The sequence below is a fragment of the Aeromonas sp. 2HA2 genome (assembly GCF_029237345.1).
GTDB classification, from domain to species: Bacteria; Pseudomonadota; Gammaproteobacteria; order Enterobacterales; family Aeromonadaceae; genus Aeromonas; species Aeromonas salmonicida.
Map to the genome: position 1 here is coordinate 1 of NZ_JAACGB010000021.1, position 56,070 is coordinate 56,070.

General features: G+C 58.1%; 50 protein-coding genes and 1 pseudogene (1 of these 51 only partly in view). 32 read left to right on the top strand and 19 right to left on the bottom strand.

The window, feature by feature from the left end; all coding sequences use genetic code 11:
• Nucleotides 1–123: 123 nt before the first annotated feature.
• Entirely contained in the window at nt 124–621 is a 498-nt protein-coding gene (gene tppE / locus GWQ29_RS19980; protein WP_275920164.1) for a type IVa pilus pseudopilin TppE, read from the bottom strand.
• Nucleotides 622–767: 146 nt separating this feature from the next.
• Here tppE and GWQ29_RS19985 point away from each other — a divergent pair, with 146 nt between their 5' ends.
• The 4 genes from GWQ29_RS19985 to luxS all read left to right on the top strand — a co-directional run bounded on the left by GWQ29_RS19985 (nt 768) and on the right by luxS (nt 3,921).
• Nucleotides 768–2,390, top strand: coding sequence for an NAD+ synthase (locus GWQ29_RS19985; protein ID WP_275920165.1), 1,623 nt, complete (start codon nt 768–770; stop codon nt 2,388–2,390).
• Between the two features lie 9 nt (nt 2,391–2,399).
• On the top strand, nt 2,400–2,738 hold the full coding sequence (gene glnB / locus GWQ29_RS19990; RefSeq protein WP_005313429.1) for a nitrogen regulatory protein P-II: 339 nt from the start codon (nt 2,400–2,402) through the stop codon (nt 2,736–2,738).
• A 61-nt stretch (nt 2,739–2,799) separates the two neighbouring features.
• Nucleotides 2,800–3,393: a transglycosylase SLT domain-containing protein gene (locus GWQ29_RS19995; RefSeq protein WP_275920194.1), complete on the top strand. Its 594-nt coding sequence runs from the start codon at nt 2,800–2,802 to the stop codon at nt 3,391–3,393.
• A gap of 18 nt (nt 3,394–3,411) precedes the next feature.
• On the top strand, nt 3,412–3,921 hold the full coding sequence (luxS, locus tag GWQ29_RS20000) for an S-ribosylhomocysteine lyase (RefSeq protein WP_059111722.1): 510 nt from the start codon (nt 3,412–3,414) through the stop codon (nt 3,919–3,921).
• 61 nt (nt 3,922–3,982) lie between these two features.
• Here luxS and GWQ29_RS20005 read toward each other — a convergent pair whose 3' ends face one another.
• A complete protein-coding gene (locus GWQ29_RS20005; RefSeq protein ID WP_005313421.1) occupies nt 3,983–5,005 on the bottom strand; it encodes a GGDEF domain-containing protein in 1,023 nt (340 codons plus the stop codon).
• A gap of 134 nt (nt 5,006–5,139) precedes the next feature.
• On the opposite strand from GWQ29_RS20005, the gene rnr reads away from it, so the two are divergent.
• Nucleotides 5,140–7,500, top strand: coding sequence for a ribonuclease R (gene rnr / locus GWQ29_RS20010; RefSeq protein ID WP_275920166.1), 2,361 nt, complete (start codon nt 5,140–5,142; stop codon nt 7,498–7,500).
• A gap of 416 nt (nt 7,501–7,916) precedes the next feature.
• Here rnr and GWQ29_RS20015 read toward each other — a convergent pair whose 3' ends face one another.
• From GWQ29_RS20015 to GWQ29_RS20030, 3 genes are all read right to left on the bottom strand, one after another.
• The gene (locus GWQ29_RS20015) at nt 7,917–8,669 is read right to left on the bottom strand and encodes a DUF2971 domain-containing protein (protein WP_275920167.1); all 753 of its coding nucleotides are present in this window, start codon (nt 8,667–8,669) and stop codon (nt 7,917–7,919) included.
• 89 nt (nt 8,670–8,758) lie between these two features.
• Nucleotides 8,759–9,583, bottom strand: a complete 825-nt coding sequence (locus GWQ29_RS20020) for a DUF6602 domain-containing protein (protein WP_275920168.1) — start codon at nt 9,581–9,583, stop codon at nt 8,759–8,761.
• A gap of 145 nt (nt 9,584–9,728) precedes the next feature.
• A complete protein-coding gene (locus tag GWQ29_RS20030) occupies nt 9,729–11,486 on the bottom strand; it encodes an AAA family ATPase (RefSeq protein WP_275920169.1) in 1,758 nt (585 codons plus the stop codon).
• An 895-nt stretch (nt 11,487–12,381) separates the two neighbouring features.
• Between GWQ29_RS20030 and rlmB the strand changes: the two genes are divergently transcribed.
• The 5 genes and pseudogenes from rlmB (at nt 12,382) to GWQ29_RS20055 (ending at nt 16,266) form a co-directional block, all read left to right on the top strand.
• On the top strand, nt 12,382–13,131 hold the full coding sequence (gene rlmB, locus GWQ29_RS20035) for a 23S rRNA (guanosine(2251)-2'-O)-methyltransferase RlmB (RefSeq protein ID WP_275920170.1): 750 nt from the start codon (nt 12,382–12,384) through the stop codon (nt 13,129–13,131).
• A gap of 9 nt (nt 13,132–13,140) precedes the next feature.
• Entirely contained in the window at nt 13,141–13,707 is a 567-nt protein-coding gene (locus tag GWQ29_RS20040) for a Crp/Fnr family transcriptional regulator (RefSeq protein ID WP_275920171.1), read from the top strand.
• Between the two features lie 55 nt (nt 13,708–13,762).
• A complete protein-coding gene (locus GWQ29_RS20045) occupies nt 13,763–14,212 on the top strand; it encodes a GNAT family N-acetyltransferase (RefSeq protein ID WP_125601312.1) in 450 nt (149 codons plus the stop codon).
• Between the two features lie 217 nt (nt 14,213–14,429).
• The gene (locus tag GWQ29_RS20050; RefSeq protein ID WP_021138599.1) at nt 14,430–15,290 is read left to right on the top strand and encodes a DMT family transporter; all 861 of its coding nucleotides are present in this window, start codon (nt 14,430–14,432) and stop codon (nt 15,288–15,290) included.
• Nucleotides 15,291–15,419: 129 nt separating this feature from the next.
• Nucleotides 15,420–16,266, top strand: a pseudogene (locus GWQ29_RS20055) (DMT family transporter).
• A gap of 45 nt (nt 16,267–16,311) precedes the next feature.
• On the opposite strand, the gene GWQ29_RS20060 reads toward GWQ29_RS20055, so the two are convergent.
• On the bottom strand, nt 16,312–17,160 hold the full coding sequence (locus GWQ29_RS20060; RefSeq protein ID WP_275920172.1) for a hypothetical protein: 849 nt from the start codon (nt 17,158–17,160) through the stop codon (nt 16,312–16,314).
• A gap of 107 nt (nt 17,161–17,267) precedes the next feature.
• On the bottom strand, nt 17,268–18,491 hold the full coding sequence (locus GWQ29_RS20065; protein WP_275920173.1) for an Nramp family divalent metal transporter: 1,224 nt from the start codon (nt 18,489–18,491) through the stop codon (nt 17,268–17,270).
• A gap of 237 nt (nt 18,492–18,728) precedes the next feature.
• Here GWQ29_RS20065 and rpsF point away from each other — a divergent pair, with 237 nt between their 5' ends.
• From rpsF to GWQ29_RS20085, 4 genes are all read left to right on the top strand, one after another.
• Nucleotides 18,729–19,118 (top strand): 30S ribosomal protein S6, encoded by a 390-nt coding sequence (rpsF, locus tag GWQ29_RS20070; protein WP_005313395.1) that lies wholly within the window; start codon nt 18,729–18,731, stop codon nt 19,116–19,118.
• Between the two features lie 30 nt (nt 19,119–19,148).
• Nucleotides 19,149–19,379, top strand: a complete 231-nt coding sequence (gene rpsR, locus GWQ29_RS20075) for a 30S ribosomal protein S18 (RefSeq protein WP_005313392.1) — start codon at nt 19,149–19,151, stop codon at nt 19,377–19,379.
• 49 nt (nt 19,380–19,428) lie between these two features.
• Nucleotides 19,429–19,875, top strand: a complete 447-nt coding sequence (gene rplI / locus GWQ29_RS20080) for a 50S ribosomal protein L9 (protein ID WP_005313386.1) — start codon at nt 19,429–19,431, stop codon at nt 19,873–19,875.
• 100 nt (nt 19,876–19,975) lie between these two features.
• A complete protein-coding gene (locus GWQ29_RS20085; RefSeq protein ID WP_265422215.1) occupies nt 19,976–20,719 on the top strand; it encodes a ferredoxin--NADP reductase in 744 nt (247 codons plus the stop codon).
• 49 nt (nt 20,720–20,768) lie between these two features.
• Here the strand turns inward: GWQ29_RS20085 and GWQ29_RS20090 are convergent, their stop codons facing one another.
• Both GWQ29_RS20090 and GWQ29_RS20095 read right to left on the bottom strand, forming a co-directional pair.
• Nucleotides 20,769–21,119, bottom strand: a complete 351-nt coding sequence (locus GWQ29_RS20090) for a hypothetical protein (RefSeq protein WP_275920174.1) — start codon at nt 21,117–21,119, stop codon at nt 20,769–20,771.
• Nucleotides 21,120–21,138: 19 nt separating this feature from the next.
• Nucleotides 21,139–21,432, bottom strand: a complete 294-nt coding sequence (locus GWQ29_RS20095) for a hypothetical protein (protein WP_174218916.1) — start codon at nt 21,430–21,432, stop codon at nt 21,139–21,141.
• Between the two features lie 258 nt (nt 21,433–21,690).
• Between GWQ29_RS20095 and GWQ29_RS20100 the strand changes: the two genes are divergently transcribed.
• Nucleotides 21,691–22,689 (top strand): Preprotein translocase subunit SecY, encoded by a 999-nt coding sequence (locus tag GWQ29_RS20100; RefSeq protein WP_275920175.1) that lies wholly within the window; start codon nt 21,691–21,693, stop codon nt 22,687–22,689.
• 52 nt (nt 22,690–22,741) lie between these two features.
• Here GWQ29_RS20100 and GWQ29_RS20105 read toward each other — a convergent pair whose 3' ends face one another.
• Nucleotides 22,742–22,909, bottom strand: a complete 168-nt coding sequence (locus GWQ29_RS20105; RefSeq protein WP_162265158.1) for a hypothetical protein — start codon at nt 22,907–22,909, stop codon at nt 22,742–22,744.
• A 44-nt stretch (nt 22,910–22,953) separates the two neighbouring features.
• Between GWQ29_RS20105 and GWQ29_RS20110 the strand changes: the two genes are divergently transcribed.
• The 5 genes from GWQ29_RS20110 to GWQ29_RS20130 all read left to right on the top strand — a co-directional run bounded on the left by GWQ29_RS20110 (nt 22,954) and on the right by GWQ29_RS20130 (nt 30,452).
• On the top strand, nt 22,954–23,952 hold the full coding sequence (locus tag GWQ29_RS20110; protein ID WP_275920176.1) for an NADP-dependent oxidoreductase: 999 nt from the start codon (nt 22,954–22,956) through the stop codon (nt 23,950–23,952).
• A 68-nt stretch (nt 23,953–24,020) separates the two neighbouring features.
• Nucleotides 24,021–24,458 carry a VTT domain-containing protein gene (locus GWQ29_RS20115; protein WP_021138609.1) on the top strand — a complete coding sequence of 146 codons (438 nt, stop codon included), beginning with the start codon at nt 24,021–24,023 and terminating at the stop codon, nt 24,456–24,458.
• Between the two features lie 26 nt (nt 24,459–24,484).
• Nucleotides 24,485–27,298 (top strand): pitrilysin family protein, encoded by a 2,814-nt coding sequence (locus tag GWQ29_RS20120; RefSeq protein WP_275920177.1) that lies wholly within the window; start codon nt 24,485–24,487, stop codon nt 27,296–27,298.
• Nucleotides 27,299–27,357: 59 nt separating this feature from the next.
• Complete coding sequence (gene gshA, locus GWQ29_RS20125) at nt 27,358–28,956, top strand: glutamate--cysteine ligase (RefSeq protein ID WP_275920178.1); 1,599 nt, start codon at nt 27,358–27,360, stop codon at nt 28,954–28,956.
• A 281-nt stretch (nt 28,957–29,237) separates the two neighbouring features.
• Nucleotides 29,238–30,452 carry an aldose 1-epimerase family protein gene (locus GWQ29_RS20130; RefSeq protein ID WP_159165599.1) on the top strand — a complete coding sequence of 405 codons (1,215 nt, stop codon included), beginning with the start codon at nt 29,238–29,240 and terminating at the stop codon, nt 30,450–30,452.
• A gap of 82 nt (nt 30,453–30,534) precedes the next feature.
• On the opposite strand, the gene GWQ29_RS20135 is transcribed toward GWQ29_RS20130, so the two are convergent.
• Complete coding sequence (locus GWQ29_RS20135) at nt 30,535–32,325, bottom strand: long-chain fatty acid--CoA ligase (RefSeq protein ID WP_275920179.1); 1,791 nt, start codon at nt 32,323–32,325, stop codon at nt 30,535–30,537.
• Between the two features lie 185 nt (nt 32,326–32,510).
• On the opposite strand from GWQ29_RS20135, the gene GWQ29_RS20140 reads away from it, so the two are divergent.
• Nucleotides 32,511–33,056, top strand: a complete 546-nt coding sequence (locus GWQ29_RS20140) for a hypothetical protein (RefSeq protein ID WP_275920180.1) — start codon at nt 32,511–32,513, stop codon at nt 33,054–33,056.
• Between the two features lie 24 nt (nt 33,057–33,080).
• Here the strand turns inward: GWQ29_RS20140 and rimI are convergent, their stop codons facing one another.
• Together rimI and GWQ29_RS20150 are read right to left on the bottom strand one after the other, a co-directional pair.
• The gene (gene rimI / locus GWQ29_RS20145) at nt 33,081–33,530 is read right to left on the bottom strand and encodes a ribosomal protein S18-alanine N-acetyltransferase (protein ID WP_275920181.1); all 450 of its coding nucleotides are present in this window, start codon (nt 33,528–33,530) and stop codon (nt 33,081–33,083) included.
• A gap of 97 nt (nt 33,531–33,627) precedes the next feature.
• Nucleotides 33,628–34,044 carry a hypothetical protein gene (locus GWQ29_RS20150; protein ID WP_275920182.1) on the bottom strand — a complete coding sequence of 139 codons (417 nt, stop codon included), beginning with the start codon at nt 34,042–34,044 and terminating at the stop codon, nt 33,628–33,630.
• A gap of 231 nt (nt 34,045–34,275) precedes the next feature.
• On the opposite strand from GWQ29_RS20150, the gene GWQ29_RS20155 reads away from it, so the two are divergent.
• Both GWQ29_RS20155 and viaA read left to right on the top strand, forming a co-directional pair.
• A complete protein-coding gene (locus GWQ29_RS20155; RefSeq protein WP_275920183.1) occupies nt 34,276–35,901 on the top strand; it encodes an ATPase RavA domain-containing protein in 1,626 nt (541 codons plus the stop codon).
• Nucleotides 35,902–37,356 carry an ATPase RavA stimulator ViaA gene (viaA, locus tag GWQ29_RS20160; protein WP_275920184.1) on the top strand — a complete coding sequence of 485 codons (1,455 nt, stop codon included), beginning with the start codon at nt 35,902–35,904 and terminating at the stop codon, nt 37,354–37,356.
• On the opposite strand, the gene GWQ29_RS20165 is transcribed toward viaA, so the two are convergent.
• A complete protein-coding gene (locus GWQ29_RS20165; RefSeq protein ID WP_275920185.1) occupies nt 37,303–38,241 on the bottom strand; it encodes a DMT family transporter in 939 nt (312 codons plus the stop codon). The two genes, viaA and GWQ29_RS20165, sit on opposite strands and share 54 nt — an antisense overlap.
• A gap of 138 nt (nt 38,242–38,379) precedes the next feature.
• Between GWQ29_RS20165 and GWQ29_RS20170 the strand changes: the two genes are divergently transcribed.
• Entirely contained in the window at nt 38,380–38,832 is a 453-nt protein-coding gene (locus tag GWQ29_RS20170) for an Lrp/AsnC family transcriptional regulator (protein ID WP_021138620.1), read from the top strand.
• Nucleotides 38,833–38,838: 6 nt separating this feature from the next.
• Here GWQ29_RS20170 and GWQ29_RS20175 read toward each other — a convergent pair whose 3' ends face one another.
• Nucleotides 38,839–39,843: a sensor domain-containing diguanylate cyclase gene (locus GWQ29_RS20175; RefSeq protein ID WP_275920186.1), complete on the bottom strand. Its 1,005-nt coding sequence runs from the start codon at nt 39,841–39,843 to the stop codon at nt 38,839–38,841.
• Between the two features lie 241 nt (nt 39,844–40,084).
• On the opposite strand from GWQ29_RS20175, the gene GWQ29_RS20180 reads away from it, so the two are divergent.
• The 4 genes from GWQ29_RS20180 to GWQ29_RS20195 all read left to right on the top strand — a co-directional run bounded on the left by GWQ29_RS20180 (nt 40,085) and on the right by GWQ29_RS20195 (nt 44,847).
• Nucleotides 40,085–41,965, top strand: a complete 1,881-nt coding sequence (locus GWQ29_RS20180; RefSeq protein WP_275920187.1) for a GGDEF domain-containing protein — start codon at nt 40,085–40,087, stop codon at nt 41,963–41,965.
• A gap of 250 nt (nt 41,966–42,215) precedes the next feature.
• Nucleotides 42,216–43,805, top strand: coding sequence for a peptide chain release factor 3 (prfC, locus tag GWQ29_RS20185; protein ID WP_169047626.1), 1,590 nt, complete (start codon nt 42,216–42,218; stop codon nt 43,803–43,805).
• A 160-nt stretch (nt 43,806–43,965) separates the two neighbouring features.
• A complete protein-coding gene (locus tag GWQ29_RS20190) occupies nt 43,966–44,304 on the top strand; it encodes a nuclear transport factor 2 family protein (protein WP_058394971.1) in 339 nt (112 codons plus the stop codon).
• Nucleotides 44,305–44,424: 120 nt separating this feature from the next.
• Nucleotides 44,425–44,847: a GNAT family N-acetyltransferase gene (locus tag GWQ29_RS20195; protein WP_275920188.1), complete on the top strand. Its 423-nt coding sequence runs from the start codon at nt 44,425–44,427 to the stop codon at nt 44,845–44,847.
• A gap of 93 nt (nt 44,848–44,940) precedes the next feature.
• Here the strand turns inward: GWQ29_RS20195 and GWQ29_RS20200 are convergent, their stop codons facing one another.
• Together GWQ29_RS20200 and GWQ29_RS20205 are read right to left on the bottom strand one after the other, a co-directional pair.
• Nucleotides 44,941–45,864 carry a GNAT family N-acetyltransferase gene (locus GWQ29_RS20200; protein ID WP_275909898.1) on the bottom strand — a complete coding sequence of 308 codons (924 nt, stop codon included), beginning with the start codon at nt 45,862–45,864 and terminating at the stop codon, nt 44,941–44,943.
• Between the two features lie 205 nt (nt 45,865–46,069).
• A complete protein-coding gene (locus tag GWQ29_RS20205) occupies nt 46,070–47,107 on the bottom strand; it encodes an alkene reductase (protein ID WP_192896352.1) in 1,038 nt (345 codons plus the stop codon).
• Between the two features lie 187 nt (nt 47,108–47,294).
• On the opposite strand from GWQ29_RS20205, the gene GWQ29_RS20210 reads away from it, so the two are divergent.
• Entirely contained in the window at nt 47,295–47,861 is a 567-nt protein-coding gene (locus GWQ29_RS20210) for a TetR/AcrR family transcriptional regulator (RefSeq protein WP_275920189.1), read from the top strand.
• 111 nt (nt 47,862–47,972) lie between these two features.
• Here GWQ29_RS20210 and GWQ29_RS20215 read toward each other — a convergent pair whose 3' ends face one another.
• Together GWQ29_RS20215 and GWQ29_RS20220 are read right to left on the bottom strand one after the other, a co-directional pair.
• Nucleotides 47,973–49,697, bottom strand: coding sequence for a proline--tRNA ligase (locus tag GWQ29_RS20215; RefSeq protein ID WP_275920190.1), 1,725 nt, complete (start codon nt 49,695–49,697; stop codon nt 47,973–47,975).
• Between the two features lie 136 nt (nt 49,698–49,833).
• Nucleotides 49,834–51,792, bottom strand: coding sequence for a methyl-accepting chemotaxis protein (locus GWQ29_RS20220; protein WP_275920191.1), 1,959 nt, complete (start codon nt 51,790–51,792; stop codon nt 49,834–49,836).
• A gap of 239 nt (nt 51,793–52,031) precedes the next feature.
• On the opposite strand from GWQ29_RS20220, the gene ruvA reads away from it, so the two are divergent.
• From ruvA to GWQ29_RS20235, 3 genes are all read left to right on the top strand, one after another.
• A complete protein-coding gene (gene ruvA, locus GWQ29_RS20225; protein WP_005313314.1) occupies nt 52,032–52,646 on the top strand; it encodes a Holliday junction branch migration protein RuvA in 615 nt (204 codons plus the stop codon).
• An 8-nt stretch (nt 52,647–52,654) separates the two neighbouring features.
• Nucleotides 52,655–53,665 (top strand): Holliday junction branch migration DNA helicase RuvB, encoded by a 1,011-nt coding sequence (gene ruvB, locus GWQ29_RS20230; RefSeq protein WP_005313309.1) that lies wholly within the window; start codon nt 52,655–52,657, stop codon nt 53,663–53,665.
• A 934-nt stretch (nt 53,666–54,599) separates the two neighbouring features.
• Nucleotides 54,600–56,070 carry the 5' portion of a cytochrome ubiquinol oxidase subunit I gene (locus GWQ29_RS20235; protein ID WP_005313307.1) on the top strand. The gene runs 86 nt beyond the window's last position, so the window shows 1,471 of its 1,557 coding nt (coding positions 1–1,471); it begins with the start codon at nt 54,600–54,602; the stop codon falls past the right edge of the window.

Sequence of the window (56,070 nt, forward strand, 5' to 3'; positions counted from 1 at the left end):
ACCAAAGACGGTTAATCGGGCATTTTTATGGTTGTTCACTGGGGCACCTCGGATGATTGGTTTGGTTGGCGCCTCCAGTTTTCCGGGAATGCCCCGAGTGAACAACCTACAGAGAGATCACAGCTAGGGGCAGATGACGGCGGTATCTGTTTTGCTGCTGCGCCCTGATGCGGCAATGACGAGGTTAATGGTCGGTTCCCCGCTGACGCATATTGAAATGGTCATATTTGTCCCAAGGCTGGTTCCATCAGTGGCGAACAAGACGCGGGTTCTTGTCGAACTGAGTACGGTATCGGCTGAAAACACAGGGGTTCTGGATAGCTCGGTTTCGCCATTATCCAGTCTGGCGTTGCTGTTGCTGTCAGTGAACACCAGCAATTGGCTTGGACTGTTTGTGACACATTGATTGTCGGTGTTGACCAGGCATGCTGTCACGGTTTGTTGATCGCTGATTGCCTGATTGCGAGCAAAACGCAGATGTTTCATGAGGCGCTCACTTTCATAATTGGCGCGGTTATCTTGAAGCAGGTTGCCGAGGGAAGGAATGCCTATGCCGAGCAAAATGACGGCCAGGGCAATCGCAATCATCAGCTCCAGCAAGGTAAATCCGGCTTGTTTCATATGAACTTGGGCCTGTCGTTCCGTGACTGTTTACAGCTTATCCCTCCCTGTGGTTGCTGTCACATGCTAACACCCGTCTTGAACTGGCAGATTGCCCCCCTTTTCTTTATCATTCCCCATCATTTTCGATTTTAAGATGTATCGCCATGGCAAAAGCCCTCTCTCTGATGCTTGCCCAGTTGAATCTGACGGTAGGCGCCATCGAAGATAACTGTGACAAGGTGCTGGCTGCGGCCGCCCAGGCCGAGCAACAAGGCGCCGACCTGCTGGTGTGCTCCGAGCTCGCCTTGACCGGCTATCCGCCGGAAGACCTGTTGCTGCGCAGCGACCTGATGATCCGTGTCGACGCTGCGCTGGCTCGCATCGCGACCTGGCAGGGCAGCTGTGCCATTCTGGTGGGGCATCCCTGGCGTGAAGGGGCGGCGCTCTATAACGCCGCTTCCCTCTATGAGCAGGGCAAGCTGGTTGCCCGCTACTTCAAGCAAGACCTGCCCAACTACGGCGTATTTGACGAGAAGCGCTATTTCACCGCGGGCACGGATACCTGCGTGGTGCCGTTCCGTGGTCATAAGCTGGGACTGCTCATCTGCGAAGATCTGTGGCAACCGGGCCCGGTGCTGGCCGCCAAGGCGGCAGGGGCCGAGCTGCTGCTCACCATCAACGCCTCGCCCTACGATCAGGAGAAACCCTGGATCCGTCGTGAACTGATGACTGAGCGTTGCAGCCAGACCGGTTTGCCGCTGGTCTACCTCAATCAGGTGTGTGGCCAGGACGAGCTGATCTTCGATGGCTGTTCCAAGGTGTTCAACAGCCTGGGTGAGCTGACCCACAAGCTGGCCCCGTTTGCCGAAGAGCTGGCCCTGGTGCGCTTTGCCGATGGCCAACCGGTGAAAGAGCGTGAACCGGCCGCCCCGCTCGAGCCATTGGCCGAGACCTATCAGGCGCTGGTGCTGGCGGTGCACGACTACATCACCAAGAACGGCTTCCAGGGCGCCGTATTGGGCCTCTCCGGTGGTATCGACTCCGCCCTGACCCTGGCAATCGCTGCTGACGCCATCGGGGCTGACAAGGTGCAGGCGGTGATGATGCCGTTCCGTTACACCGCCCAGATGAGCGTGGAGGATGCCAAGGAGCAGGCCGAGCGGATGGGGGTCGAGTTTGACATCATCTCCATCGAGCCCATGTTTGAAGGGTTTATGACCCAGCTGGCACCGCTGTTTGCCGGTACTGCCCGCGATACGACAGAAGAGAACCTGCAGGCACGCTGCCGCGGTGTGCTCTTGATGGCGCTCTCCAACAAGCGTCGCCGCATAGTGCTGACCACGGGCAACAAGAGCGAGATGGCCGTGGGCTATGCCACCCTGTATGGTGACATGGCGGGCGGTTTTGATGTGCTCAAAGACGTGCCCAAGACCCTGGTCTTCAAGCTGTGCGAATATCGCAATTCAGTCGATTATGTGATCCCGCAACGGGTCATCGACCGTCCTCCTTCGGCAGAATTGGCGCCGGATCAGGTGGATCAGGACAGCCTGCCCCCCTACGACATCCTGGATGCCATCCTCAAGCGCTATGTGGAAGAGGATGCCTCTGTCGCCGACATGGTGGCAGAAGGATTTGAAGAGGTGGTGGTGCGCAAGGTGATCCGGTTGGTGGATCTCAACGAGTACAAACGTCGTCAGGCTGCCGTCGGGCCCCGTATCACGGCCCGCAACTTTGGTAAGGATCGTCGTTACCCCATCACATCCGGGTTCGGCAAACAGAACTGGTAAGGAGTCACCATGAAGAAGATTGAAGCCATCATCAAACCGTTCAAGCTGGACGATGTGCGCGAGGCCCTGGCCGAGATCGGCATCAACGGCATGACGGTATCCGAAGTCAAAGGCTTCGGCCGTCAGAAGGGGCATACCGAGCTCTATCGCGGCGCCGAGTACATGGTGGATTTCCTGCCGAAGGTGAAGGTGGAGCTGGTGGTGCAGGACGAGGATCTGGATGCCTGCATCGAAGCCATCCAGAACACGGCCCGTACCGGCAAGATTGGTGACGGCAAGATCTTCGTTTGCGAGGTGGAGCGTGTCATTCGTATCCGTACCGGCGAAGAGAACGAAGACGCGATTTGATGTGATGGATGTGCCTCGTATCGACCAGGAGAACGAAGAGACAAACCTTCAGATGTCATGGATGCGCCTCTTCGTGGCGGCGGGCCTGCTGATTGACCTGACCGCCTGCAGTACCCGCCCGCCGGCCCAGCCGGAAAATCTATGCCAGATCTTTCGGGAAAAGCCCGACTGGCACAAGGCGGCGATCAAGATGAACGAGAAGTGGGGCACACCTGTTCAGGTGGTGATGGCCATGATGTATCAGGAGTCCTCCTTCGTACATGATGCCCAGCCGCCAATGGGCTACTTCCTCTTCATTCCGACCGGGCGAGCCAGCTCCGCCTATGGTTATGCCCAGGTGAAAGATGAGACCTGGGACGACTACCAACGGGAAACCGGCAACAGCTGGAGCAGCCGCGACGACTTTGCCGACGCCATCGATTTCATGGGCTGGTACACTAACAAGGCCCAGCGGCTGAATGGCACTTCCAAGTGGGATGCCTATGGCCAGTATCTCAACTATCACGAAGGGTGGGGTGGCTACCGGCGTGGCAGCTACCGCAGCAAGGGGTGGCTGATGAAGACCTCCCGCAAGGTAGAGGCGCGTGCCCAGCGCTACGGCGCCCAGTATCGACAATGCAAGGATCAGCTCTCCAGCGGGGGCTGGTTCTGGTAACCAAATCAGGAGTCAGAAATGCCGTTATTGGACAGTTTTACCGTTGACCACACCCGTATGGAAGCGCCTGCAGTGCGCGTGGCCAAGACTATGCAGACCCCGAGCAAGGACACCATAACCGTGTTCGACCTGCGTTTCTGCGTGCCGAACCAGGAGATCCTCTCCGAACGCGGCATTCACACCCTTGAGCACCTGTTTGCCGGTTTCATGCGTGATCACCTGAACGGCAATGGTGTGGAGATCATCGACATCTCCCCCATGGGTTGCCGTACCGGTTTCTACATGAGCCTGATTGGCGCGCCGGACGAAGCCCGTGTGGGCGCCGCCTGGCAGGCTGCCATGAGCGATGTGTTGACCGTGCAGGAGCAGGCCAAGATCCCGGAGCTGAACGAATATCAGTGCGGCACCTTCAGCATGCATTCGCTGGAGGAAGCCCATGAGATCGCTCGTAACGTGCTGGCGCGTGGTATCGGCGTCAACCACAACGACGAGCTGGCACTGCCTGAAGAAAAGCTGAAAAGCCTCTAGGTTGTGCATGGCAAAAATGAAAAAGGCCGGTCATTGACCGGCCTTTTGTTGTCTGGAGGATTCAGGACGGCAAGGGCATGACCCGGTTGCGGCCCAGCTCTTTTGCCTTGTAGAGCAGCTTGTCGGTGCGCTCGACCAGCGCATCGCCTGTTTCCTGACCATTGTACTCACCCACTCCGAACGAGGCTGTGATGTGGTCGATGCGGCGGCCGGACTTGCGATCCAGGATGGACATCTTCTCTATGGCACGGCGCAGACTCTCGGCCATCTGGCGGCTCAGGGCCAGGTTGCGCATGGGCACCAGCAGGGCAAACTCCTCACCACCGAGCCGATAGGCGGTGACGCCCTCCTTGCACGTTTCCCGCAGCCGCTTGCTGAAGGCACGCAGTACCTGATCCCCAAGCAGGTGACCATATTCATCGTTGAAATTCTTGAAGCGGTCGATGTCCGACAGAATGAGGGAGAAGGTCTGCTTGCTGCGGATCAGGCCGTCTATCTCCAGATCGAAGGCGCGGCGATTGAGCAGGGAGGTAAGGGCATCCTCGTTGGCCAGCTTGCGGGTTTCGTTCAGTGCCTCACGCAGCTCTTTGATCTCTTTCTCTGCATTGCTGAGCTGATTGCGAAAGTGCATGGTCGACATGCGCACATCCCGCGATTCGCGCACCAGATCTCGCAAGATGCCCATGGTGTCGTCAAGGCTAAGCCCTTCATCATCGATGAGACTCAGTCGATCGAAGCTCTTGTCGAGCATCTCCTGAAACATGCCGGTGTCGGAAATGGCGTCTTGCATGGTGTGGCCGAGCTCGTTGGCCATGGCGGCCAGACTGAGTTTCATGGCCTCCATCTGCTGCTCATCCTGGGCGGCGAGGTGCTGATGATAGAGCCGCTCGCAGGTGGTGAGTGAACAGGTGCCCTGCAGCTTGATCGCCTGATCGATGGCCTGATTGAGCTCTGGCATGCTGGCCGACACGTAGTTATACCAAAGGGTATAGTTATCCGGCGTCGTGGGAATTTGATACTTGATCATCAGTGGAACCGCCTGCTTAAGATAGGCGGCGGATTGCGCGAACGAGTCCTTGCTCATGAGTTCCGTGTCTCATCATGCCTGCAAACTTTGCATAGTATGACAGAGAGATTGGCCAAAAGGCAGTCGATGGATGCCATTAGCTCCCCCCTTCGATATAATGTCTGCGTTACTACCTACCCTAAGGCCTGCTTATGTCTCAAAAAGATCCTTTCCTCCAACGCGAGGCCGAAAAATACGAAAACCCCATCGCCAGTCGCGAGATGCTGCTGGAGCTCATCAAGGGTCATGAAAAACCCATGACCCGTGAGGAGTTGGCCAAGGCCCTCAAGCTGACCGACGAAGAGCCGTTGGAAGCCTTGCGCCGTCGTCTGCGCGCCATGGAGCGCGATGGGCAACTGGTATTCACTCGCAACCAATGTTACGCCCTGCCGGATCGTCTGAATCTGGTAAAAGGGTATGTACTCGGCCATAAAGATGGTTTCGGTTTTCTGCGCCCGGAAGGTGGTGGACCGGATCTTTATTTGAACAACCGCGAGATGCAGCGCCTGATGCATGGCGACTATGCGCTGGTGCAACCGACCGAGATCGATCGCAAGGGTCGTCAGGAAGCGCGACTGGTGCGTCTGCTCAAGTCCCGCGAGGCGGATATCGTCGGCCGTTACTTCGTCGAGAATGGCGTCGGTTTCGTGGTGCCGGACGACAGCCGCATCGGCCAGGACATCATCATCCCCGAAGGGGAAAACAAGGGTGCCCGCCAGAGCCAGGTGGTGGTTGTGCGCATCAATCAGCGCGCCACCTCCCGCATCAACGCGGTCGGTACCGTGCTGGACGTGCTGGGCGAGAACATGGCGCCGGGCATGGAGATCGAGATCGCCCTGCGTACCCACGGCATTCCACATACCTGGCCGGAAGAGGTGACCAAGGAGGTTGCCGGTCTGGGCGAACAGGTACCAGAGAAGGCCAAAGAGGGTCGTATCGACCTGCGTGCCCTGCCGTTGGTCACCATAGACGGGGAAGATGCCCGCGACTTCGATGACGCTGTCTTCTGTGAAGCCAAGCGCGGTGGCGGCTGGCGCTTGTGGGTGGCCATCGCGGATGTCTCCTCCTATGTGAAGCCCGGTACAGCGCTGGATGCCGAAGCGTATCAGCGCGGCAACTCTGTCTACTTCCCCGAGTTCGTGGTGCCCATGCTGCCGGAGGTGCTCTCCAACGGTCTCTGCTCCCTGAACCCGCAGGTCGACCGCCTGTGCATGGTGTGCGAGATGACCATCTCAGCCGCCGGCCGCATGTCCGGTTACAAGTTCTACGAAGCAGTGATGAACTCCCACGCGCGCATGACCTACAGCAAGGTGGCGGCGATCCTGGATGGCGAGCCCAAGCTGCGTCAGCAGTACGAGCCGCTGGTGGGCCATATCGAGGAGCTCAACAACCTCTACAAGGCGCTCAAGCACGCCCGTCACCAGCGTGGCGCCGTGGAGTTCGAGAGCGAAGAGACCCGTTTCATCTTCAACGCCCAGCGCAAGATCGACCAGATAGTGCCGCTGGTGCGCAACGATGCCCACAAGATCATTGAAGAGTGCATGATCCAGGCGAACGTGGCCGCGGCCCGTTATATCGAGAAGAACGAAGCCTTTGCCCTGTTCCGGGTGCATGACCGTCCGGGCGAAGAGCGCCTGACCGGTTTCCGTGACTTCCTGGCCGAGCTGGGTCTGGAGCTCAAGGGTGGCCTTGAACCCGAGCCGAAAGACTTTGCCGAGCTGGCCGCCAAGTTTGAAGGGCGCCCCGATGCGGAGCTGCTCTCTACCATGCTGCTGCGTTCCATGCGTCAGGCGGTTTATCAGGCCGACAATATCGGCCACTTCGGTCTGGCATTAAAGTCCTACGCCCACTTCACCTCGCCGATCCGTCGTTACCCCGACCTTATCCTGCACCGCGCCATCAAGTACCAGACGGCCAAGGAGCAGCAGGGCAATCTGCGCCACAAGTGGACCCCGAGCGGTGGTTATCACTACCAGCTGGAAGAAGTGGACCCGATGGGCGAGCACTGCTCCATGACAGAGCGCCGTGCCGACGATGCGACCCGCGACGTGGCTGACTGGCTCAAGTGCGAGTACATGCTGGATCACGTGGGTGACGAGTTTGACGGCGTCATCGCCAGCGTCACCGGCTTTGGTTTCTTCGTCCGTCTGGCGGAGATCCACATCGATGGTCTGGTGCACGTCAGCACCCTCACCAACGACTACTACCAGTTTGATCCCCTGCACATGCAGCTGATCGGCGAGAACTTCCGCCGTCGCTACCGTCTGGGTGACAAGGTACGGGTCAAGGTGATGGGCGTGAATCTGGACGATCGCAAGATCGACTTCGTGATGGTGGAAGCGCCACTCACCGGCAAGGATGGCAAAGAGGTGGTGCGCAAGCCTGCCAAGGGGGGCCTGCGTCACGATAAACGCAAAGAGGGCAAGGAGACCGGCAAATCCGACAAGGGTGGCCGCGCCAAGCCCAGCAACAGACGACCGAGCAAAAAGGCTCGTGACAAGGCCAAGGGATAAGCCCTTCGGCCATGGCCTGGGTCCAGCGACCCGGGCTGAGGTCGTAAGGGGCTGATGGCCCCGGGTTATCTCCTCCAGAGCCCGATAGTGCCGGAGACAAAAAAAATCCGAACCCTGTTACCGGGGTTCGGATTTTTTATGGTCAGCGAAAGGGGAGGGGCTCAGCCCTTCGGCGGAGCTCGGCTAAGCTCCGTGCCTATGGCTAGGAGCACAATCCCTGCGCGATTGCCATTCTATAGGTCGCTACGCGGCGCTCAGAAAGGTGGGTGTCCCATTTTTCGGTGCTAACGCCCGCCTAAGGGGCTGACAACGCATAACACTAAACTCAAACATAACAGCCATAACCACAACTGCTCATTGGGACTGGAAATGCTGCGCATTGACAGTCCCTCTTGAGGCGTTTGTTATACGAATTTTTATTCGAGCTTTATACGGGGCATGTTTTTAATCTTGTATAAAGGAGACTGTATGATTTGAGTCTTGACACCAAGATCTTTTATTTTCGTCATCAAACTATTTGCATCAACTGAATTCAAACGCGGATCTATACATATTTCATCAAGCAGAAGGTCGGTATTGAAAGGAACCCGATAAAGACCATTACTACCGTGAGTCTCATCAAAATCGTTCGCTAAAAGTCGTACTTCATGTTCATGCGAAAACTCAGGCCGTTTAATACATAATAATTCCGCAAAGTTATCGTTTTGTCCTCCCATAGCTAGACTTGTGAAAGTTATTTCTGACAGAAAACCAAAAATTTTACTTTCACTCCAATATTTGACATTTCCTATGAAGTAACACAAACCTTGACAATCTGCGCGAGAGTTGAAAATCGGTTCAAATAGTTTACGTATAGTAGTTGAAACTCTTACCCCTTGTTTATCAGGACTATATATACGCCACATGGCATCAGTATCTTTTTCTGTAGTCCAACACTGTCCGTACCAATCTTTTGCTAAATTATCTAATGTGGCGACTTTATTGTTACCGCAGTCAACTTCAGCCTTAAAGAAAAAGTTTTCGAAAGGGTCTTCCCACATGGACGGTTTGACTAAAACGAGCTCTTGGTTGTTTATTAATTCTTCAAACCTGTCATAGCTAAACACTCGATATATTTTTTGATCTAGGTTTTTAATATTAATACAGTTATCTTCTACTTTTCTGAACATCAAGTATTCCTTTATTCATATAACGCTCTCAATAAACGGCGAGAGGGACGAGCGTCCGGCGACCGACGGGAGCGAGTTTGATTTCATTGTTATACCTTCCCACTAATATTTACCGGAAAGGGCTCATACTCTTTAGCTTTGCCACTAATGCCATGAAAATAGTCTTGAGCCGAGAAGTCGACTAAAGGTAGAACCCTGAACAATGATACTAGCTCATATGCCAGCTCAATTAGCGGCGGGTTATATGTTTCCGCCAAAGGATCAGAGATTGCAAATGCACTAGCTTTTCGCGGATCGACAATAACGAGCTCTGATCCACTGATATATCTAAATGAAGACCCTCTAACATCAACATACATATTGGGCCACAACGACTTATCTCCAGTGCTTTCAAAGAAGCTAATAAATTCCGACTTGAGATTTGTGCTTGATAATGATTTTTCTGTCAAAATCGCCCCAAATATTTGGTGATAGAAATCATTCTTATCTAGCTTTCTTTTGCCAGGAAGCACATAGTTATTTCCTTTGTTTGTCCTGTCGAGCTGCTTTACTGATTTGATGTTATCAAAAGCTTGGCGAAGAGCATTGCCGCTTGCCATTGAGGCTTTATTTTCAATGACAGCGACTACTGACTCAACCATAAAGTGTTTTATCTCTCCAATTTCAAATGTTGAGTGATAGTCATCACGGTATATTACAATGTCAATTTGGTTGCTAATCCCACCTACGGCATCAATCACAAAGCCAGTATCGACGCTGTACTTTTTGGGAATAATTTTTTTGAGAAAGTTTTTTAAAATCTGCTCCCTTGCGCGACCATTTTCTCCTGGATGCCTAATATTTCTCGTCAGCTCTAGATCATCCAGTACACTTTTATTTAACGCTTTAACTATCTTCTTAGTAATTAGAACCATACAAATACCTAATTGTATAAAGCCCTGTTAAGGGGTGAACAACGCAATACCGAAGCCGCCGCAAACCACCTTAATCAATAAAATCAACGCATAGTAAAAATGCCATGCGTTGCGAATCCCTCTTGGACAGTTTGTTATTCGTGCTCTACAGCCAATTAATGAAGTCTGCTAATTCTTGATAATTTACACACACGTTGTTGATACCATTTGCCTGTACATCCGTTTTGAACTGTGCCCAATGAACTTCATCTTTACCAGTTAAGCCTAGATATACTTCAATAGCGCCCAATCTCCAAAGCCAAATACCTTGAGACTTCAAGTTGTCATGTATATTTTGTATGTGTGGGATAGCTGATGGCTCAATAGCTAATTTTTCAAAACACTGAGCAGCACTGATTGCTTGTGTATTTTGAGGCCAATGCTGACTTGTTAGGTTCATCCCGTATGTACCAGCAATTTGTTGAAATATAGTTTTTATTGCGGCTATATCTGGGTCATTTTGCGGTAAGAATCCATTTTTTATAGCTTTAGTTATAAAATCCAAATCACAAATCGCCTTGGCTGGTAAATCCATTGCATTAAGTATTGCCATAGATTTCTTCGTATCTCCTACACCACTTTGAGCAACCAAAGCATACTTATCAATTCCCATTGCTCTATTTTTAACTACCTTGTAGATGTACGGTAATAATCGCAGTTCTGTCTTTCCTTCAGTCAAAATAACTTTTTCAGAAAACAGAATGTGTGATGAATGAGAAAGCGAAAATAGTTGTTCCATTTGATGAGTAGAATCACTGACAACCGTTTGAATCGCATCGCTTAACCTAAGTCTTGAATAGGTACAGTTCGATGTGTCTTTCCGAATTAATAAGGTTTTAGGGGCTTCTTCCGCAGTTATCATATTTGCAGAGTGAGTGGAAAATATAACTTGATATCCATTCTTTGAAAGATTGACCAAAGCCTCTCTAACCTGTTCAATTCCAAAGGGATGCAAATACAATTCGGGCTCATCAATAAGAAGTAACTTAGTTGTGATTCCATGAGGATTACTTACATCAGCTAAATGCCTTACAAGCCCCATTTGAATTGATCTTTGAGCACCATGTCCATAAGAGCTGAAATCACGTTCATCTGTACTGTTTGATTCTAGAACTTTAATGGTACCAGATGTTAAAAGTTCTTCTTCAGTCGGTGTCGGAAAGTGTAACTTTATACTTATATCTGGAAATAAATCCTGAATTTTGTTGTTCAGGCTTTGATCAATTGCACTCAACTGGCTAAGTCTAGTTGATCCATCAGATGCAATGAGGCTACTAATATTATCTAAATGCGTCTTTATTTGATTTCCATGAGCCGCTTGAACTTGTTGAGTAATATTTGCAAGTAGTTTTCCAATTGTTGTTGTGTTTTTGGCTTTTGAAGCATCTTCTGCAGCATCCTCCATTGCGCCAATACGAATAGGTTCAGGCAATATGGCTTTAAGTGCATTATCAATTCCTGTCGGGTTCAATGCCCATTGAGATGTACTGTCATCCCACACATGGATCTTGATGCTTTCAGTGGTTGATATTGGTGAGGCTTGCTCTCTTTTAATAGTTAACTTGTCATTGTTTAATCCATATAAATAAGGAGAAATTGAGTTTTTATGTGCCGTTGTCATCTGACTTAATAAAGCTGTTGATATACCTATTATATTCGCTTCAACAATGATGGGTTGAGTTGGATCATTAAAAAATGATACATTTAATGTTTTTTTCTTTAACAACCAGTTTATTGCGGTTAGGCAGTTAGACTTTCCTGCATTATTATAGCCGACTAGCGGTGTATAATCAGAAAGAAACAATTTCGTATCGTTGCAAGATTTAAAGTTTTTTATGTTTACTTTCTCAATAAAATGAGTCATTGCCGAGTTCCATACTTATATTTAAGATTAAGATTAAGATTAAGATTAAGATTAAGATTAAGATGAAAATTGATTTTAACTACTAACAGTGATTAGGTGGAAGGCGGTACTAATCCGTTAGCAGAGAATTCCATATAACTCCGTAACATTTTATTGCCGCCAAGTGAAAATTATCATTAAACCATAATTTTACCAGATTGCATTTTGTGCCGAGCGTATTCGCTTGACTTCCTTTTTTTACACCACTATTAGCACTGTGTGAAAAAACAGTGCACAGATCTGTCTTGGAAAGCGTTGCCTCATCACGACTACGTGAACAGGTCAGAAATGAAAATGAGGCCGTTACCATGTTGAGTGATCGCTCCACTCGCTTATCTATTCCACCAGACAAGGCTACCGCCCCTGAATTTCAGCCTCCAGTCTGCTGCTGTTTACCTGCGTGGTTTCGCTGGCCTGGCTCATGGGTGACTCCGACGAGACGGTTGCCAAACGGATATGATAACGAGTGCCGCCGGGGAGAAAAGAGGGGAGTGATGATTTCCGGAGCAGGATCAACAAATTCATCGAGACTGGCTAGGGCTGGAAGATAGCAACTCTGGTGAGGCGTCAGAGGGGCATCAGATAAGTAAGGTATTGGATTCCTCTGTCATTCATTGAGGGGAGAGGGCAGGGTCAGGTACGCCATCAAGGATGATGGCGCAGCCGCATCAAGAGGCCTGTCATAGATCCGGAGCTTGGCCGAGCAGCTTCCTCCTCCCTAGATGCCGGTCTCTCTGGTATGATGCGTCATCATTTAGCGACCGGTGACGACGCCAGCATCATGGTGGTCAGGCTGCCGGTACGGCCATTTTTCTTCGGGGCGCATTCATGCGACCCGACACCACGGATCTTGAACATGAGTACTGAACTGATCTACGGCATTCACGCTGTATCCGCGCTGCTGGAGCGCACCCCGGAGCGTTTCATCGAAGTGTGGGCCCTCAAGGGGCGGGATGACGACCGGCTGCAACCCTTGCTGATCGAGCTGGAGTCCCTCGGCCTCAAGGTGCAGAGCGTGAACCGCAAGACCCTTGATGACAAAGCGGAAGGTAACAATCACCAGGGCATCATGGCCAAGGTGATAGAGGCGCCCAAGCTGGCCGAGCACGACTTGGCCAGCCTGCTGGACAACCTGGCCGAGCAAAAGGCTCAGCCTTTCCTGCTGGTGCTGGACGGGGTGACAGATCCGCACAACCTCGGCGCCTGCCTGCGCAGTGCCGATGCGGCCGGGGTCCATGCGGTGATAGTGCCGCGTGACAAGGCCAGCGGCCTGACCTCGGTGGTGCGCAAGGTTGCCTGTGGCGCCGCCGAAGTGGTGCCGCTTATCCAGGTCACCAATCTGGCCCGCAGTCTGCGGGAGTTGAAGGATCGCGGTGTCTGGATCGTCGGTACTGCCGGTGAGGCGGATCACGATGTCTATCAGGCCAAGCTGACCGGTCCCATGGCGCTGGTCATGGGTGCCGAAGGCAAGGGCATGCGCCGCCTGACTCGCGAACACTGCGACGAGCTGGTCAGCATTCCGATGGCGGGGGCTGTATCCAGTCTCAACGTCTCGGTGGCGACCGGTGTCTGTCTGTTCGAAGCCGTGCGTCAGCGTCGCGCTTAAGGGAACGGGATGGACAGACCCCCGTTCAGTCGGGATCAGGTCACAAATGAGCAGGAGGCCGCGCGCCTCCTCTCTTTTGCCCGGCCTTTGACCCTGAGCCCTCGTACCTGCCTCTGGCATGCCGGTGACAAGCCCGATCTGCTGGTCAAGGTGGAGCAGGGGCTGCTGCGCGCCAAGGTGGTGCTGGTGGATGGCCGCGAGTACATCAAGGAGTTCTATTGGGAGGGGGACGAGTTTATCGACTTCCACCATCTGCTCAGTGGTGAACCCGCCCGCTACAGCGTGGAGGCGCTGGAGCCATGCCGCCTGCAACTTTTCAACCTGAGGGATTTGCGTCAGCTCCCTTGCTGGTCCGCCTGGTATCACCACTTGCTGGCGGTGCAGTTGCGTATCAAGGAAGAGAAAGAGTTGCTGCTATTGACCGAGAGCCCCCAGGCCCGTTATCAACACTTCCTGCACTGTTTCCCCGCGCTGGATGCCAGGGTGCCGGATCACCAGATAGCCGCTTATCTGGGCATCACCCCCATCAGCCTGAGCCGCATTCGCAAGCGGCTGAAGGATCTTAACAAAGGTTAATGCCTGCGCCCGCGCGGCTGGCTATGCTGCCTTTCTCGATGAGCAAGGAGTTCCCATGAACTGGTCCCTCAAATCTTTTGAACAACTCGACGTCAATGAGCTTTATGAATTGCTCGTGCTGAGATCCCGCGTTTTCGTGGTGGAGCAGACTTGCGTCTTCCTCGATCTGGATGGCGTCGACAAGCGTCCCGACGTGCAGCACCTGCTCGGCTGGCAGGATGGCGTGCTGGTGGCCTACGCCAGACTGATGGCGCCTGATGTGGCCAAGGCGCACCAGGTGGTGATCGGCCGGGTGGTGACATCGCCGGAGGCCAGAGGCGACGGTCTCGGTCATCGACTGATGCAGCAGGCGTTGGTGGAGTGCGAACAATTGTGGCCCGGGGTCAGCATCTATCTGGGCGCTCAGGCCCATCTGCAGGGTTTTTATGGTCGCCATGGCTTCACCGCCGTGGGTGAACCCTATCTGGAAGATGACATTCCCCACATTGGCATGACCTCGTCTTAATACCTTTAAAGCATAACAATGAAATTATTATGTCTTGAGGTAGTAAAGAAAACGGGTGCTCGACGCTATATTACTGGGTACCCTTTGAGTGATTAATCGGCAACCGTTGATGGATAGGTTTAAAAATGGTTTTTTATCCCATTAATACAAAACAAGATTCAGCAATTAAGCCGTTGAGCCATTTTATCTGCGTTCGTCACTCGAGTGGCTGTCGCTGATGGAGTTGTTGCGCAAGCGGTTCGCTCTGGACCTGCAAACCTTCGCCATCATCACTCTGGTACTGGGCAATCTGGCCCAGGCCTTCTCCGATGTGCTGGTCAAGCTGATCGGCCCCGGTTTCAGCCCCTTCCAATACATGTTCCTGCGCCAGCTGCTGACCCTGCTGGTGCTGCTGCCCTTCATGCTGCGGGTGCCGAGATCGGCCTGGGGACTGGGTGCCTGGAAATGGCACCTGCTGCGTGGTCACCTTTGCCTGCTCGGTGGTGGCGGCATGATGCTGGCGCTGACCCAGCTGCCGCTGGCCACGGCCAACGCCATCTTCTATGTCTCACCCTTGCTGACATTGCCGCTGGCGGCCTGGCTGCTCAAGGAGAAGATCAACTCCCGGGTCTGGCTGCTGGGGGGCATGGGGCTGCTTGGCGTCGTGTTCGTGCTCAAGCCGGGAGATTTCCATCTGGCGGGTCTGGGCGCGCTGGTGACCGCCTTCACTCTGGCGCTGTTCAATGTCACCGGCCGCAAGCTGCCTGCAGGGATCTCTGTGGTGGCGACCCTGTTCTGGGCAAACTTGCTGGCGCTGCCATTGACGGCTGGGTTGGCGGTGAATCAATGGCAACCTGTGGACTGGCATCTGCTGGCACTGATCGGCGGCAGCGGCGTGATGCAACTGCTCTATCATGCCAGCTGCATCTACGCCTATCGGCAGGTGGAGGCCAACCGTATTGCGGCAACCGAATACTCAGGCCTGATGTTCGTGGTGCTGATGGGAATCTGGCTGTTTGGCGAGATCCCGGCCTGGAACCTCTGGGTCGGGGTGAGTTTCATCTTGCTGGCAATCCATTGGCAGCGGCGTTTGCGCTAGCCCAGTCAACTTGACTCCATATATATGACAAACCGGCGGATGACCGGTTTGTCATATGGGCAGCTTATGAAGCCTGTCTCGGTTGCCGCACAGGAAATCGGTTAGGCTTGTGATTATCGGAACCCTGTCATGACGCCAACCATCTTTGCGGCCATCTTGCTGGCCGCGCTCCTGCACGCCCTCTGGAATGCGCTGGCCAAACGCCAGGCCGAGGGGCGTGTCAGCGTGCTGCTTGTCTCCCTCTGTTCCGGGTTGTTTGCCGCCCCTTTCTTGCCGCTGGTCGGGCTGCCTGTGCCTGCCGAATACCCCTGGTTGGCGCTCTCCATCCTGCTGCATTGTGGCTATTGTCTGTTTCTCGGTCGGGCCTATCGGCTGGGGGAATTCGGCCAGATCTACCCGCTTGCGCGTGGCAGTGCGCCCTTGGTGACTTTGCTGTTCGGGGCCTTGTTATTGGGGGAGGTGCCGGGAGTGCTGGCGGTGGCTGGCGGTGGCTGGCGCTCTGGTGCTGGTGAGCGGTGTGCTGCTGATGGCCTGGCGCGGTGGCATCAAACTGGCGTCTGGGGCCCTGAGCGCCGTGCTGATCACGGCGCTGTTTACCGCAGCCTACACCCTCTCGGACGGGGCGGGTGCCCGCTCGGCCGGGGCGCCTGTGCGCTACACCCTCTGGCTGTTTGCCCTGACTGCGCTGATGATGCCGCTGCTGATGCGCTGGCAGAGTCGCACCGCCTGGCGCGCGCTTGATCTTGCGGCGTGGCGTACCGGTGCGCTCGGTGGCGCTTTGTCACTGCTTGCCTACGGCATCGTCATCTGGGCCATGACCCAGGCGCCCATCGGGCTGGTGGCGGCGCTGCGCGAGAGCAGCGTACTGTTTGCCGTGCTGCTCTCCTGGTGCTGGCTGGGGGAGAAACTGGGGCGGGTACGACTGTGCGCCGCCTTGGTGATCCTCTGCGGTATCTTGTTGATCCGTCTTGCCTGATCCCTGGCTGCATCAGACCGGGCGCCGCCCGGCCTGATGCTTGACTCAAGGGGTGACCAGAGTCGTCAGGGTAAAGCCCTCCTCGCAGGGGGCGATCTGTACCCGCACCTGGCCCAGCTCGGCCAGTGTGGCCACATGGGTGCCGCCGCAGGGAATGGTCACCTCTTTACCTTCAAGCATGCAATGCCAGTAGCGCGAGTCTATGATGGCCTCGCCAGCACGGCTGCGGCGGATCTCGCCATCGGCCGCCAGCCAGTCGGCCAGCTGCTGGTTTACGCTGGTCTCTATCTGCGCCAGTTCCGCCAACAAAGCGTCACTATTGACCCCCTTCTTGCGCAGGCTTTTGCCGATGCGGTATTGCTCCCGAGAGCCCATGGGCTCGACTCGCGAGGTTTGAATGGCGAGGCGGTCAAAGTCGGGCTGATCGAGTGCATCGCGCTCGCTCACCTCTTTGCGCCAGTAGGGGGTCAGCATCCGATTGAGGGCCAGCGCCGCCAGATGGCAGCCGCTGTGACCCAGACTTAAGGAGTGGCGGGCAGCGGCATCCACCTTCAGTTCAACCCGGGAGCCCACGGCCAGAGTGTGATAGCCTGCCAGGGGATGCACCACCACGAAGGCCCACCCTTCGGCGCCCCGCTTGACCGGTATGTCCTTGTCCACGAACAGTTCGCCCTCCGGGCTGATGGCGCCCATCCGGCAGGGACCTACACTGGCGTCACCGCCATCCCAGCAAACCGTGCCCACATCCCCCGGTTGATCGGGCCAGAGGTGGCTTTGCGGATGAAAGGGGGTGAGGTCGGTGACCAGCAGGCTGGTATCGCCGCTCTGGCAGAAGACCACGCTGGCCGGTTCATGATGATGGCCCAGCACGAAGCTGGCTCGGGTATGTTCCATGGATGGCTCCCGCTAATCGCAGATGAAAAGAGAGCAGCATACGCCAAAGCGCAGGCCGGCTCATTAACCCGGGTTAATGAGCCGGCCTGAGCAACGGGTCGTGAGCGCTAGATCATGGCGACCAGCAGGTAGGCGTTGAGGCCGATCACCAGTGCGACGATAAGGCGACCGACAGCCTGAGTCACCGGATGGTTGCGATACTCTCCCATCAGCGCCCGATCGCCGGTCAGGATCAGCAGCGGAATGAGTGCCAGCGCTATACCAAAACTGAGCACCACCTGGCTCAGCACCAGGATCTCGGTGGTATTGAGCCCCATGGCGATCACCACGAAGGCGGGAGCCATTGTGATGGCACGGCGTAGCCAGAGCGGTATGGTGAAACGCACGAAACCCTGCATTACTACTTGTCCTGCCAGGGTCCCGACCACTGTGGAGGAGATACCCGAGGCCACCAGGGACAGGCCGAACAGGGTGGCGGCCGCCTGCCCGAGCAAGGGAGTGAGAGTCTGGTAGGCAGATTCGAGTTCGGCCACCTGCTGGTTGCCAGAACTGTGAAAGGCGGCGGCCGCCATCGCCATCATGGCCAGGTTGACGAAGCCGGCTATGGTCATGGCAATGGCTACGTCTACCCGTGTGGTGTTAAGCCGCTGAGGCACTGTGCCCTGATCCTGGGTGTGCTGGGTCAGCGCCGAGTGCAGGTAGATGACATGGGGCATCACGGTGGCACCCAACACACCAGCGGCCAGATAGACCGCCTCGCTGTTGGGCAGGCCGGGGAAGAGAGCCCCTTCCAGCAGGCTCGGCAGGTGGGGGCGGGAGAACACCAGCTCGACGATATAGGCCGCCGCCACGAACAGCAGCAGGCCGCCAACCACGAACTCAAGTGGCTTCTGGCCGCGGCTCTGCAGCATGAGAATGCCCCAGGTCACCACGGCCGTGATGCCGGCGCCTTCCAGCAGGGTGACGCCGAGCAGCAGCTTGAAGCCGACCGCTGCGCCGATGAATTCGGCCAGATCGGTCGCCATGGCGATGATCTCCGCTTGTACCCAGTAGGCCCAGACCGCCGGTTTGGGCAGCCTGTCGCGTATGTGTTCCGCCAGGTTCTTGCCGGTAACGATACCGAGCTTGGCGGAGAGGGTCTGCACCAGCATGGCCATCAGATTGGCCCACACCACCACCCACAACAGTTGATAACCGAAGGTGGAGCCAGCCTGGATATTGGTGGCGAAGTTGCCCGGATCGATATAGCCGATGGCGGCGATAAAGGCGGGCCCGAGCAGGGTAAGCTTGAATTTGCGGGCCGGAATGGCCGTGGTCAGCGCGGGTTGCATGGAAACACCCTCCATAAGATTATGGAGATAGAATAGATCTAAATGATAATTGTTATCAATTGATGTTTTGTATCATACCCATAGATAAAAACATCTGCGGCGGCCAGTTGCAGTGAGGGATGTGATTTCGTACAATATGCCGCCCTAGAAAGCAGCGTCTAAACACACCATACGTTCCTTGCCTCCGAGGTCTGGCTGCACCTGGGCGGAGGCTGAATTAATCCGTAAGGAGCTAAAATGCGTCATTACGAAATCGTCTTCATGGTTCATCCGGACCAGAGCGAGCAAGTACCCGGTATGATCGAGCGTTACACCGGTGCTATCACCACCGCGGGTGGTACTATCCATCGCATGGAAGATTGGGGCCGTCGTCAACTGGCTTACCCGATCGACAAGCTGCACAAAGCTCACTACGTTCTGATGAACGTGGAAGCAGAGCAAGCCGTTATCGATGAACTGGAAACCAACTTCCGCTTCAACGATGCCGTTATCCGCAACATGATCATGCGCACCAAGCACGCCGTGACTGAAGTTTCTCCGATGGCCAAGGCCAAGGAAGAGCGCTTCGTCCGTCGTGACGACGAGCGCCGCGAAGATACTGTTGAAGCAGCGTCTTCCGAAGAGTAATTCTGGATCACTGAATAGAGGATAAAGGCCATGGCACGTTATTTCCGTCGTCGTAAGTTCTGCCGCTTCACTGCCGAGAACGTTACCGAGATCGACTACAAAGATATCGTTACTCTGAAAAACTACGTCACTGAATCTGGCAAGATCGTACCGAGCCGTATCACCGGTACCCGCGCCAAGTATCAGCGTCAGCTGGCACGCGCCATCAAGCGTGCTCGTTACCTGGCTCTGCTGCCGTACACCGATCTGCACAACAAGTAAGAATCGGCCCGGCACTTAAGCCTAACTCAACTTCCATAGAGGAAAGGTAATGCAAGTTATCCTGCTCGACAAAATCGCCAAACTGGGCGGTCTGGGTGATCAAGTCGCTGTTAAAGCTGGCTACGCCCGTAACTATCTGATCCCGCAAGGCAAAGCCGTTATGGCTACCAAGGCCAACATCGAGACTTTCGATGCTCGCCGTGCTGAACTGGAAGCCAAACTGGCTGCCGGTAAAGCTGCCGCTGAAGAGCGCGCTGCCAAGCTGGGTGAACTGGCTGCTGTTGTTATCGCCTCCAAAGCTGGCGACGAAGGCAAGCTGTTCGGTTCCATCGGTACCCGTGACGTGGCTGATGCCATCACTGCTGCCGGCGTTGCTGTTGCCAAGAGCGAGGTCCGCATGGGCAACGTTCTGCGTAACACCGGCGAGTACGAAGTTGTTGTTCAGCTGCACGCTGACGTCAAAGCAACCGTACAAGTTCAGGTTGTTGCCCTGTAATAGCGATTCGCTGTTGCAAAAAAACCCGCGCATTTGCGCGGGTTTTTTATTTTGGGATCAAAGGGTAGAGTGAAGCTCTGTTCCTCTTGAGGAGATCCCTATGGCAGCCTGGGTCGAAGGTCGGGTCATCGAGCGCATCGAATGGACCCCCACCCTGTTTTCCCTGCGCGTGGCGGCAGAGCTTGCCCCCTACAAGGCAGGACAATTTACCAAACTGGCCCTCGCGCAGGGCGAGCGCCGCATCCAGCGAGCCTACTCCTTCGTCAATCCCCCTTCAGCCCCCTATCACGAATTCTATCTGGTCGAGATCCCGGACGGTGAGCTGACGCCATCTCTTGGCTCTCTGCAGGAGGGCGACACCCTGCTGGTGCAATCCCAGGCCACCGGCTTTCTGGTCCTTGACGAGGTGCCGTCCGGTCGCGATCTCTGGTTGCTCTCCACCGGCACTGCCATAGGCCCGTTTCTCTCCATGCTGGCGGATGGCGAGGCCTTCGACCGCTTCGAAAACCTGGTGCTGGTGCACGGGGTGAGAAGAGGAGAAGAGCTTAGCTACCAGGGGCTGATCGCCAGCTTTGCCGAGCAGCACGGGGCGCGCTTTCATTATGTTCCCTTCGTCAGTCGCGAAGGGTGGCCAGGGGCAATGGCTGGCAGGATCCCGGCGGCCATCGCCGACGGGCGACTGCAGGCGCGAGTCGGGGTCGCATTTTCACCCGAGCAGAGCCAGGTGCTTATCTGTGGCAATCCGGCCATGGTGAAGGAGACCCAGCAGACCTTGCTGGAACTCGGGCTGGCCAAGAACCTGCGGCGAGCCCCCGGCAACATCAGTGCGGAGAATTACTGGTAACGAAATGAGCACAGGGGCATCAGGCCCCTGCTGCATCAGGAGAGGGACTTCAGTTCTTCTTGCCGTTGCCCTTGCTCTTGTCCTTGTGTTTGTCGTGACCTTGTCCCGGGTTGTTGCCGCTGTGGATGCTGCGGTTGTAGTGATCCCGGTACTTGCCATCCATCTTGTCGCAGTTGAGTTTGATGCGGCCATCGCCAATATCGAGATCAAGGCAGTGGTTCTGCCACCAGTCGTACTCTTTGTCATCCCAGTCGAGATCGATCTTGATGTCATTGCCGGAGATGTTGATGCCGTCGGCTCCTTTGGAGGGGGGCGCAGCAAAAGCGGTGCCCTGCACTACGAGCAGGGAGAGCAGCAGTGCGCCGCGGTTAATCGTGGGGTAGCGCTTGAATGGATTCATGGCAAGAATACTCCCGTTGTTACTGGCTACTCTGCTGGTTGACCTGGATCTCGTTGGTGCTGGGGGGCTGGTTGCGGTTTTCCTGATCGTCCAGATTGAGCCTTGCCTTGTTGCAATCGGCAGGGAGAGCGCCCCCGGTTTCAAGATCAAGGCAATCGGTTTGCGACCAGTTAAACTGCTTGTCGTCCCAGTCCAGATTGAATGTCAGCTCCTCAACGGAGAAGGTTGAGCCGCTATTTTCCTGGCGTTGTTGCGCAGCGGGGGCACCGCTCACCAGCAGTAGGGACAGCAGCATAGTGGTCGTTTTGTTCATGATGGCCTCGAGTAGTGACGATAGCGGATCAGTGTAGTCCTGCCGGGCTGAACCTGGGCGGAACCGCATATAACCACATAACGGGATTCAGTCAGGGGAGCGATTGTAGCGCGTCCCTGCTGCCGATTTGTTCGATTTGGTCGCACTCTGGGCAGCTGGCTCTCTATCTGAAGCAATTCAATAGTTTGCCCTTCTCTCTGCGAGTCCGGCGACTATAATCGGCAGCCAACTTTTCCTGCACGGCATCCCCTCTTCACCATGACTACACAGGCTTCTGCCGTACTGCGCTACCCCAAGGGGTGGTTCGCACTGACCACGGTGTACAGTTTTACCGGGTTGGCCATTCTGGCCTCCATTGTCTTCTCCCTGCTGCTGTTTCTCTCCATCGATGACAACCCGTTGATGAAGTGGCTGTTCGGCGGCCTGGCCATCATCTTCGAACTTGGCAAGTTTTATGTCTGGTACGAATATGGCGAGTGCAAGGCGCGGCGGGATCTCGGCGGTGCCTTCTGGTCGCTGTTGTTCTACAGCGTGCTGGCGGCCATCTCCATCGGCGGCAGCATAGGTGGCATCAACAGTGCCACCAACACTGTGCTGAGTCAGCAGGCGCGACACGAGCGGGAGCTGGCCCGTTTCGACGAGCAGATCGCCAGCATAGAGCGCCAGATCCAGCTCAACGAGGAGGCGGCGCGCAAGTACATAGAGATGGCGCGGATCTCCAGCGGCGTCAGTGGCTTGCAGCAGGCCAACACCAAGCTCAGATTGCAGCAGGATGAGTTGCGCCAGGAGCGTGACGCCAAGCCGGTCAACGAGCAATCCTCCATGCTGGGGCTGATGAGCAGCCTGGCGGACGGGGTGGGCATGAGCCTCATCCAGGTACAGTTTCTGCTGGTTTGCTTCCTCTCCGTGCTGCTGGATGTATTCGGCGCCTTCTTCGTCAGCCTGATTGGCGAGGAGAACCGCTTTCGCCGCATGTGGCATTGGCAGCAGACGAGGGAGCAGGCCGCTGCGCGGCAGGCTGAATTGGCGGCCACAGTGCCCATGGTGGCGAGCAAGCCGGAACCCGAGCCGGCTGTGGTGGCCCAGGTGCGCTCCGTGCTGGAGAGCGGCGAGCTCAAGTGCAGCAAGCGCTCGGTGGCGCAGGCCCTTTCGCTGTCGCTGGAGGAGGTGGACAGGGTATTCCAGCATCTGCTGGCGGAGGGGGTGCTGGGGCAGGGCAGCAACCGCCACTACCATCTCAGCTCGCAAGCCGGTTGAAATCAGGGCCACCTCGGGGTGGCCCTTCTTTTGCGACGTGAGCGGCGCTTGGCTAGTGAGTCAGTACCATCATCAGGCTGAGGAAAGCGGCCAGTCCGCCACCTATGCCGATGATCCAGTAAAACCCCTTGGCCCCCTGTTTGAGCGGGATGCGGAAGTAGAGCAGCAAGGCCCACCACCCCAGAGCCAGCAACAGAGGAATAAGAAACATTCGAGCCATGGTGTCCTCGCTGTTATTCTGTTGACCCTTGATCAATCAACAGGATGGATTGTGCAATGACGCAGCTACAGATTACCGCATTCGGCGACCCCTCGGTACTCAAGCTCAACCCTTCCCTCGATAAGGCACCTGCAGAAGGGGAGGTCCGGGTGCGCATCTGCTTTGCGGGCGTCAATCCCATCGATACCAAGACCCGCGCCGGCCTTGGCTGGGCGGCGGCCGAGAACAAGGACAAGTTGCCCTGGACACCCGGCTATGATGTGGCGGGCGTGATAGAGAAAGTCGGCCCTGGCGTCACGTCACTGGTAGAGGGTGATCAAGTGTGCGGCATGGTGGGTTTTCCGCTGGCGGGGGGCGCCTATGCCGAATCCGTCGTGGCGAGTGAGGGGGAGCTGATCAAGCTAGACGGCGTGACCCTGGGACAAGGGGCCGCCTTGCCGCTGGCGGGCCTCACCGCCTGGCAAGGGTTGTTTGAGCACGGTGGTCTCAAGCCGGGACAGCGAGTGCTGATCCTGGCCGGTGCGGGCGGCGTGGGCCATCTGGCGGTGCAGTTTGCTGCTGCTGATGGTGCCGAGGTGGTGGCAACGGCCAGCCGCGACAATCACAGTTTCCTCCATAGTCTGGGGGCCAGTCAGATGGTGGATTATCACGACCCTGACTGGGTTTCCCAGATCGTGGACCACACCGGTCAGGTTGATCTGGTGCTGGATCTGATGGGGGGCGAGAGCGGCAAGGCGGCGCTGGCCTGCGTCAAGCCCGGTGGCAAACTGGTGACTGTGCCCACCATAACAGCCCAGCAGATCAAGGAGGCGGCGGCGGGATCTGGCGTTGAGGTGCTTGGCATGCTGGTGCACCCCGACCGCGAGCAACTGGCCAAGATACTGATCCTGCTCCGTCAGGGGCAGGTGCAGGTGACCGTCTCTGCCGAGTTTGCACTGGCAGACGGCGGGCTGGCCCATCAGGCCATCGAGGAGGGCCATGTTCGTGGCAAGCTGTTGCTGCGCATGCCTGCGGCCGAGCAAGACCTCATAGGAAAGTCATGAGGGCGGCCGTACCTGATGATCGATTGGGCCATCCAGCGTCGCCAGTTTGCTGCGTATGGTGATCCCCCATGAATGACCTGATGGAGATGGGGCTGGGCTGGCTGTTTTTGAGCGCCTTCACCTCCGCCACCCTGCTGCCTGGCAGCTCTGAGGTATTGCTGGGGGCCATGGCCGCCAAGGGGCAGTGGAGCATGACCAGCCTGCTGCTGTGGGCGACCCTGGGCAATACCCTCGGCTCCATGACCACCTGGTGGCTTGGCTGGCTCGCCACCTTCAAGAAAAAACCGGAAGATTTTCAAGGCCGTGGGGAACAAAAAGCCCTCGGCTGGCTCAAACAACATGGTCACTGGTGTCTGCTGCTGGCCTGGACACCCGTGGTCGGCGATGGTCTCTGTCTGCTGGCCGGTTGGCTGCGCCTCTCCTTCTGGCGCTCCCTCATCCTGATCGGGCTCGGCAAATTGTTGCGTTATGCCCTGATTTTTCTGCTGGCCAGTCACATTTTCTAGCCCTTTTCTTCACTCACGAGGTAACCGTGAACAAACTCATTCCATTCAGCATTCTTCTGGGCTTCACCCTGCCGACGCTCGCGGCACCTACCCTGGTATCGGAGCAGGTCAAGGAAGAGGGCAAGCTCGGTATTCCTTATCAGATGTACAAGCTGGACAACGGTCTTACCGTGATCCTGGCGCCCGACAAGTCCGATCCCCTGGTACACCTGGATGTGACCTATCACGTAGGCTCGGCCCGTGAACAAGTAGGCAAATCCGGCTTCGCCCATTTCTTCGAACACATGATGTTCCAGGGCTCGAAACACGTTGGTGATCAGGAGCATATGCGGATCATCAACGAGGCCGGTGGCGACATGAACGGCACCACCAACAAGGACAGAACCAACTATTTCGAGACTGTGCCGGCCAATCAGCTGGAAAAGGTGCTCTGGCTTGAGGCGGATCGCATGGGCTTCCTGCTCGATGCGGTCAGCCAGAAGAAGTTCGAGATCCAGCGCGCCACCGTCAAGAACGAGCGGGCCCAGCGCATCGACAACCAACCCTACGGTCTGGTGAGCGAGAAAGTGGGGGAGGCGCTCTATCCGCGCACCCATCCCTACTCCTGGCAGCCCATCGGCTACGTGGAGGATCTGGACCGGGTCGGGGTGGATGACCTCAAGCAGTTCTTCCTGCGCTGGTACGGCCCCAACAATGCCACCCTGACCTTGGGTGGCGACTTCGATACCAAGCAGGCGCTGGCCTGGATTGAGCAATACTTTGGCTCCATCCCCCGTGGCCCTGACGTGGCAGAGCCGACCCCTGCCCCCGTGACCCTGCCAGAGACCCGTTACGTGACGCTGGAAGACAAGGTTCACCTGCCGCTGCTCTATATCAGCTATCCGACCGTGTCGCTCGGTGACCCGCAGGAGCCGGCGCTGGACATGTTTGCCGACGTGCTCGGTGGCTCCGCCAGCTCCATGCTCTATCAGTCGCTGGTGAAAACCGGCAAGGCCATCGACGTGGGCGCTTCCCACTACTGCGAGGAGCTGGCCTGCACCCTGACTGTCTATGCCTATCCCAACCCTACGGTAGATGGCAGCCTCAAGACCCTCAAGGGGGAAGTGGACAAGGTGATCGGCGAGTTTGCCGGTCGCGGCCTCAAACCGGAGGACCTGGAAAAGGCCATCAGCAGCTACCGTGCCTCCGCTATCTGGGGGCTCGACAGCGTCTCCGGCAAGGTGAGCCAGCTCGCCATGGGCCAGGTGTTTGCCCAGGACCCCAACTATGTGTTCAAGAGCCTGGATGCCATCGGCAAGGTGACACCTGAACAGGTCAAGGCGGCCTACGACAAGTTCATCCTGGGCAAGCCCGCTGTAGTGCTGAGCGTAGTGCCCAAGGGCAAGACGGATTGGCAGGTGGCCAAGCCGAACTTCACCCCTGCCAAGCGGGTGTTGCCGGATTACAGCCAGCATGACGAACCGCTGGCGCTGCGTCCGGTCAAGGACAACTTCGATCGCAGCGTGCAGCCCAAGGCGAGCGAGGCGGTCAGCGTCAAGGTACCTGCCATCTGGCACGGCAAGCTCGACAAGAACATCGAGATCATCGGTACCCAGAGTGACGAGATCCCGGCCGTTTCCATCATGATCGCCCTGCCGGGCGGCATGCGGGCCGAGGGCAAGGGAGAGCTTGGGCTCGCCAGCCTCACCGCCAGCATGCTGGGTCAGGGCTCGGTGCGCCTGACCGAGGCCCAGCTCAGCGACGAGCTGCAAAAGCTCGGTTCCAGCGTCAGCGTCTCCAGTGCCCAGTACAGCAACCTGGTCACCATCAGCAGCCTGACCGACAAGCTGCCCCAGACCCTGGGTCTGGTACGCGAGGTATTCGAGCGCCCCGGCATGCGGGAAGCTGACTTCGAGCGGGTCAAGGCGCAGATGCTGCAAGGCATGAAGCAGAGCCAGCAGCAGCCCGAGTGGCTGGCAGGCCAGGCCTTCCGTGAGCTGGTCTATGGCAAGGAGAACCGCCTCGGTCAACCGGGCGACGGTGTGCTGGCCGATGTCGAGAAGCTGACTTTGGCGGATGTGAAGCGCTTCTATCAGAACTACTACAACCCGACCAACGCCAAGGTGGTGGTGGTGGGTGACGTAGCCCAGCAGCAGGTGGAGGAGCAACTTGGCTTCCTGACCCAGTGGAAGGGGGCAGCGCCAACCCTTGGCAGCCTCAAGCCCGAGGGCGAGCAGGCCAAGCCGGGTATCTATCTGGTGGACAAGCCCGGGGCTCCCCAGTCGGTGATCCGCATTGGCCGTCGCGCCATGCCGTTTGATACCACGGGGGATTACTTCACCGCCGGGCTGATGAACTTCAACCTGGGTGGCAACTTCAACAGCCGTATCAACCTCAATCTGCGGGAAGACAAGGGCTACACCTATGGCGCCAGCTCGGGCTTCTCCGCCAATCGCGAGGTGGGTACCTTCGCCACCGGCGCCAATGTGCGGGCCGATGCGACCGTGGATGCCATCCGTCAGTTCCTCAAAGAGATGGACAACTATCGCAACAGCGGCCCGACGCCGGTGGAGCTGGCCTATATGCGCAGTGCCGTCTCCCAGCAGGATGCCCTCTCCTACGAAACCCTTGGCCAGAAGGCCGGTTTCCTGCTGCAGATGATCATGTATGACCTGAAGCCGGACTATGTGCAGGCCCAGAACCAGCTGATCAAAACGGTGTCACCCGAGGTGCTCAAAGCCAGTGCCGCCCGTTGGCTCGATCCGGCTGACATGGTGATTGTGGTGGTGGGTGACAAGCAAAAGCTTGAAAAACCCCTGAAGGAGCTTCATCTTCCCATCTATCCGTTGCAGCTGCCCTGAGGGCGCTTCATAAAAATAGTGTCGCCCCCCTGAGGGGCGGCCACACATGAGCCGTGAATATGACTACGACTAGCTTCTCACTCACCGAGTTGTTGACCGCCCTGGGTTCGCCTGATCGGCTGACGGCCCTCAAGGGGATCCGGCGCGGGATCGAACGTGAATGTCTGCGCATTACCCCGCAAGGGACTCTCTCCCAGACGGATCACCCGAGAAGTCTGGGCTCTGCGCTGACCCACGCCAACATCACTACCGACTACTCCGAGAGCCTGCTGGAGTTCATCACACCGGCGACCGACTCCATCGACAGCCTGATGGAGCAGTTGGGCGACATTCATCGTCACGCCATCCACCATCTCGGTGATGAGCGGATCTGGCCGCTCTCCATGCCCTGCTTCGTCGGCGACGAGGAGAGCATACGGCTGGCCCAGTACGGCAGCTCCAACATAGGGCGGATGAAGACCCTCTACCGGCAAGGGCTGAAGAACCGTTACGGCAGCCTTATGCAGGTGATTGCCGGGGTACACTTCAACTTCTCCATGCCGGACAGCTTCTGGTGCGAGTGGCAGGATCTGGTGGGCGAGGGCTGCTGCAGCCAGCGCTTCATCTCCGACAAGTACATGGGGCTTATTCGCAACGTCTACCGCTTCGGCTGGCTGGTGCCCTATCTGTTTGGCGCCTCGCCGGCCATCTGTGACTCTTTCCTCAAGGGGCGCAAGAGCAGCCTGCCGTTCCAGAAAACCGGCAAGGGCACCCTCTATCTGCCTTACGCCACAGCGCTGCGGTTATCCGATCTTGGCTATACCAACAGCGCTCAGGCAGGCTTGAAGATAAGCCACGACAGCCTGCCCGACTATGTGAGCAGCCTGCGTCGTGCCATCAACACCCATGATCCCGACTTCGCCAAGATTGGGGTCAAGGTAAACGGCGAGTATCGTCAGCTCAACGACAACGTGCTGCAGCTGGAGAACGAGCTGTACGCCCCGATCCGGCCCAAGCGCACCCCGCACAGCGGCGAGAAACCCTCGGATGCGCTGGAGCAGCGCGGCATCGAATATATCGAGCTGCGCACCGTGGACGTGAATCCCTTTACGCCATTTGGTATCGATGCGGATCAGATCCGCTTCTTCGACCTCTTCTTGGTCTGGTGCCTGCTGCGCCCGTCTCCCGTGCTGGGTGACGAGGAGATTGCCCGCAATCGCCGCAACCAGAACAAGGTAGTGCTGGAAGGGCGTCGCCCCGGCCTGGAACTGGAAGACGAGCAGGGCAACGCCATCGGCCTCAAGGAGTACGGCCTCCAGCTGTTTGACGAGCTGGCCCAGGTGGCCGAGCTGCTGGATCGCTGCTGTGGCCGCAATCGCTACCGCGAGACCCTTGCGATGCACAGGGAGAAGCTGCTCAACCCGGATCTGACCTACTCTGCCCGTCTGCTCAAGCAGTTGCTTTCGAGCGGCCAGGACAACGGCTGCTTCGGCGACGAGCTGGCGATCCGCTACCGGGAAGAGATGCTGGCCGGTGAGCTGCAGTACTGGGATCAGGCCTATTTCGCCGCCGAGGCGCGGGAATCCCTGGCCAAGCAGCGGGAACGTGAACGCAGCGACAGCCTGTCGTTTGATGACTTCCTGGCCGACTACTTCGGTATCCGTCAGACCACGACCTGATCCCTCTGCTTCTCTGTTTGCAAGCCGCTCCCGGGAGCGGCTTTTTATTGCGCGGTTTGTCATTCCAGCCAGCACGCCAACGCGTCCAAAAAGTACCCGAAAATAAGTGTGAGTCAGCCTTCACTTCAGCAGGGTGGGTGGGGCTTTTATTGTCAATCGGCTCACATTTCGCCCTTTTACAGCTTGAGTCTTGTGGGATGGGGGCCTAACGTCTCGCCAACTGAAACGATTCAGCTTTCACGAAAACCATTCACAAGAACAAGAGACACGAGGATAAATCCATGTTGAAGAAACTCTCCATTGCCGTTCTGCTCGCCCTGGGCGCGAGCTCTGGCCAGGCCGCCGAATTCCTGTTGACCGACTCCCAGCAGGGGCTGGATGTGGGGGACTGGAAGATCACCAGCGACAAGCTGGGGATCAAGAGCCCGGTACCCTTCTCCATCGAGAAGAAGCGGCTGCACGGCGGACGGCAGGAGGGGGTGGATCTGCTGATCGTCGACAACGGCGTAATGAAAATTACCCTGGTGCCGACCCGAGGCATGGGGATCAAGGAGGTCAAGGGCGCCGATCTGCGCCTCGGCTGGGATTCTCCCGTCAAGGAGGTGGTCAACCCGGCCTTCATCGATCTGGAGAGCCGCGCCGGTCTCGGCTGGCTCGATGGCTTCAACGAGATGCTGGTGCGCTGCGGTTACGAGTGGACAGGTCACCCCGGGGTGGACGATGACGGCCGACTCAAGAGCCTGCATGGCCGGGTGCAGAACATACCGGCATCCGTGGTCAGCGTGACCATAGATGAGGAGCCGCCCTATGCCATTCATGTGCTGGGTCGGGTGGATGAGCGCACCTTCAAGATGAGCGAGCTGGTTACCTGGACCCAGCTGAGCGTAGTGCCCGGTCAGGCGGAATTTTCCCTGCAGGACAAGCTGACCAACCACGCGGATTATGAGAACGAGTACCAGATCATCTACCACAGCAATTTCGGGGCGCCGATCCTGGAAGAGGGGGCGCAAGTCAGCACGCCGGTGAAGCAGATCTCCCCGTTCAACGACTACGCCAAGGCGGGCCTGAAGAGCTGGCAAACCTATCTGGGGCCGACCAAGGGTTTCGACGAGATGGTGTTCAACCTGGTGCCTTACAGCGATGCCGATGGCAATACGCTGGCTGTGCTCAACAACCGGCAGGGCAGCGCCGGTGTGGCGGTGGCCTACAATACCCACCAGCTGCCCGTGCTGACCCTGTGGAAGAACACCGACACCCGGGCCCAGGGGTATGTGACGGGTATCGAGCCTGGCACCAGCTATGCCTACAGTACCAAGTACCAGCGTCCGCTGGGGCTGGTGCCCAAGATCCAGCCGGGGGAGACCAAGACCTTCGATCTGACCTATCGTCTGCTGCGCAATGGGGATGAGGTGAAGCAGGCGCTGGCAGAGGTCGACAAGATCCAGGGGGGCCGTCCCACCGAGATGCGCGAGCTGCCACTGGTCAAACTGCCCTGATCACTTGTCAGACAGACAGCAAAAAGCCGCTCTATGAGCGGCTTTTTGATTTCATGGCGGGCGGGATCAGACGTGGTTGTACTCAGACATGGTTGTACATGGCCTCGATCTCGCTTTGGTACTTGGATTCAATGATCTTGCGGCGCAGCTTCATGGTGGGGGTGATCTCTCCCAGCTCCATGGAGAAGGCGCTCGGCAGCAGGGTGAACTTCTTCACCTGCTCGAACTTGGCCAGCTCCTTTTGCAGATCCTGGATGCGGGCATCGAAGAACTCCATCACCCGGGAGTGGCGCAGCAGCTCCGTCTTGCACTGGTACTGCAGGTTTATGGAGCGGGCGTACTCTTCCAGCGATTCGAAGCAGGGTACGATCAGCGCCGAGACGAAGTGGCGGGCATCGGCGACGATGGCGATCTGCTCGATGAAGCGATCCTTGCCGATGGTCCCTTCCACCAGTTGCGGGGCCACATACTTGCCGTTGGAGGTCTTCATCAGCTCCTTCAGCCGTTCGGTGAAGTAGATATTGCCGTCCTTGTCCAGCTCGCCCGCATCACCGGTACAGAGAAAGCCATCTGCGGTCATCACCTCGGCAGTGGCTTCCGGCTTGTTGTAGTAGCCGCGCATCACGGTGGGGGAGCGCACCAGCAGCTCGTTGTTCTCCCCCAGTTTCACTTCGATGCCATTGAGGGCGGTGCCGATGGAGCCCAGCTTGAATTGTTGATCTTCATAGCAGCAGACAGTAGCCGTGGTCTCTGTCATGCCATAGCCGTACTTGAGGTTGAGCCCCATGGCCTGGAAGAAGAGATTCACGTCGTCGGCCAGACGAGCGCCGGCCACCGGCAGGAAGCGGGTATGGCCGCCAAAGCGGGCGCGCAGCTTGCGAAACACCAGTCGCTCCGCCAGCGCGAGCTGGGCACAGAGCAGGGGAGAGGCTGATTTGCCCGCCTGACGGGTCGCCACCATCTGCTTGCCGACGCGGGTGGCCCAGCCAAACAGGGCGCGGCGCAGGCGCGGCGCCTGGGCAACCCTGGCCTGGATCATGGCATAGGCCTTCTCGTAGAGGCGCGGGACGGCGCACATCACGGTCGGCTGCACCTCGCCGATGACGTCCATCACCTTCTGCGGGTCGCGAATGTAGACGTTCTCGGCGCCGCAGTAGAGCACATAGTAGGTCCAGGCGCGTTCGAACACATGGCTCAGCGGCAGCATGCAGAGCGACACATCTTGCTCGTTGAGGTCCAGGCGGCTGTTGTGCATCTCGAAACAGGCGGCGATGTTGGCAAAATCGAGCATGACCCCCTTGGGTTCGCCAGTGGTGCCCGAGGTGTAGATCAGGGTCAGCAGGTCATCCATCCGGTACTGGCTTTCCCGCACCTGCAGCTCCTGCTCGCTGGCCTGATGGTTGCCGGAAGCGAGAAATTCCTGAAAGTGGCTGGCCTGGGCGCAGCCGCGCAGATTGACCTTGCCATCGAGGGCGACAATCTGGCGGATCTCGCCATCATTCAACAAGGTCAGCGCCTGATCGAACTGGGGCTGCTCACCCACGAACAGTAGGCCGATACTGGCATCGCGCACTATGTACCTGAGTTGCTCAAGGGTGCTGGTGGGGTAGATGGGCACGCTGACGCCGCGGGCGGCGAGGATGCCGAGATCTGCCTGGGTCCACTCCGGCATATTGCGAGCGTAGAGACCGACCATTTCGGTTGGCTGGTGGCCGGCGCGGATCAGCGCCTGGGCACAGTAGTCCATGGCCTGTCCCAGGGTACGCCAGCCGATGGCGCGCCACTGGCCATCCTGTTGTACGCGCAGGGCGGCCTTGTTGCCAAGCCGGGCAATACGTTCACGCATCAGTCGAACCAGATGGAGTTTCGGCATCAGTCAAACATCCTCAAGTAACAGTTGTACGCCCGCGAGGGCACTAAAATTCGCGCTAGAGTTTAAACTCCAACATTACAGCTTACAAGTGTTCGCCATTTGTCCTGGATCACAAAGTCGCCAACCAGGGCGAGCTGAGGCATGATGGTCGACAAGTGAACGGAGTCATTCAGAGAGGGTGAACAATGCGTGTCGGGATCAAGGGAATTATCACGGGGGTATTGCTGTTGTTGGCTGGGACGGGTGGGCTCTGGTTTGTGTTCAGTGGCACGCCGGCCGAGGAGGAGACCCCCTGGCTGGCTGGGGCCCAGGGGTACGAAAAAGCGCAGCAGCTGGCTCTGCACAAGGGGTATTCATTGCTCTATGTGATTGAGAGTGCCAAGTGCCGACGCTGCAAACTGCTGGACAAGATGCTGTGGCAGTCTGACGACATGTCACCCGTGCTGACCAAGCTGATCAAGGTACGGCTCAATCCCCATGCGAAGGATGGCAGCGAGCATATACTGCGCCGCTTCCCGCAGGTTGCCACCCCGCCAGGCATCTATGTGCAACGGCCGGGAGAACCCCTCAAGCCCATCAAGATAGTGGTGGATCTCGAGCAGATCTGGATGCCGGGAGTTACCTGGCAGCGCGGCTTCTTCATGCCGCTGTCGGCGGCCGGTTTCGAAGCCGTGCTGCACACCACCCAAAGCCTGCAGGATCCTGCTCTCGACAATGCGCCGCTGCTCTGAGCGGCGTCGGCATGAGGGTGTGGCTCAGCTGAAGTCGAACAGGCGGGACATGAGCACGGCATCTTCCCGCTCGTTGCCGGTGCCATAGTAGTCGACCCGGCGGCAATACTCGGCAAACCCTTCACTCTCGTAGAGGCCGATGGCGGCCTTGTTGCTGGCGCGAACTTCCAGAAACCAGGCCTCGGCTCTCTTTTCCTTGCTGCGGGCGAGATACTCCTTCAGCAGTGCCCGTCCCAGCCCCTTGCCCTGAAAATCGGGGTGCACGCAGATGTTCATCAGCGAACTGTCGCCCGCCACCAGATCCGAGATGTAGAACCCCGCAGGCTGTCCATCCACCAGCATCAAACCATTGAGATAGCGCGGCCCGAAACAGGAGAGCAGATTGGCCTGGCTCCAGGACTCCTTGTGGGCGGCTTGTTCTATGGGATAGACAAGCTCGAAGTCGGATTCGAGCAGGGGACGAAAGAGGTGCATGATCACTCCGGTTAATGCGGGGTCGGCTGGCCCGGTCGGCCAAATGTAAAGTTTGGTAAAGATGAGATGGCCGGGCTGCATTGCGGCCCGGAGCCGATCACAATGAGCCCTGCTCCTGGCTGGATGGCACCCGTTGGCGCAACTGTTGCCACAGCGCCCGTTTGTGGGGCGCATCGGGAGAGAGCGGACAGATCAGCGCCTCTGGCCAGCGAGGATCCGGCTCGGTGAGCCAGAGCAGCGGGGGCGCGGCTTGCTCCGGCATCTCCTGCAGCAGGCTCACCTTATGGGGGGCAATCCCCAGCAGCTGGCAGATGTCATGGAGCAGAGCGGTATCCGGCAGCGCCGGTGCCCGCACCCAGAGCTTGCCGGTGGGCAGGTCGACATGAGGCCGGGAATCTGGCTGCCCGGTCTGTGCTGCCTCATCACGAGAGCCAGCCAGTAACTGGGGGCGTCTGAGTTGCCAGCCTTGAATACCGATTCTGGCCAAGATGTGCTGGCGAACGGGATCTTGCATGGATGATGACTCACTCTTGATCTGAGTTGGTGAAAAATGTGCTGCGAAGGGTACACTCGAACGCCTTTTTCTGCACTCTTTGCCATTCTGCTGTGCTTCCAGTCCGGTCAGTCGGGATGGGGTTGGCAGGCAGACCATAACAGACAACATCATAATAAAACCAACCCCGGGCAATCTGATCGTCATGACGTGACCCGGAATTATCGTGATCCCAGCTTCGGAATGCTCTCTATGTCATTATCTGCTCACAGTTCTGCCCGTGCCGTGCCCATTCATGAACGCCTGCCCAACCTGCTGGCCGCCCTCGGCGAGGGGCTTTATGAACGCCAGGATGCCTTGCGGCTAGGCCTGCTGGCGGCACTGAGCGGCGAGAGCGTGTTTCTGCTGGGCCCCCCCGGGATTGCCAAGAGCCTGATTGCCCGTCGTCTCAAGCTTGCCTTCCATGAAGCCCGTCACTTCGAGTACCTGATGACCCGCTTCAGCACGCCGGAGGAGGTGTTTGGCCCCTTGTCTATCCAGGCCCTGAAGGAAGATGGCAAGTACCTGCGCCTGACCGCCGGATATCTGCCCCAGGCCGAGGTGGTCTTTCTCGACGAGATCTGGAAGGCGGGCCCGGCCATCCTCAACACCCTGCTGACTGCCATCAACGAGCGTCAGTTCCGTAACGGCGACGAGACACTCCCCATTCCGATGCGTCTGCTGATCAGCGCCTCCAACGAGCTGCCCGCCCAGGACAGCGGGCTGGATGCGCTCTATGACCGTATGCTGGTGCGCGTCTGGATGGACAGGGTGCAAGAGAAATCCAACTTCCAGGCCATGTTGTCCAGTGATGGCGCCTCCCCCCGTCACCTCTCTCCTGCCCTGCAGGTGCAAAGCGAGGAATATCTGCTGTGGCAACGGCAGATCGAGCAGGTGGTGTTGCCCGACGAGGTATTCGAGCTTGTCTATCAGCTGCGACAGCGGCTCGACAGCATGGGCGACGAACCCTGCTATGTCTCGGATCGGCGCTGGAAAAAGGCGGTACGCCTGTGCAAGGCCAGTGCCTTCTTCCATGGCCGGCGGGAGGTAGCGCCGCTGGATCTGCTGCTGCTGAAAGATTGTCTCTGGCATAACGAAGAGAGCCGCACCGCCCTGCTGACGCTGATGGAGGAGTTTGCCCGTCTGCACTGTTACCGGCAGCAGGCATTGATTTCCCGTCATATGGCCGTCACCTCGGCCTTGCAGGAGTTGCAACAGCAGATGAGTATCCGGCTGGCGCTCAAGGCGGATCCCCACAAGGGGATGCTGGGCAAGCGCAGCAAGGGCTGGCAATTGCCCCTGGAGGAGGCCCGCAAGCAGGGGGAGCGGGGTCTGCAAATCCAGCTGCACCTGCTTACCCCGGCCCGACTCAGCCCGGAGGAGCCGGATCTGCTGGTAGAGACACTGGAGTGTGACAAGGTGGTGCTGGGTCACTGGCAGTTCGGTGGCGACAAGGTGATGTTCCATCCCGTTGGCAGCAAGACAGGATTGACGCTGGAGCTTGAGCTCGACAGCAGCCAGCGTCTCAATCTGCTCGACAGCCAGCGCCACCCCATTCCTCTGGTGCTGGTGTGCCGTGAGCCCTTGCCTGGTCTGATAAGCGCCCCCTGGTACAAGACCCTTGCCAACCTCAGTGACCAGCTGGCGGCCTTGCGCACCGATCTGCGTCGCCAGCGTCATCGTTTTGATGACCACCAACCCCACTATTTCATCGGTTCGCGCTGGCTGGTAGCCATCGAGGAGGGCTTCTTCACCCTGGCCCGTGAACTTGATCAAACGGCTGAGCAACTGGCCCAGTGGCAGCAGCGCCTGCCACTGCTGTGCGGGGAGCAGGGGTAAATGATCGAAATTGGCACCATGAGCGCCTTGCTGGCGATCTCGGAGGGAGAGATGGTGTCCGAGATGGTGGTCGCCCTGCTGGCCAGTACCCAGATCTCCCGCTTCATCCGGATAGGCAAGGCACAGGGCCGTTCCCTGAAACAGCGGCTGCAGCGCTGGCGCCATCAGGTGAACGACACCATAGCCCATACTCCTGTTCCTCCCGTGCTGGAACAGGAGTTTCTGCTCTATCAGCACTTTATCTCCCTTTCCCTCGCTCGCCTTGTGGCCGAGTTGCCTACCCTGCTCAGTGCTCTGGAGCGGGGTAGCGACTTTGCCGATGAGGGGCGACAGCTGGCCCATCAGTTGGTGGATCATCCCACCGAGGGAGCCAGGCGGCTGATGCTTGAGAAGTGGCGAGCCAGCCTGGTAGGGGCCTTGCTGCGTTTGCAGCAGGAGCTGGCCGAGGCGGAGCGGCTCAGGTTGCAGCAGGAGCTGGAGGAACAGATAGGCGCCAGCGAGGTGCTGGAACAAGTGCTGGATCCCCAGCGGCGCACGGCCGGTGGCTTGTGGAACCTGGCTCAGGGACGCTGGCAGCCTGCCTCTCTGGTGCTGATCCGCCAATATGCCGCCATGTTGCGCAAAGAGCCCATGTTGCAGGAGATCGCAGACAGCATGGGGCGCAGTCTGCACGATAGCGAGCAGTTGCAGCGGCCCCAGCCGCCGCAGCCCACCCTGATCCAGGAGCCGGTGTTAAGTGACGATGTGCCCGATGATCTGGTCGGGATCCACCCGGCCAATGATCTGATGAGAATGCTGCCGAGTGAGGCCGTCATGCTGGGGGTGCCCGAGCTGGAGCTGGAGTTTTACCGCCGCTATCTGGAGCGGCGCCTGCTCAGCTATCAGGCCAGAGGTACCCTGCCGAGGCATCAGTTGCTGCCTCGTACCACGGATCGGGGTGATCAGGAGTTGCAGCCCATGGGGCCAGTGATTGTCTGTATCGACACGTCCGGCTCCATGGGGGGTTACCCTGAGCAGTGTGCCAAGGCGCTGGCGCTGGCACTGTTGCAGCTTGCCTTGACCGAGCAGCGGCGCTGCTTCGTGATGCTCTTCTCCACCGATGTGGCGACCTTCGAGCTGACCGATGCCAACGGCCTCGATGAGGCTCAGCGTTTTCTGGCCATGACCTTCAATGGCGGCACGGATCTGCTGCCCTGCCTGAGCGCCACTCTGCAACAGTTACAGGCGCCCGGTTTCGAGCTGGCGGATGTGCTAGTGATCTCCGACTTCATTGCCCAGCGTCTGCCCGCTTCGCTGGTGGAGCTGATGGACCGCCAGCGTGGCCGTGGCACCCGATTCAACGCCGTTGCCATGTCCCGTCACGCCAAGCCGGCCCTGCTGCGGGTGTTCGATAAAAGCTGGCTACTCGACTGCGGTTTGCGCGGCCGCTTGCTGCGCCGCTGGTTGCGTAGCTGATATTGACCCCCCTGATCCGCGCCATACTGGCAGACTGGCCAGCACAACGCCGACACACAAGAGGCCCAGCGCCAGCCATACCGGCTGGGAGAGGGTCTCCCCCAGCAGCCACCAGGCCAGCATGGCCGCCATCACAGGGGTCAGGGAGCCGAGTGCCGAGCTGACCTCGGCCCCCAGGGTGCGAATGGCGTGGGCGTAACAGAGCGCCGCCAGCAAACCGGCCCCAATTCCCTGCAACAAACCCTGCCATAACCAGATGCTGGCATGACCCACAGTGGGCAAGGGGCTCCACAGGAGTGTCGGCAGCAGCAACAGGGCTGAGGGCACCGCCACCAGGGCGGCGGCATCCAGCGCCGCGAGTCCGCTGTGCCTGACTGCCAGGGTAAACAGGGCCCACAGCAGGGCCGCCCCCAGAAAACAGACTTGCCCCTGCCATAAACCGGGCTCCCCGCTCAGCAGCAGGGTCGCCGTGGCCAGGGCGATGAGGGAGAGCCCGCAGCGCCGTTGGGCGGGGCAAGGTTCGCGCCACAGCAGCAGGCCCAGCAGGCTGACCATGAGGGGGGCTGTGCCCGGTATCAGGGCGCTGCCCTGGGCGACCGGAGCCAGCTGCATGCCGGTGGCTCCGAGCCAGAAGAAGGGCAGACCGGCCCCGATCAGCATGGCCAGCTGCCAGCGCAGGGGAATGCTGTGCAGCCGGGTGCGGTGGCGCCAGTAGTAGGGAAGCAGCAGCAAGGCGGGGATCCCAAATCGCAGCAGCGCCAGCGCCTGTGGCGGGAGCTTCTCCTCTGCACCAAGGCGCAGGGAGAGGAAGAAACCGGACCAGAGCAGCACAGTGGCGAGGGCGGCGGCCCAGCCGCTGCAACGGGGTGACAGGGTGAATGACATAAGGGCTCCCTCCATGGAATGTCCTGCGCCATTATCCGGCCAGGAGGGAGGGTGTTTCAGGGCAAACTGTTTGAGAAATCCGGATGTATTTGCTAGTTTCAGCCAATCCAACAGGGATTTTTACCGGATATCGCCAAGATGCTCGACAGAATTGATTTACATCTGCTGCGGTTGCTGCAACAGGATGGTCGCCTCTCCACAGTGGAGCTGGCGGAGCAGGTTGGTTTGTCAGCCTCCCCCTGTGCGCGGCGCCTGAGGCGGCTGGAGGGGGAGGGACACATTCAGGGGTATCGTGCCGTGCTGGCGCGGGAGAAACTTGGCCTTGGCATCACCATCTTCGTCAACGTGCGGCTCAGCCAGCACAAGGAGCCCTTGGTAGATGCCTTCGAGCAGGCGGTGGCGGCCATGGCTGAGGTGATTAGCTGCCACACCGTCTCCGGCAATTACGACTATCTGCTGGAGGTGGTGGTGCCGGATCTGCCCGCCTATGAGCAGTGGATCAGACGATTGCAGTCCCAGGACATGGTAAATGACATCAGCAGCCACTTCGCCATTCGCGCAGTCAAGGTGATGGGGCCTCTGCCCATTTGACTTTTTTCAGGCGCCGGGCTGGTGGCCGAGACCCCGCTCGTTGACCTGATCCTGATCCAGCAGGGGCTGGCCGCTGGGCTGGGAGACATAAAAACCCCGCTTGCCGCTGCGCTTGACCCGATACATGGCCTGATCGGCTCTGGCCAGCGCCGTGCTGAAGTCATCTTGTGGCCGGATCTGCGCTATCCCCATGCTCAATCCCACCTCGGCTTCGCCGTTGGGCAGCTCGAACGGAGTCGAGATGACATTGACGCACTGGTGGGCCAGGTGATGGGTGCGGGGATCGTCACTGTGCCAGGGCAGCAGCAACACGAACTCATCCCCGCCGAGGCGGCCCAGCTTCACCCCTTCGTCACAACAGGCCTTGATCCGCTGGGTGAGGGCGATCAGTAGCTCATCACCTGCCCTGTGGCCAAGGTTGTCGTTCACCTGCTTGAAGTTATCGAGATCGATGAAGCAGATGGCCCTGAACTCCTGCGGGAACTGGCGTTGCAATGCAGTGCGATTGAGCAGGCCAGTGAGAGGATCCCGATGGGCGAGCTGGGCGAGCTGCTGTTCGTACTCCTTCTCATGGGTGATGTCGATGTGGGTACCCATCACCCGCAGCGGTTGGCCCTGCTCATCCCACTCCACCACCCGGCCCCTGTCCAGCACCCAGGTGGTCTTGCCATCCTTGGCGATCATGCGGTGCATCACCTGATAGAAGGGGCTCTTGCCGCTCAGATGATCGAAGAAGGCCTGCAGTACCCGCTCCCTGTCTTCCGGATGCAGGTGTTCACGCCACACATCGAAGTGGGCCGACAGCTCCTTGGGCTGGTAGCCGAGCATGGCCCCCCAGCGTCGGTTGAAGATGATGAGCTTGCCGGTGGGAAGGTGATTCTGCCAGATACACAGGCCAGTGCCGTCCATGGCGGCATCCAGTTTCTCCCGCGCATCGTCGGCCACCCGCTTCAGGCGCTCATTCTCCTGCAGCAGCTTGTTATAGGCGGCCTGCAGCTCCTCGTATGTCATGAACTCGTTCTTCCCTGTGATCGTTGCGGCCTATAGTCGATGCTGGCTGTGAGCCTGTAAAGTGCGACAAAACGATAATGCAGCCCTCCTCTCGTCTTGCACTTGGCAAAGCTTCTGGCCGGGGCTGGTGGCCTGTGAGTGGTACCGCATGGACAGGTTTTGCTGGCGAGCTACCCAAGGAGCGATATGATAAGTCCATGTTTGCGCCGCAATGAGCTTGTTTCCTCTCATGATTCCTAAAATGGCTTCACTTTGTCTGATGCCGCTGCTCCTGCTCGCAGGGTGGGCCGCGCCGGTGTGGGCAGCCCGTGGCCCCTTGCCGGAACCTGTGCTCGTCGGGGAGCTGAGCCAGTTGGAAAATGATGCTCTTCCCCCTCGAGTCTTCCGGTTGCGGGTTGCCGCCTTGGCGGCCCACAGGGAGAGCTACTCACCACAGTTGCAGGGACGCATCGCCCGGTTGCAGTGCTGGGCGCGCGATTCCGAGCGTACCAGCGAATATGAGGCGACCATTGCGTTTGCCAGTGAGCAGTTGGTGTCGGCTCGCAAGCGGCAGGACAGAGAGACGGAGGCCGGGCTCTTTATCTGCCGGGGCTTCAATCAGCAGATGCTGGGCAATATGACCCAGGCCAAGGCGGATTATGATGCCGCCTTGGTACTGGCTGAGGCTCTCGAGGATCCTCGTCTGAAGAGCGATGCTCTCAGTTATCGGGGCGATATGTTTGCCTATCAGGGGGCATTGGCCCAGGGCTTGATAGACCTGCTCGCCGCCTATGACGGCTATGTTGCGCTGGGACTGGAGGGGATGAGGCTGCAGGTGTTGGCCCAGATTGCCAACACCTACCGGCGAATGGGGATATACGCGCGAGCCCATGAGTATTTTGAAGAGCTGATGCAGGCCTATCTGCAACGGCACGATCAGAGCAACCTGATCGATGTCGGTACCCAGCTGGCCATCCTCTATACCGATCAGGGCCGTTACGAGCAAGCCCTGCCCCTGCTAGAAGCGGGTGAGCGTTATTACCGTCAGCAGCAGAGAGAGATGGATCTCGCCTGGCTCAGGGTCGAGTTGTCCTGGTGCCTGCTGAATCTGAAGCGGGTTGACGAGGCGCTGACCAAGCTGGAGCAGGCGAAACCTGTTCTGTATCGACATGAAAAAGATACGGACGAGGCGACGCTGGGGCTATGGCAACTGGTGATGGGATTGACGCTGGATGCCAAAAAGGAGTGGGACAAGGCCCTGCACTATCTGGCCAGGGCCGAGTCCATCTTCAGTCAGGAGCAGAACCAGCGCTTTCTCGCCTGGATCTATCAGGCCAGGGCCAGAATTCTTGAGCAGCAGGGTCAGGTCAATGGTGCGCTGGCGGCGCTCCAGCAGTATGTGCAGATAAAGAGCGTGCTGGATCGCTTGCTGAACGAACAGCGTTCGGCCCAGATCCGCCTGGAGTTCGATCTGGCTCGCAAGGAGCTGGAGAACCAGACCCTCAAGACCCGGCAGCTGGTTCAGGCCGAGCGGTTGAAGCAGTTGCAGGAGCGGCGCCAGTGGCAATATATCGTGGTGGTACTGTTGCTGGTCGTCATGGGGATGCTGGCGCTCTACCTGTTAAATCGCTCCCGCAAGCTGCGTCAGCTTGCCATGACCGACGAGCTGACCGGCATCCACAATCGTCGCCAGATCCAGGCCAAGGGAGAGGTGTGGTTCAGGCAGGCCAGAGACAATGGCAAGCCACTGTGCGTGCTGATCCTGGACATAGACCACTTCAAGCAGGTCAATGACACCCTGGGTCACCACATGGGAGACAGGGTGCTGACTGCCGTGGCCAGCTGCATCGGCGCCCAGATGCGTCATCTGGACAGGGTCGGGCGGCACGGTGGCGAAGAGTTTCTGGTGCTGCTGCCTGATACCCGTATGGAGGAGGCACTCGAGGTGGCTGAGCGGATCCGTCATGAGGTCTCCCGGTTGCACATAGAGGAGATGCCGGAGGGCCATCCGGTGCATGTCAGCATTGGCTGTGCCGAATGCAGCCTGCTCGATGACAGTCTGGGGGATCTGATCAAGCGGGCCGATGAGGCCATGTACAGAGCCAAGCAGGCCGGTCGCAACCAGGTAATGCGGGCCGAATAGGGCGATCTGACACCCTTCGCGAACGGCTCTAAGCCGGGCTGGGTATTTTTCACTCGCGCGGGTATAATGTCGCGCAATTTTGCTTTGACTCAGGCGAGAAGACCCATGTAACGCAGCCCTCCTCCCTCTCTCCACCGGGTTGGCAAAACGCCAGCTGGCGTGGCTTTCGTTGCGTATACATGTGCCGTGAGCGGCATCCCGTATTTATTCCCACGGTGGCCAAGGCCGCCGCCCAATAGAAGAACGTTGAATTATGTCAGCTGAATTTCTGAGTGAAGTCTCCAAGAGACGCACTTTTGCGATCATCTCGCACCCGGATGCGGGTAAAACCACCATCACCGAAAAGGTCCTGCTGTTCGGACATGCCATTCAGCGCGCCGGTACCGTCAAGGGCCGTGGCTCAGGCCAGCACGCCAAATCCGACTGGATGGAGATGGAGAAGCAGCGTGGTATCTCCATCACCACCTCTGTGATGCAGTTCCCCTATGCGGATTGCCTGGTCAACCTGCTCGATACCCCGGGTCACGAGGACTTCTCCGAAGATACCTACCGTACTCTGACGGCGGTCGACTGCTGCCTGATGGTCATCGATGCCGCCAAGGGTGTCGAAGATCGTACTCGCAAGCTGATGGAAGTGACCCGGCTGCGCGATACCCCCATCCTCACCTTCATGAACAAGCTGGACCGCGAAGTGCGCGATCCCATGGAAGTGATGGACGAGGTGGAACGCGAGCTGAAGATCATGTGTGCCCCCATCACCTGGCCCATCGGCTGCGGCAAATCCTTCAAGGGTGTCTATCACCTCTACAAGGACGAGACCTACCTGTATCAGACCGGTCAGGGCCATACCATCCAGGAGAAGCGGGTGGTCAAGGGCCTGCACAACCCTGATCTGGACGCCGTCATCGGCGAAGATCTGGCAGCCCAGCTGCGTGGTGAACTGGAGCTGGTGCAGGGCGCCTCTCCCGAGTTCGATCACGAGGCCTTTATCGCCGGCGACATGACCCCGGTCTTCTTCGGTACTGCGCTGGGTAACTTTGGCGTCGACCACATGCTGGACGGCCTGACCGATTGGGCCCCTGCGCCTATGCCGCGCAAGGCCGAGAGCCGTCTGGTCGAGGCGACCGAGGAGAAATTCTCCGGCTTCGTGTTCAAGATCCAGGCGAACATGGATCCGAAACACCGCGACCGTATCGCCTTCATGCGTGTGGTGTCCGGCACTTACAGCAAGGGCATGAAGATGCGCCACGTGCGGATCGGCAAGGACGTGAACATCTCAGACGCCGTCACCTTCATGGCCGGTGATCGGGAGCAGGCCATCGAGGCCGTCGCGGGCGATATCATAGGTCTGCACAACCACGGCACCATACAGATAGGCGACACCTTCACCCAGGGTGAGGATCTCAAGTTCACCGGCATCCCGAACTTTGCCCCCGAGCTGTTCCGCCGCATCCGCCTGCGCGATCCGCTCAAGCAGAAGCAGCTGCTCAAGGGGCTGGTGCAGCTCTCCGAAGAGGGCGCAGTGCAGGTGTTCCGTCCGCTCATCAGCAACGATCTCATCGTCGGCGCCGTCGGTGTGCTGCAGTTCGATGTGGTGGTTTCGCGTTTGAAGAGCGAGTACAACGTCGAAGCCCTGTACGAGGCGGTCAACGTCTCCACCGCCCGCTGGGTGGAAGGGACCGACGTCAAGAAGTTCGAGGAGTTCAAGCGCAAGAACGAGTTGAACCTGGCGCTGGATGGCGGTGACAACCTCACCTACATAGCACCGACCATGGTCAACCTGCGTCTGTCTCAGGAACGTCATCCGGACGTTCACTTCCGCCAGACTCGCGAGCATTGATCACCCCGCCCGCGCCCTGCGGGTGGCTGATGACAAGAGAGACCCCGCTTCGGCGGGGTCTTTTGTTATGTGCGCTTTCGGGAGGCTATCCCCATCCGGGGCTTGATGTGTGAATAAAAATAACGGATAAGTGATTTAAATTTCATTAATGGAGATGAATATGTCCGTCACTCTGCCTGTCGAGGCGCAGTTTGCCGCCTACAATGCCCACGACCTCGACGCCTTCCTGGCCTGTTTCGCCGAGGATTTCAAAGGCTATCGCATGCCGACCGAGACCCCGAGCACAGTCGGCAAGGGGGCGCTCCGTAGCTTCTATGCCGAGCACAGATTCAACAACCCGGCCTTGCGGGCCGAGCTGCTTTCCAGAACCCTGCTCGGCAACAAGGTGTTCGATCACGAGCTGATTTATGGTCTCTCCCCTGAGCCCATCGAGAGCGTGGCGGTGTTCGAGGTGAAGGACGGCCTTATCCAGACAGCCTGGTTCTATTTCCCCTCTTGATACGAATATCTAACTATTTCTCCATACGGCGCCAATATATGGTTCCTCTTGGTTATGGGATTTCGGAAAAACTGCAATAAGGACATTGAATGCACATTATCCAGGCCACCCCGGATCATCTTGAAGAAATCAGTTGCCTGTTTGATGCCTATCGGCAGTTTTATGGGCAGGCGCCGGATCAGAGTGCCGCAACCGGGTTTATCGCCGATCGCCTCGAGGATGCCGATTCAGTTATCTTTCTTGCTCGCAATGAGATGGGTGAAAGCATCGGTTTTACCCAGCTTTACCCAGCTTTACCCGGCATTCTCTTCCATTGCCATGAAGCGGATGTGGTATCTCAACGATCTCTTTGTCATCGAGTCAGCCCGCCAGCAGGGAGTGGCGCGAGCCCTGTTAAAACGGGTGGCAAGTTTTGCCAAAGAGACAGATGCGCTGACTGTAAAGCTGGCCACAGCCGTATCCAATCATCCTGCCAAATCGCTCTACGAATCAGAGGGATATCAGAAGGTCATCGCCTTTGATCACTACACCCAACGGGTTTAGGTGAGGCAGAGGGCACCGTTTATAGGCAACTTGTTTGCTCCCTTCTCCCCTCGCGGGAGAAGGGCTGGGGATGAGGGGGATAGGAGCTCACATTTACTCTGCCGGCATCAGCTCCAGCACCATGCAGATCTCGCAGGCATCGTGGCCGGTACAGCCGAGCGGCCCAGGCAGATGTTCGAAGCCGAGGGATTCGTAGAGCGTGGTCGCCTCGCGCAACACCTCTGTGGTTTCCAGATAGCAGCGCTGGTAACCGAGGGTGCGTGCCTCGTCCAGTGCCAGCAGCACCAGCCGTCGACCCAGCCCCAACCCGCGCAGGGAGGGCATGAAGTACATCTTCTGCAGCTCGCAGACCTGATCCTCTTCCCCCGCCAGCGGCGCTATGCCGCCGCCGCCGAGGATGGTGCCATCAGGCCCTTCGATCACCCAGTAGCGGCTCATCTCCCCCAGATAGGTCTCGTGCAGTCGATCGAGGTCAGGGTCGGCCACCCCGTAGCCCTTGTCGGCGGTGAGGCCGTATTCGGCGGAGACGGCGCGCACCACAGCGGCGATATGGGGATTGTCGGCGGCAGTGATGGAACGGATGCGGTAGCCCTGCTGACGGCGGGCACGGGAGAGGGCGCTGCGGTAGAGACGCAGGCCGGCCCACAACTGCTCACGTTCGCTCAGGGTGAGCTGGGCCAGGGTCTCTTCCATGGCGCTGTCCATCTCCTGATGCAGCACCAGTAGTTGGGCCTGGCCGGCGATGGTGAGGCGCGCCTCCTTGCTGCGTCCATCGGACGGATGGGGGTGCCAGCTGATGAGCTCCCGTTCGGCGAGGCGGGCCAGCGGGCGGCTGGCATTGGACTTGTCGATGCGCAGCCGCTCGGCCAGTTGCTGGTTGGTGGCGGGGCCGCTCTCCAGTTCGATTAGCAGATGCGCTTCGAGCGGGGTCAGTGCCAGCTCGCCACACTGCTGGGAGAGCATGCCGAGTTCGCGAACCAGATCGCGCGACAGGGCGCGCAGGGGACGGGGATCCATATCAGGGCTTCCTATTTGGTTGTCTTCAACAACCAATATAGCCAACTAGTTGTCACTGGCAACCTTTTTATGGGGGTTGAGTGGTGGATCATGAGGCGGACAAGGAGAGGCCGGACATAAAAAAGGGCCCGAAAGGGGCCCAAACATTGGAAACCCGCGCCCGGGGGCGCGGATCCCATCCTTGGTTGGTCATGAACCGGCGTGTTTACACCAGCTCTGTCAGCATGGCGTCGGCATAAGGGGTCAGTGCCTCGCCCTTCTGCACTTTGGCGAGATAGTCCGGGTTGGCGATCAGCGGGCGGCCAATGGCGATGAGGTCGAACCGGTTGGCTTTGATGGCATCCAGAGCTGTGTCGGCGCTGTAGTTGCCAACTCCGACCAGATGGCCGTCGTAGTGGGCGCGCAGATAGTCGGAGGCGTGGCCATCCAGATAGTCAAAGGTGAGGCTGTCATCGAAGATGCCCAGATGCACATAGGCCAGGGCGCGCTGGTTCAGCTCGGCCAGCAGATAATCGAACACGGCGCGATCCCGCTTGTCACCTTCCAGATGCACATAGGCACCGGGGGAGAGCCGCAGGCCCACCCGCTCAGATCCGATGCGGGCGTTGACCGCATCCACCACTTCCAGTGCGAAGCGACTCATGTTTTCCGGGCTGCCGCCGTACTGATCGGTACGCAGGTTGCTCGAATGGTGCAGGAACTGATCGATGAGGTAGCCGTTGGCACCGTGGATCTCCACCCCGTCAAAACCTGCTTCAATGGCGTTGGCAGCGGCCTGGGCGTAATCCTCGGCCAGCTGGCCTATCTCGGCCACTGTCAGGGGACGGGGGACCTGATACTCCAGCTCGCGCATGCGCGGTACCGTGCCCTCATGGGCGACGGCAGACGGTGCCAGCACTTCGCCATGATGGAAGAAAGGATGGGAGAGGCGACCCACGTGCCACAGTTGGGCGAAGATTTTGCCGCCATTGGCGTGTACGGCGCTGGTGACTTTTTTCCAGCCTTCGATCTGCTCCGGGCTGTAGAGTCCGGGGGTATTGGGATAGCCCTGGCCGTCCGGACGAATGATGGTGGCTTCGGAGATGATGAGACCGATGTCGGCACGACGGGCGTAATAGGCGGCCATCTGTTCGGTGGGCACCAGGCCCGGGCCGGCCATGCAACGGGTGAGCGGTGCCATCATGAAGCGATTCGCGAGGGTGAGGGTGTCGTTGAGGCGATAGGGCTGAAACAGGGTATTCATGATCGTCTGTCCTGAGGGAGTGATTCTTGAACGTGCATTCAAGACGTTTTTTGTTTTGTGTGCAAGTCTTTTTTGAACGAGCATTCAACATGGGTTGGTCTTGCCTGCCTGCTGGGGTAAACTTGCCGCCCTTTTTGTTCCCCCTCATCGGCTCTGCGCCGGTGATCGCTTTTTCAACGGAGAAACCATGCGCAGCGCCGAGTTCAACCGGGACGACGTCTTGCGAAATGCCATGGAGGCATTTCGGGCCAAGGGTTACGCCAAGACCACCATGCAGGAGCTGGTGGCGGCGACCGGGTTGCATCCGGGCAGCCTCTACGCGGCGTTTGGCAATAAACGCGGCCTGCTGCTGGCGGCGGTCGATCACTATGTGCAGGAAAAAAGCGCGCTGCGCCGTGGCTTCTTTGCCGGCCAGAGTCCGCTGGCGGGGGTGCAGGCCTACCTCAGCCAGATAGTGAACGATGCCCTGTGCGGCACCTGTCTGGTGACGCGTACCCTGATGGAGTTGGCGGAGCAGGACGAAGAGCTGCACCTGCGGCTCAAGGCCATCTATGCCGAGCTGGACGCCGATCTGGCGCAGATCCTGAGTCTCGCCCAGCAGCGCGGGGATCTGGTGGCCGATCGCGATATCCCGACTCTGACCGCCTTCCTGCTGATCAATATCCAGGGTCTGGTCACCTTCGCCCAGTGCCGCCCCGACCGCGCCCTGCTCGATGGCGTCGTCACCCAGCTGATGACGGCCCTGCGAGCCTGAGTCGTAGGGGGATCTGATGGCCCTTCAGCCTTTCAGGCTCAGGGCTAGCTGCAGAAAACAAAAAGCGCGCCGATTGGCGCGCTTTTTTATACCAGCAGTGGCGGCGTGGGATTAACGACCCAGCTTGGCCTTGAGCATGGCAACGATCTCTTTGATCGCCACTTCCTGCTTCTCGCCGGAGCGGCGGCACTTGTACTCCACCACGCCGTTGTCCAAACCGCGATCGCCGATGACGATGGCGTGTGGCACACCCAGCAGCTCCATGTCGGCGAACATCACGCCCGGGCGCTCTTTGCGGTCATCGAACAGCACGTCCACACCGGCGGCTTTCAGCTCGGCGTAGAACTGCTGTGCCTGCTCGGCCACTCGCTCGGATTTGTGCATGTTCATCGGCACTATGGCCACTTCGAACGGAGCTATGGCGTCTGGCCAGATGATGCCGTACTGGTCGTTGTTCTGCTCGATGGCCGCAGCCACCAGACGGGAAACCCCGATACCGTAGCAACCCATCTCCATGGTGACGGACTTGCCGCCCTCGTTCAGCACGCTCGCCTTCATGGCTTCGGAGTACTTGGTACCCAGCTGGAAGATGTGGCCCACTTCAATGCCGCGCTTGAGCAGCAGCTTGCCCTGGCCGCAGGGGCTCGGGTCGCCTTCCACCACGTTGCGCAGGTCGGCAACTTCATAGGTAGCGATGTCGCGATCCCAGTTTGCACCGGTCAGGTGGAAGCCGGTCTCGTTGGCGCCGCAGACGAAGTCCGCCAGATGGGCGGCGCTGCGATCGGCAATGATGCGACCAGCAAAGCCGACCGGACCGATGGAGCCCGCATCGCAACCAGCGGCAGCCTTGATCTGCTCGTCGTTGGCGAAGGTCAGCGGGTTGGCAACACCCGGGAGCTTCTCGGCCTTGATCTCGTTCAGCTCGTGATCGCCACGCAGTACCAGGGCGATGACGGCCTGCTTGCCGTGCTCATCCGCTTCGGCCAGTACCAACAGGGTCTTGGCGATGGCGGTCGGTGCCACGCTCAGGAAAGCAGCTACTTCGTCGATGGTGTGGACGTTTGGAGTGGCAACCTTGGTCAGGGCTTTGGTTGCGGCAGCGCGCTCGCCAACGGGTGCCAGCGCTTCGGCCATCTCTATGTTGGCGGCGTAATCTGAGGTATCGGAGAAGGCAATCAAGTCTTCACCGCTCTCGGCTAGTACCTGAAATTCATGGGATCCGGTACCGCCGATGGAGCCGGTATCGGCCTGTACAGGACGGAAGTTCAGCCCCATGCGGGTAAAGGCGGCGCAGTAGGCGGCGTGCATCCGCTCGTAGGTCTCGATCAGCGAGGCCTTGTCGATGTGGAAGGAGTAGGCGTCCTTCATCAGGAACTCGCGACCGCGCATCACGCCGAAACGGGGACGCACTTCATCGCGGAACTTGGTCTGGATCTGGTAGAGGTTGAGCGGCAGCTGCTTGTAGCTGTTCACTTCGTAACGGACCAGGGAGGTGATCACCTCTTCGTGGGTCGGACCCAGCACGAAGGGGCGGTTGTGGCGGTCGGTCAGGCGGCACAGCTCGGGGCCGTAGTCGTCCCAGCGGCCTGACTCCTGCCACAGCTCGGCGGGTTGTACCACCGGCATGGAGACTTCGATGGCGCCAGCATTGTTCATCTCTTCGCGAACAATGTTCTCGATCTTTTTCAGTACCCGCAGGCCGGACGGCAGCCAGGCATACATGCCGGAGGCCAGTTTGCGGATCATGCCGGCGCGCAGCATCAGCTGATGACTGACGACTTCGGCGTCGGACGGGGTTTCCTTGAGAGTGGAAAGCAGGTATTGGCTGGTACGCATCGCTCGTGACCTTAGATAAGACGGGCCGCGGGGCCCTGGATAAATTCAAGAGCGGAATTTTAACAGGGAGGGCCCTGTGGCCCAAGGGCTAAATTTAGCGCAGCGGGAGAAAGCGGGGGCGGGGCCCCCGCCCGTGTCAGACCCGAAATTGCGACAGCAGTCGCTGTTGCAGCAGGCTGGCCTGATGGAGGGAGGAGGCCAGCTGCAGGCACTCCTGCGCCTCCTGCTCTCCTGTCTGGGCCTGCAGGCTGATGCCGGAGACCTTGTCCGAGGTGTGGCTCAGGGTGTGGGAGAGCTGACCTGTGGCATCCGCCACCTGCTGCACCATGTCGGCCAGATGGTCGATGGCTTCCTCCACCTTGAACAGGATCTGCTTGGTGTTGTCGGAGTCCTCCATCCCCGATTCCACGGTTTTCAGGTTGCGCTGCATCATCAGATAAGCCTTCTCGGTCTGCTGCTGAATGCTGTTGATCACCTCGGTTATCTCGGCGCTGGAGGCGGCGGTGCGGTTGGCCAGGGTGCGTACCTCGTCCGCCACTACGGCAAAGCCCCGGCCCATTTCGCCGGCCCGGGCTGCCTCGATGGCGGCGTTGAGGGCCAGCAGGTTGGTCTGCTCCTTGAGGGCGTTGATGGCATTGGCACATTCTCCCACTTCCACCACCACTCGCTGCATGCCTGCGCTGGCAGAGGCCACATACTGACTGCTCTCCGTGGTCAGCTGACGGACCTGATTGGCATTTTGCGCGGCCAGACTGCAGTTATCCGAGATGGAGGTGGCGACCTGTACCATCTGCTCGCTGTCGTGGTGCAACGCCTGGGCATGCTCGGCGGTCTGACGACTGCTCTGGCTGATGGCCTCGACCCGGTTGACCGAGGTGTGCACGTGGTCGCTGATGTGCTGATTGTTGTCCATGGTGGAGCTGATCATCTTTTGCAGCTTTTCGATGAAGCGATCAACGCTGCCCGCCAGCGAGCCTAGCTCGTCGTCCCGCTTGAGGTTGATGCGCGCGTTGAGATCCCCGTCGCCCGCGGCTATGTCCTGCATGCGTTTGTCAACTTGCAGCAGGGGGTTGACTATGGTGCGTACCAGCCAGAAGCCACACAGAGTGACAATCAGCAGGCTCAGCACCAGACCGCCCAGGATCAGGTTTTTGGTATAGCCGATGATGGTATTGAGCTGGTTCACCTGATCCTCGACGGTCGCATCGCCCTGGGCCTCGACCTCGACCAGCGCCTGTTTGAGTTGTTCGGCACTGCTCTCGTAAAGAGCCAGCTGGCGCTGGTAATCAGTCAGGGCCGCGATCCACTCACTTGTCAGCCGCGTGCTGTCGGCCAGCAGGGCGCGATACTGAGTGGAAAGCGACTGGCCGGCAAACTCCCCTTCACCGGGCACATCGAACAGGCCGGTCGCCAGCATGCCGTCCACCGCTTCCTGATAGAAGCGGTTTGCCTCCGCCAGTTCGGCCTGGATGGCGGGGGTGGGGCCTTCACTCTGCATCTTCTCCAGAGCATAGAGCTGACGCAGGAAACCTATGTTGGCCTCCATGCCGCCGTCAGCCGCCTGCCAGCGGGTGGAGAGGCCGCCGTTCCAGCTGATGGCCTGATCAGGGGACTGGGTGAGGCTCTCGACCGCGCCATCACCGATCACCTCCAGCTGGGTTGAGAGGCGTGACATGCGCTCCGAACTGGCGCGCAGTGCCTGATCGATACCGGTAAAGGTGCGGTAGAGCGTCAGCAGTTTTTCCTGCTGTTGCTGATACGTCTGCTCATGCTGGTTCATGGTACTGATGGCCGTCGTATCGATGAGCTTGCCTTCCTCAACCCGTTGCAGGGCCTCGGTGGCTGCCTGTTTGGCTCGCTGCAGCTCGGGCTCGTCGAGGGGCATGCCTCTGAGCATTTTCTGGATATACAGGGACTGGTTGCCCAGCTCGATGGATCCCTCCATGGCGCCATCGGCGGTTTGCCAGGCGGCGCCCAATACATAGGAGAGCAAGTCGGCCAGCCGCTGGCTGCCATACCAGCCGATCGCGCCCATGCCCAGTGTGCAACTGAGCAGGATAGTCAGCCCAAGATTCGATGTAGTGACAATTTTCATGATGCAGGACCTTCCTTGGTTCCGAACAAACCCAACTCAGTGTTCTATCAATGGCCAAGATCCGCCATTCCCGGTGGAAAATAAAGTTACTGCCCAGATCCGATCCAAGCATGGCTCCGAAAGCGCCAGAATGCCGAGAATCCTCTGTCATCCGTCATAGCCCTATGCTGGATACTTATCCAGTTATTCTTTATGCTATGACCCAATTTACAGATAGATGGTTTGGCGAGGAGAGAGCCGTGATTGGTCGCTTGAGAGGCGTAGTCATTGAGAAACAACCCCCCGAGGTGCTGCTGGAAGTCGGGGGCCTGGGTTATGAAGTACAGATGCCCATGAGCTGCTTCTATGATCTGCCCGAGATCGGCAAGGAAGTGACCATCCACACTCACTTCGTGGTGCGGGAAGATGCACAGCTGCTGTATGGCTTCAATCACAAGCAGGAGCGGGCGCTGTTTCGCGAGCTGATCAAAACCAATGGCGTCGGCCCCAAGCTGGCGCTGGCCATTCTCTCCGGCATGACCGCCACCCAGTTTGTGCTGAGTGTCGAGCGTGAGGAGATAAGCTCCCTGATCAAGTTGCCAGGCGTGGGCAAGAAGACCGCCGAGCGGCTGGTGGTGGAGATGAAGGACAGGCTCAAGGGCTGGGTCAGCCACGATCTCTTCTCGCCGGCCGAGATCAGCCTGCCAGCCAGGGAGAGCGTCCTGCGTGCCCCGGATTCGAGCGAAGAGGCGGCCAGTGCACTGGTGGCGCTTGGCTACAAGCCGCAGCAGGCCAGCCAGATCGTCAGCAAGATAGCCAAAGAGGGAATGTCGGTTGAAGATATCATCCGTGAATCCCTGCGTAGTCTGGTGTGAGGTAGGCAATGATTGAAGCGGACCGTCTCATTTCCGCCACTGGCGTGCGTGAGGATGAGATCATCGATAGGGCCATACGGCCAAAGATGCTGGCCGATTACACAGGTCAGGATCCCGTCTGCGAGCAGATGGAGATCTTCATCGAGGCGGCCCGCCAGCGTGGTGAGGCACTCGATCACCTGTTGATCTTCGGCCCGCCGGGTCTGGGCAAGACAACGCTTGCGAACATAGTCGCCAACGAGATGGGGGTCAACATCAAGACCACCTCGGGCCCTGTGCTGGAGAAAGCCGGTGATCTGGCTGCCCTGCTCACCAATCTCGAACCGAACGACGTCTTGTTTATCGATGAGATCCACCGTCTCAGCCCAGTGGTGGAGGAGGTGCTCTATCCGGCGATGGAGGATTACCAGCTCGACATCATGATAGGGGAGGGCCCTGCCGCTCGCTCCATCAAGCTCGACTTGCCACCCTTTACCCTGATCGGGGCCACCACCCGGGCCGGCTCCCTGACCAGCCCGCTGCGGGATCGTTTCGGCATCGTCCAGCGGCTGGAGTTTTACAACGTCAAGGATCTGACCGATATCGTCTCTCGCAGTGCTCGCTGTCTGGGACTGGAGATGACAGGTGACGGCGCCCTGGAGTTGGCCCGTCGCTCTCGCGGTACGCCGCGTATTGCTAACCGCTTGTTGCGCCGGGTGCGCGACTTTGCCCAGGTCAAGTCTGATGGCCGGATCGATGGACCCATAGCGGCCCGTGCCATGGACATGCTGGACGTGGACAATGAAGGTTTCGACTTCATGGACCGCAAGCTATTGTTGGCTGTCATAGACAAGTTTATGGGGGGCCCTGTGGGTCTCGATAACCTGGCGGCTGCCATAGGTGAAGAAAAAGATACTATCGAGGATGTACTGGAACCTTATTTGATCCAGCAGGGCTACTTGCAACGTACACCCAGAGGGCGGATGGCGACACCAAGAGCTTATGCACATTTTGGCCTGCAACGGCCAGATGAAAGGTGAAAACAGCTGTTTGAACAAAAAACCGCCATCAAGGGCGGTTTTTTGTTATCCGGACATAAAAAAGCCCACGGCACAGGCGGTGGGCAAAGACAATTCAGGATGGATGTTCACAGACAGTGAGTGCGTCTGGACACAGACCGGAAAAAACAGAGGAGCCGTCGCGAGGCCTCAGAGTCGGTTCATTTGATAGAGCTGAACGAACGAAAGCTTGTAGTAACGGATGGTTTTAGCAACAAACTTTTTCATCTTAAATTCCAATAGACAGGTTCGAAATGTTCATCGAATACGTGCCGGGAACCCGGATTGACCGGCCTGTATCCAAGGGGATGCCCTCACTGCGAGGCGCATTGTAGGGGCTCTGTCTGACTCGGACAAACAAGAAAAATTGAGCATGTCAGATTAGATTAACTAATCATTTATCTGGTCTGTTCAATTAGCATGAAAATGCGTTTTTACTGGTTTTAAATTGAGTTAGTTGGCAGCGTTGGCAGGCGGGGGAAACATAATGAAATTCACGTTGGAAGTCATTTTTTAACAGAACTGCCACTTATTGATCGAGATAATAAAATTGATTTAAATCAATGATTTGTGATTTTCATTTTTTTGTGACACAGCTCTCCAAATTAAATGGAATTGAGCGTGAAAATGCCTTTAAAAGGCATGTATTCATGGTGGTTTTACATTGATTTCAATCAAATAAAGGTGATATAAAACACCGGTCATTATGGGCAGGAATAAAGCAAGCTAGATTGTTTTGCAATTGTTAAACATTAGCTTTTTTTGTTCCTCAATATTGCCTTGTTGTTAATGCTGGTAGCAGTCGAAACCGGTCGTCAGTGCAAACTGGAACATGACCGATCATTCGGGGACTTCCAACGGAAGCTTTGTCCTTAAAACTTAAAATAGCCGTGCCAATAATCGGTGAGGAAACATCATGATTGCTGAGCATGTGGTAGACCTATCGCGGTTCCAATTTGCTGCGACGGCCCTTTATCACTTCCTGTTTGTGCCCCTGACGCTCGGAATGGCCTTCATTCTGGCGATCATGGAATCTGTCTATGTGATGACCAACAACACTGTCTACCGGGACATGACCAAGTTCTGGGGCAAGTTGTTTGGTATTAACTTCGCCCTCGGGGTTACCACAGGGCTGACCATGGAGTTTCAGTTCGGTACCAACTGGGCTTACTACTCCCACTATGTCGGCGATATCTTCGGGGCCCCGCTGGCCATCGAAGGGCTGATGGCGTTCTTCCTGGAATCCACCTTTGTCGGCATGTTCTTCTTTGGTTGGGACCGCCTGACCAAGCGTCAGCATCTGGCTGCCACCTGGTTGATGGCGCTGGGAACCAACCTTTCCGCCCTCTGGATCCTGGTTGCCAACGGCTGGATGCAGAATCCGGTCGGTGCCGAGTTCAACTTCGAGTCCATGCGGATGGAGATGGTGAGCTTCGCCGAGCTGGTCTTCAACCCGGTCGCTCAGGTCAAGTTCGTCCATACGGTCGCGGCTGGCTACACCACGGGCGCCATGTTCGTGCTGGGCATCTCTTCTTACTACCTGCTGAAGAATCGTGATGTGGCCTTCGCCCGTCGCTCCTTCGCCATCGCAGCTGCCTTCGGTATGGCCTCCATCCTCTCTGTGCTGATCCTGGGTGACGAGTCCGGCTACGAGACAGGTGAAGTGCAGAAGGTGAAGCTGGCGGCCATCGAAGCCGAGTGGGACACAGAACCTGCACCGGCTGCATTTACCCTGTTCGGCATTCCGAATCAGGAAGAGATGCGTACCGATTACGCCATCAAGATCCCCTATGCGCTCGGCATCATTGCTACCCGCTCTCTGGACGGCCAGGTGACCGGCCTCAAGGATCTGAAGAGCGAGCACGAGCTGCGTGTGCGTAACGGCATGAACGCTTACGACCTGCTGACCAAGCTGCAATCCGGCGACAAGTCCGAAGATACCCTGGCACGCTTCGATGAAGTGAAACAGGATCTCGGCTACGGTCTGCTGCTCAAGCGTTACACCAGCAATGTGACAGACGCGACCGACGAACAGATCAAGGCCGCCGTGGATGACTCCATCCCGCAGGTTCTGCCGCTGTTCTTCGCTTTCCGCATCATGGTTGCCTGCGGCATGCTGATGCTGGTACTGATCGGTCTGGCCTTCTATGACAGTGCTCGTCACCGTATCGGTGAGCGCAAGTGGCTGCTCAAAGCCCTGCTGTGGGGTATCCCGCTGCCCTGGATCGCCATCGAGGCGGGCTGGTTTGTCGCCGAGTATGGCCGTCAACCCTGGACCATAGCCGAAGTGCTGCCGACCTCGCTCTCTGCATCCAACGTGCCTGCGTCCGAGATCTGGTTCTCCCTGATCGGGATCTTCCTGTTCTATACCGTACTGCTGATCATCG

Excerpts from the sequence above, each read along its gene's own strand:
- GWQ29_RS20150 (WP_275920182.1), bottom strand. The coding sequence starts at position 34,044 with ATGCAAGATCCCGTTCGCCAGCACATCTTGGCCAGAATCGGTATTCAA.
- tppE (WP_275920164.1), bottom strand. The coding sequence starts at position 621 with ATGAAACAAGCCGGATTTACCTTGCTGGAGCTGATGATTGCGATTGCC.
- luxS (WP_059111722.1), top strand. The coding sequence starts at position 3,412 with ATGCCGTTATTGGACAGTTTTACCGTTGACCACACCCGTATGGAAGCG.
- GWQ29_RS20040 (WP_275920171.1), top strand. The coding sequence starts at position 13,141 with ATGGACAGACCCCCGTTCAGTCGGGATCAGGTCACAAATGAGCAGGAG.
- GWQ29_RS20090 (WP_275920174.1), bottom strand. The coding sequence starts at position 21,119 with ATGAATCCATTCAAGCGCTACCCCACGATTAACCGCGGCGCACTGCTG.
- GWQ29_RS20190 (WP_058394971.1), top strand. The coding sequence starts at position 43,966 with ATGTCCGTCACTCTGCCTGTCGAGGCGCAGTTTGCCGCCTACAATGCC.
- GWQ29_RS20175 (WP_275920186.1), bottom strand. The coding sequence starts at position 39,843 with ATGACATACGAGGAGCTGCAGGCCGCCTATAACAAGCTGCTGCAGGAG.
- GWQ29_RS20165 (WP_275920185.1), bottom strand. The coding sequence starts at position 38,241 with ATGTCATTCACCCTGTCACCCCGTTGCAGCGGCTGGGCCGCCGCCCTC.
- rnr (WP_275920166.1), top strand. The coding sequence starts at position 5,140 with ATGTCTCAAAAAGATCCTTTCCTCCAACGCGAGGCCGAAAAATACGAA.
- GWQ29_RS20210 (WP_275920189.1), top strand. The coding sequence starts at position 47,295 with ATGCGCAGCGCCGAGTTCAACCGGGACGACGTCTTGCGAAATGCCATG.
- rimI (WP_275920181.1), bottom strand. The coding sequence starts at position 33,530 with ATGCACCTCTTTCGTCCCCTGCTCGAATCCGACTTCGAGCTTGTCTAT.
- GWQ29_RS20065 (WP_275920173.1), bottom strand. The coding sequence starts at position 18,491 with ATGCAACCCGCGCTGACCACGGCCATTCCGGCCCGCAAATTCAAGCTT.
- GWQ29_RS20110 (WP_275920176.1), top strand. The coding sequence starts at position 22,954 with ATGGATTGTGCAATGACGCAGCTACAGATTACCGCATTCGGCGACCCC.
- GWQ29_RS19985 (WP_275920165.1), top strand. The coding sequence starts at position 768 with ATGGCAAAAGCCCTCTCTCTGATGCTTGCCCAGTTGAATCTGACGGTA.
- GWQ29_RS20170 (WP_021138620.1), top strand. The coding sequence starts at position 38,380 with ATGCTCGACAGAATTGATTTACATCTGCTGCGGTTGCTGCAACAGGAT.
- GWQ29_RS20060 (WP_275920172.1), bottom strand. The coding sequence starts at position 17,160 with ATGGAACATACCCGAGCCAGCTTCGTGCTGGGCCATCATCATGAACCG.
- ruvB (WP_005313309.1), top strand. The coding sequence starts at position 52,655 with ATGATTGAAGCGGACCGTCTCATTTCCGCCACTGGCGTGCGTGAGGAT.
- viaA (WP_275920184.1), top strand. The coding sequence starts at position 35,902 with ATGATCGAAATTGGCACCATGAGCGCCTTGCTGGCGATCTCGGAGGGA.
- GWQ29_RS20130 (WP_159165599.1), top strand. The coding sequence starts at position 29,238 with ATGTTGAAGAAACTCTCCATTGCCGTTCTGCTCGCCCTGGGCGCGAGC.
- GWQ29_RS19995 (WP_275920194.1), top strand. The coding sequence starts at position 2,800 with ATGCGCCTCTTCGTGGCGGCGGGCCTGCTGATTGACCTGACCGCCTGC.
- GWQ29_RS20020 (WP_275920168.1), bottom strand. The coding sequence starts at position 9,583 with ATGGTTCTAATTACTAAGAAGATAGTTAAAGCGTTAAATAAAAGTGTA.
- GWQ29_RS20135 (WP_275920179.1), bottom strand. The coding sequence starts at position 32,325 with ATGCCGAAACTCCATCTGGTTCGACTGATGCGTGAACGTATTGCCCGG.
- rlmB (WP_275920170.1), top strand. The coding sequence starts at position 12,382 with ATGAGTACTGAACTGATCTACGGCATTCACGCTGTATCCGCGCTGCTG.
- GWQ29_RS20095 (WP_174218916.1), bottom strand. The coding sequence starts at position 21,432 with ATGAACAAAACGACCACTATGCTGCTGTCCCTACTGCTGGTGAGCGGT.
- rpsR (WP_005313392.1), top strand. The coding sequence starts at position 19,149 with ATGGCACGTTATTTCCGTCGTCGTAAGTTCTGCCGCTTCACTGCCGAG.
- GWQ29_RS20105 (WP_162265158.1), bottom strand. The coding sequence starts at position 22,909 with ATGGCTCGAATGTTTCTTATTCCTCTGTTGCTGGCTCTGGGGTGGTGG.
- GWQ29_RS20045 (WP_125601312.1), top strand. The coding sequence starts at position 13,763 with ATGAACTGGTCCCTCAAATCTTTTGAACAACTCGACGTCAATGAGCTT.
- GWQ29_RS20205 (WP_192896352.1), bottom strand. The coding sequence starts at position 47,107 with ATGAATACCCTGTTTCAGCCCTATCGCCTCAACGACACCCTCACCCTC.
- GWQ29_RS20115 (WP_021138609.1), top strand. The coding sequence starts at position 24,021 with ATGAATGACCTGATGGAGATGGGGCTGGGCTGGCTGTTTTTGAGCGCC.
- GWQ29_RS20155 (WP_275920183.1), top strand. The coding sequence starts at position 34,276 with ATGTCATTATCTGCTCACAGTTCTGCCCGTGCCGTGCCCATTCATGAA.
- rpsF (WP_005313395.1), top strand. The coding sequence starts at position 18,729 with ATGCGTCATTACGAAATCGTCTTCATGGTTCATCCGGACCAGAGCGAG.
- GWQ29_RS20215 (WP_275920190.1), bottom strand. The coding sequence starts at position 49,697 with ATGCGTACCAGCCAATACCTGCTTTCCACTCTCAAGGAAACCCCGTCC.
- GWQ29_RS20100 (WP_275920175.1), top strand. The coding sequence starts at position 21,691 with ATGACTACACAGGCTTCTGCCGTACTGCGCTACCCCAAGGGGTGGTTC.
- gshA (WP_275920178.1), top strand. The coding sequence starts at position 27,358 with ATGACTACGACTAGCTTCTCACTCACCGAGTTGTTGACCGCCCTGGGT.
- GWQ29_RS20200 (WP_275909898.1), bottom strand. The coding sequence starts at position 45,864 with ATGGATCCCCGTCCCCTGCGCGCCCTGTCGCGCGATCTGGTTCGCGAA.
- GWQ29_RS20015 (WP_275920167.1), bottom strand. The coding sequence starts at position 8,669 with ATGTTCAGAAAAGTAGAAGATAACTGTATTAATATTAAAAACCTAGAT.
- GWQ29_RS20085 (WP_265422215.1), top strand. The coding sequence starts at position 19,976 with ATGGCAGCCTGGGTCGAAGGTCGGGTCATCGAGCGCATCGAATGGACC.
- GWQ29_RS20030 (WP_275920169.1), bottom strand. The coding sequence starts at position 11,486 with ATGACTCATTTTATTGAGAAAGTAAACATAAAAAACTTTAAATCTTGC.
- GWQ29_RS20050 (WP_021138599.1), top strand. The coding sequence starts at position 14,430 with ATGGAGTTGTTGCGCAAGCGGTTCGCTCTGGACCTGCAAACCTTCGCC.
- rplI (WP_005313386.1), top strand. The coding sequence starts at position 19,429 with ATGCAAGTTATCCTGCTCGACAAAATCGCCAAACTGGGCGGTCTGGGT.
- GWQ29_RS20005 (WP_005313421.1), bottom strand. The coding sequence starts at position 5,005 with ATGAGCAAGGACTCGTTCGCGCAATCCGCCGCCTATCTTAAGCAGGCG.
- GWQ29_RS20180 (WP_275920187.1), top strand. The coding sequence starts at position 40,085 with ATGGCTTCACTTTGTCTGATGCCGCTGCTCCTGCTCGCAGGGTGGGCC.
- glnB (WP_005313429.1), top strand. The coding sequence starts at position 2,400 with ATGAAGAAGATTGAAGCCATCATCAAACCGTTCAAGCTGGACGATGTG.
- GWQ29_RS20140 (WP_275920180.1), top strand. The coding sequence starts at position 32,511 with ATGCGTGTCGGGATCAAGGGAATTATCACGGGGGTATTGCTGTTGTTG.
- GWQ29_RS20220 (WP_275920191.1), bottom strand. The coding sequence starts at position 51,792 with ATGAAAATTGTCACTACATCGAATCTTGGGCTGACTATCCTGCTCAGT.